The organism is Nocardia sp. JW2 (assembly GCF_051843015.1).
Taxonomy (GTDB): domain Bacteria; phylum Actinomycetota; class Actinomycetes; order Mycobacteriales; family Mycobacteriaceae; genus Nocardia; species Nocardia coubleae.
The window spans coordinates 1-44817 of sequence record NZ_JBPXLK010000035.1 but is presented as its reverse complement, the minus strand read 5'-3'; the positions used below and the strand labels follow the sequence as shown (position 1 = coordinate 44817).

Here is a 44817-nt window from a genome sequence, read left to right as displayed (position 1 = left end):
GCCGCTGCGCCGCTTCGCGGCGGACCCTCCTCGAGGTCGGGTCGTGCGGGGTTGGGAGTGCGGTCATGGCGGACTTAGGTGGGGCGGTAGCGCGCGGCCATGGCCTCGGTGATTGTCCGTAGGTGGGCGCGGAACTCGGGGGGAGCGAGGACCTCGACGTGGTTTGCCAGGGGGAGTAGGGCGTGGGTCAGTACTTCGTAGGACTCTGAGGGGATGGTGATGTCGGCCCAGCCGTCGGGGTCGGTGGGGCCGAGGGAGGCCAGTGCGGCGTGGACGGCTGCCGGGTCGTTCATGAGGCGCAACAGGCCGAGGTGTTCGGTGGCGATCCGGCATCGTGCGCTGACTTTCAGCATGGACTGTCCGAAGTCGACCGCCGCTGCCTGCCAGTGGGCGGCGAGGTCGAAATCGTCTGGGCGGTCGAATGTTTCGCCGGTGGGGGCGGCCGTGGCAATTCGGCTTGCCCGGTAGGAGCGGGTATCGGAGCGGACGCGCGCGACGAGATACCAGGTGCCCGCCTTCATCACCAGGCCCAAGGGGTCGACCGTGCGTTCGACGGCGTCGTCACCTCGCCGGTAGGTGATGGCGAGGCGGCGGTCGTGCCAGACGGCGTCGGCGATGATCGCGAGGGTGGGGGTTTCGTCGGGGCGGTGGAACCAGCCGGGCATATCGATGTGGACGCGCTCGGCGATGCGGGTTGCCCGGCCGCGCAGTTCCGGTGGCAGCGCGGCCAGCATTTTCAGCTGCGCGGTGGCGAGGACGGTGCCGAGGCCGAGGTCGGCGGCGGCGCCCGGTAGGCCGGCCAGCAAGACGGCGTCGGCCTCGTCGGAGGTGAGGCCGGTGAGACGGGTTCGGTACCCGTCGACCAATCGCACCCCGCCGCCGCGCCCGGGTTCGCTGTACACCGGCACGCCCGCCGCCGACAGCGCCTCCACATCCCGGTACACCGTGCGCACCGACACCTCCAGCTCCCGCGCGAGCTCCCCGGCCGTCGACCCGCCGTTGGCTTGCAGCAGGAGCAGTAGCTGCACCAGCCTGCTCGCTCGCATACCCCGAGGCTAGCCGTGAAACTTGACACAGGATGTCACGGTTGGGTCGTAGCGTGAGCGTATGACCACTTGGAGCCAGTTCACCGAGGAAGCGCCGCGCATCGCCGAGCTGTTCCTGCGCAGACACCGTGCCACCGGCAATCTGTGCATGCTCGGCACCCTCCGCGCCGACGGATGGCCACGGATCAGCCCGATCGAACCGATGGTCTTCGAGGACATGCTGGTGCTGGCGGGCATGCCGGACACGCGCAAGTTCGACGACCTCGCCCGTGACCCCCGCTTCTGCCTGCACACCGCCACCGTCGACACCAACGTCACCGAGGGCGACGCCAAGCTCTTCGGCACCGTCACCGACCTGAAGGACGAATCCGTCCACGCCCGCTTCGCGCAGAAACTCTTCGACGACAGCGGTTTCGACATCCGCGGCCAGAAGTTCGACCACTTCTACATCGCCGACCTCACCAGCGCCTCCACGGTCGAAGTCGCCGACGACCAGCTCGCCATCACCATCTGGAAACCCGGCGAGGGCGAACGAGTCGTCACGAAACGCTGAATCCCACCACCGCCCGCGTCCGACTGACTATGGACTATGGCTGACTGGTCAGTCATTATAAATTCATGCCGAAGCGAGTGGATGTCGATGCGCGGCGGACCGAAATTCTGGAGGCGGCCGTCCGGGTCTTCGCCAGGAAAGGGTTCGCCGCGTCGCGGATCGAGGATGTGGCGGCGGAGGCCGGGGTCGCGAAAGGGAGTGTCTACCTCGCGGTCAGCAGCCGGGAGGAACTGCTCACCGCCGCGTTCGACCAGTACCGTGCCCGCGCGGAACAGCAACTCGCCGCGCCTGGCAGCGGACCAGCGCTCGATCGGCTGGCGCAGTTGATCCGGTCGACCGTGGCGATGCTGGCAGCCCACCCGGACTACGCGCGCGTATTGCTGGACGTGTGGTCGGCCAGGACGCCGCTGGATATGGCCGCCGTCTACGAGGGCTACCGGGCGGCCGTCGCGGAACTGCTGCGCGCGGCCGCCGCCGAGGGGCAATTGCGGGCGGGCATCGGCGACGCGCACGCCGCGGTGATCGTCGGCGCGATCGAAGGATGCCTGGTGCAATGGCTGGCCGACGACCGCGTCGCCCTCACCGAGATGACCGAACCCCTGGTGCAGGTGTGCGTGGAAGGTATCCGCAGATGACGATCACCGACCGGCTCATCGCGCCCGGAGCGACGAGAAGTGAAGCAGCCCTGTGCTATTCGTCGGCGGTCATCGGTGGGGTGACGGCTGCGCTGCTCGCGAGAAGCGCGGGTGGCTCCGTACTGGTCGTCGCGGTGATCGCCCTGATCGGCTTCGACCTGTTCGGCGGCGCGGTGGTCAATGCGACAGCATCGGCTAAAAGCTGGTTTCACCGGCCAGGCCGAACCGCCCGTCATCACCTCACCTTCGTCGCCATCCACGCCCAACCGTTCCTGCTGGCGCTGGTGGTCCCGGGGTTCGGGTGGTGGGTCGCGGCGGCCGTCTACAGCCTCGTCCTCGCGGCGGCCGTCGTCGTCCTCTCGGTGCCCGATCAGCTGCGCGTGCCGGTGGCCTTCGCCGCCACAGTGTTCGGCGTCGCGATCACCACGTCGATGCTCACGGTGCCGACCTTCCTCCTCTGGTTCGGCCCGGTACTGCTGATCAAACTCCTCCTCGCGCACCTCCAGCCCGATACACCGCAGGCAAGGTGACGGATCGCCCGCGCGCGGTGTCGGGGATCGGCTGGTGCGCTGTGCCACGATGACCCGCATGGAGCTGCTCGCTTCCGCCGGTGCCGACGGGCCGACGCCGATCGTGTCGCTGTTCTGGATCGCGCTGGTCGCGGTGATCGCACCGGTGGTGTCGCGCCTGCTGCGCGGATATCTGCCCGATGTGGTGATCCTGCTGGTCGCGGGTGCGGTGCTCGGCCCGTACGTGCTCGGATGGGCCGACACCGGCGGCGGCGTCGATCTCGTCAGCGAGCTCGGGCTGGGAATGCTGTTCCTGCTCGCGGGCTACGAACTCGACCCGGCCCTGCTGCGAGGGAAATCGGGGCGAACGGCCTGGCTGGTCTGGCTCGTGTGCCTGGTCTTCGCGTTCGGGATCGTCACGCTGGCCACCGACCGGTCCACGGGCACCCGCATCGCCGTGGCCATCGCGCTCACCTCCACCGCGCTCGGCACGCTCCTGCCGATTCTGAAGCAGGCCGGAATCGCCGATTCACCACTCGGTCGCGCGGTGATGACGCACGGCGCGGTGGGCGAACTCGGGCCCATCGTCGCGATGTCGGTGCTGCTGAGCAGTCGCGACTCCATGTCGGCGCTCGTCACCGTGCTGATGTTCGTGGTCGCGGCGGTGCTCGTCGGACTGATCCCGGTGCGCATGCTCGACCGGATGCCCGACCTCGGATCGGCGCTCGGCCGGCTCGGCGGCGGCACCTCGCAGCTCCCGGTGCGCGGCGTCGTGCTGCTGCTCCTCGTCCTGATGGTGATCGCCGAGGAGTTCGACCTCGACGTGGTGCTCGGCGCCTTCGCCGCGGGCATGATCCTGCGCAAACTCATCGCCGCGGGCCACCCCGATGTGGACGCCTCGCTCGAGGCCATCGGTTACGGCCTGCTGATCCCGGTGTTCTTCGTGGTCTCCGGAATGGGTATCGACGTGTCCGCCGTCGCGAGCAACCCGGCGCTGTGGGTGTGGTTCGTGCTCACCATCGCGATCGCGCGCGGTCTGCCGGTGTGGCTGAGCGAGCGTTTCGTGCCGCACGGGCTGAACCTGCCCACCGGCCGCGAGCGGGTGCAGTTGGCCCTCTACGCGGCCACCGGTCTGCCGATCATCGTCGCGGTGACGCAGGTCGCGACCCGCACCGGCCTGCTCAGTAGCGAGGTAGCCTCGATACTGGTGGCCGCGGGAGCCACGACGGTATTGGTGTTCCCGCTGGTCGCGCGACTGATCGGGGCACGTGGCACCGAGCCCGTCACACCCGCGCATGAATGAGCTTGCATACTCGTGCATAATCATCACATGGTGGAAACGTCCGGAGGACCCGTATTACGGGTGGCGGTTGCCGGTGCCAGTGGGTACGCCGGTGGCGAGGTGTTGCGTCTGCTGCTCGGCCATCCCGAATACCGAGCCGGGCGCCTCGAGATCGGGGCGCTGACCGCCGGATCCAACGCGGGCACCGCCCTCGGCGCACTGCAGCCGCAGCTGCTGCCGCTGGCCGACCGCGTCCTGCAGGAAACCACCCCGGAGACCCTGGCCGGACACGACATCGTGTTCCTCGGTCTGCCGCACGGCCAGTCCGGCGCGATCGCCCAGGCGCTGCCCGAGTCGACGGTCGTCATCGACTGCGGCGCCGACTTCCGGCTCACCGACCCCGCCGCCTGGGAGAAGTACTACGGCAGCACCCATGCGGGCAGCTGGCCCTACGGTCTGCCGGAACTGCCCGGCGCGCGCGCCCGGCTCACCGGTGCCCGTCGCATCGCGGTGCCCGGCTGCTATCCGACGGTGTCCAGTGTCGCGCTCGCCCCGGCCGTCGCGGCGGGCATCATCGAGCCGAATGTGAACGTCGTCGCGGTGAGCGGCGCCTCGGGTGCGGGTCGCAAACTCGACATCGGCCTGCTCGGATCCGAGGTCATGGGCAGCGTGCGCGCCTACAGCGTGGCGGGTGCGCACCGGCACACCCCGGAGATCGCGCAGAACCTGAAAGCCGCGGGCGGCGTGGATGTTTCGGTGTCCTTCACGCCCGTGCTCGCGCCGATGCCGCGCGGCATCCTCGCCACCTGCACCGCGCCGGTGAAGGTCGACGCCGCGCAGGCCCGGGCCGTCTACGAAAAGGCTTACGCCGACGAACCTTTCGTGCACCTGCTGCCCGAAGGCATGCTGCCGCAGACCGGTTCGGTGCTCGGCTCCAACGCCATCACCCTGCAGGTCGCCGTCGACGCCGACGCGGGCCTGCTCGTGGTGATCGGCGCGATCGACAATCTGACCAAGGGCACCGCGGGCGCCGCGGTGCAATCGATGAATCTGGCCGTCGGTTTCGACGAGACCGCAGGACTTTCCACCGTAGGAGTGGCACCGTGACAACCCCTGATCCGCACGCGCCGGACCACGGCAAACTCATCCACACCCAGGGCGTCACGGCCCCGCTCGGCTTCCGCGCGGCGGGCATCGCGGCGGGCATCAAGGCCAGCGGCAAGCCCGACCTCGCGCTGGTGCTCAACGAGGGCCCCGAATACGCGGCGGCGGGCGTGTTCACCCGCAACCAGGTGAAAGCCGCCCCGGTGCTGTGGTCGCAGCAGGTATTGAAGTCCGGTCACGTGCGCGCGGTCATCCTCAACTCCGGTGGCGCCAACGCCTGCACCGGCCACGGCGGTTTCCAGGACACCCACAGGACCGCCGAGGAACTCGCTGCGGCACTGAGCAATTGGGGCACCGAGACCGGCGCGGGCGAGATCGCGGTCTGCTCCACCGGCCTGATCGGTGACCGGCTGCCGATGGACAAACTCGTCCCCGCGATCACCGAGATCGTGCACGAGATGGGCGGCGGTCTCACCGGCGGCTCCGACGCCGCCCACGCCATCATGACCACCGACACGGTTCCCAAGGAATCGGCCTTCCACCACGAGGACAAGTGGAACGTCGGCGGCATGGCCAAGGGCGCGGGCATGCTCGCCCCCTCGCTGGCCACCATGCTCGTCGTGCTCACCACCGACGCGGTGGCCACCCCCCAACAGCTCGACGAGGCACTGCGCAAGGCGACGAAATACACCTTCGACCGGCTCGACGTCGACGGCTCCTGCTCCACCAACGACACCGTGCTGCTGCTGGCCAACGGTGCGAGCGGCGTCACCCCGTCGCAGGACGACCTCGACGCCGCCGTGTTCACCGTGTGCGACGACCTGGCCGCTCAGCTCATGGCCGACGCCGAAGGCGTCACCAAGCGGGTGCGGGTCACCGTCACCGGTGCGGCCACCGAGGACGAGGCGCTCACCGTCGCCCGTGCCGTCGCCCGCGACAACCTGGTCAAGACCGCGCTGTTCGGCTCCGACCCGAACTGGGGCCGGGTGCTCGCCGCCGTCGGCATCGCCCCGGTGACCCTCGACCCGCATCGGATCGCGGTGTCGTTCAACGGGAATCCGGTCTGTGTCGACAGTGTCGGCGCTCCGGGCGCGCGTGAGGTCGACCTGTCCGGTGCCGATATCGACGTGCTGATCGAGCTCAATGTGGGCGAGGGTACCGCCATGGTGCGCACCACCGACCTCTCGCACGGCTACGTCGAAGAGAATTCGGCGTACAGCTCATGAACGCCGGTGTGCTGCACAGCCTTTCGGCCCTCGACAAGGCGCATGTCCTCGCCGACGCGCTGCCGTGGCTGCAGAAGTTCCGCGACAAGATCGTCGTCGTGAAGTACGGCGGCAACGCCATGATCGACGACGACCTCAAGTCCGCCTTCGCCGCCGACATGGCGTTCCTGCGCACCGTCGGCGTGCACCCCGTTGTCGTGCACGGCGGCGGCCCGCAGATCAATGCCATGCTGAAGAAGCTGGGCATGGAAGGCGAATTCCGTGGCGGATTCCGCGTCACCACCCCCGAGGTGATGGATGTGGTGCGGATGGTGCTGTTCGGTCAGGTCGGGCGCGAGCTGGTCGGGCTGATCAACGCGCACGGGCCGTACGCGGTCGGCATCTCCGGTGAGGACGCGCACCTGTTCACCGCCACCCGGCGCACCGTCGCCGTCGACGGGGTGGCCACCGATATCGGCCTGGTCGGCGATGTCACCGAGGTCAACCCGGGCGCCGTGCTCGACCTGATCGACGCGGGCCGCATCCCGGTGGTCTCCACCATCGCCCCCGACGCCGACGGCGTGGTGCACAACATCAACGCCGACACCGCCGCGGCCGCGCTGGCCGAGGGCATCGGCGCCGAGAAGCTCGTCGTCCTCACCGATGTCGAGGGTCTCTATACCGACTGGCCGGACCGATCCTCGCTCACCAGCCGGATCGACGCCGACGCCCTCGCCGAGTTGCTGCCGAGCCTGGACGCGGGCATGGTGCCGAAGATGGAGGCCTGCCTGCGCGCGGTCCGTGGCGGGGTGCCGAGTGCCCACGTGATCGACGGGCGCGTCCCGCATTCGGTACTACTTGAACTGTTCACCGGAGAAGGAATCGGAACCATGGTGACCCCGGGGGAGGCCGAAGATGAGTGAAGTGGCGAAACTGCAGCAGCGGTGGTCGGCCGCGATGATGAACAACTACGGCACCCCGAAGGTGGCGCTGGTGCGTGGCGCCGGGGCCGTGGTCTACGACGCCGACGGCAAGCGCTACGTCGATTTCCTCGGTGGTATCGCGGTCAACAGCCTCGGTCACGGGCATCCCGCCATCCTCGAGGCGGTCACCCAGCAGCTCGGCACCCTCGGCCACGTGTCGAACCTGTACGCGAGTGAACCCGTGATCGAACTGGCCGAGAAGCTGCTCGCCCACTTCGGTGACGGCGAGGGCAAGGCGTTCTTCTGCAACTCCGGTACCGAGGCCAACGAGGCCGCGTTCAAGATCGCGCGGCTCACCGGGCGGTCCAAGATCGTCGCCGCCGAGGAGGCGTTCCACGGGCGGACCATGGGCGCGCTCGCGCTCACCGGTCAGCCGTCGAAGCGAGCGCCGTTCGAGCCGATGCCGCCCGGCGTCGTGCACGTGCCCTACGGTGACGCCGCCGCCCTGGAAGCCGTCGTCGACTCCGACACCGCCGCGGTGTTCCTCGAGCCGATGATGGGGGAGAGCGGTGTGGTCGTCCCGCCGTTCGACTACCTCGCCAAGGCGCGCGAAATCACCTCGCGGGCCGGAGCTTTGCTGATCCTGGACGAGGTGCAGACCGGAATCGGCCGCACCGGCACGTTTTTCGCACACCAGGCGGCCGGGATCGTGCCCGACGCGATCACCCTCGCCAAGGGTCTGGGTGGTGGCCTCCCGATCGGCGCCGTGCTGGCACAGGGACGGGCGGCCGAACTGCTCACCCCGGGTCTGCACGGCACCACCTTCGGCGGCAATCCGGTCTGCGCCGCGGCGGCGCTGGCCGTGCTGCGCACCATCGACTCCGAGGACCTGCTGAGCCATGTGGAATGGGTCGGCAAGAAACTCAGCGACGGCATCGCCCTGCTCGAGCACCCCGAGATCGACCATGTGCGTGGGGCGGGCCTGCTGATCGGCATCGTGCTGCGCAACGACATCTCCGCCCACGTGGACGAACGGGCCCGCGAGGCCGGGTATCTGCTGAATCCCGCCAAGCCCGATGTGATCCGGTTGGCACCGCCCCTGGTGCTCACCGAAACCCAGGCCGACAATTTCGTCGCCGACCTGCCCGAGATCCTCGACAAGGCCGCCGCCGATGCCAAGGGAGCGACCAAGTGACCCTGCGCCATTTCCTGCGCGACGACGACGTGAGCCAGGCCGAACAAGCCGAAATCCTCGCTCTCGCCGCCGAACTCAAGAAGAACCCCTTCGCGCACCGCCCGCTGGAGGGCCCGCGCGGAGTCGGGGTGATCTTCGAGAAGAACTCCACCCGCACCCGGTTCTCCTTCGAACTCGGCATCGCCCAGCTCGGTGGGCACGCCGTGGTCGTCGACGGTCGCGACACCCAGCTCGGCCGTGAGGAAACCCTCGGCGACACCGGCAGCGTGCTCTCGCGTTACGTCGACGCCATCGTGTGGCGCACCTTCGAGCAGTCGCGGCTGGACGAAATGACCGCCACCGCAACGATTCCCGTGGTGAACGCGCTGTCCAACGAGTTCCACCCGTGTCAGGTCCTCGCCGATCTGCAGACGATCGCCGAGCGCAAGGGTTCGCCGGCCGGACTCAATCTCACCTTCTTCGGCGACGGCGCCAACAACATGGCGCACTCGCTGCTGCTCGGTGGTGTCACGGCGGGCATGAACGTGACCGTCGCCGCGCCCGCCGGTTTCGAGCCGCTGCCCTGGATCATGGAGGCCGCCGCCAAGCGTGCCGCCGAAACCGGTGCGACAGTGGCCGTTACGGGTGATCCCGTCGCCGGAGCCACCGGCGCCGACGTGCTCGTCACCGATACCTGGACCTCCATGGGTCAGGAGAACGACGGGCTCGATCGCGTCGGGCCGTTCCGCCCGTTCCAGCTCAACACCGAACTGCTGGCCGCCGCCAACCCGGAAGCGATTGTCCTGCACTGCCTTCCGGCACACCGTGGCGAGGAGATCACCGACGAGGTGCTCGACGGTTCGCACAGTGTGGTGTGGGACGAAGCCGAGAACCGGCTGCACGCCCAGAAGGCGCTGCTGGTGTGGCTGCTCGCGAAAGCCGCCGCGTGAGACCGCGATCCGGGGCCGACGCGGAGGGCAGGCGATGAGCGCACCCGAGAAGGGCACACCCGCCATCGCCCGCACCCGCGCCGGCCGCCAATCACGCATCGTCGAACTGCTCTCGGCGCATTCGGTGCGCAGCCAGACCGAACTGGCCGCACTGCTGGCCGCCGAGGGCATCGAGACCACCCAGGCCACCCTGTCGCGTGACCTGGACGAACTCGGCGCGGTGAAGCTGCGAGCCGCCGACGGCGGCGCCGGGGTGTACATCGTCCCCGAGGACGGCAGCCCCGTCCGCGGCGTCACCGGCGGCACCGGCCGCCTGTCGAAACTGCTGGCCGACCTGCTGGTGTCCACCGATTCCAGCGGCAACCTCGCCGTCCTGCGCACCCCACCCGGCGCCGCCCACTTCCTGGCCAGCGCCCTCGACCGAGCCGCCCTGCCCTACATCGTCGGCACCATCGCAGGCGACGACACCATCGCCGTCATCGCCCGCGAACCCCTCACCGGCGCCGAACTCGCCGCCAAGATCGAAAGCCTGGCCTGACCGTCTCCGACTTTTACCGAACAATGCAGAACTATGGTTAGGTAGCGAATCGCGTTACTTAACCTTAGCTACGTATCGTTAGGTAAGATCGGCTGATGGGTAACGCTCCGTCCGGTGGCTGGCCTGCCGTCGAGTACGAGACGCATCCGTGGACGGTGCGCGACCCGTACGTGTCACGATCCCAGCTGCGGCGGCACGCGGGAGACTACTCGGCCGCGGTGCTCACCGACATCGCCGAACTGCCGGTGGAGTTGCCGGTCTCACTGCTCACCGAGGCAGAAGAGGCCGCGCAGGAATTGGCGCGGTTCGACGCGCACCTTTCCGCCCGACTGGGGACCGACTGCGAGCTCGGTCCCATGAGTTCAGTCCTGCTGCGGACGGAGAGTTCCGCATCGTCACAGATCGAGAACCTCACGGTGGGGGCCAGGCAGCTCGCCCTTGCTGTGCTCGGCGAGCACAGCAATCGCAACGCACGCAGCGTGACCGCCAATGTGCACGCGATGGAGGCGGCGATAAGCCTGGGCAGGGACATCGATGCCGCCTCGATCCTGGCCATGCACCGCGCACTACTCGGCGAGTCCGATCCTGCACATGCCGGGCGATGGCGCGACGAACAGGTATGGATCGGTGGCAGCAATATTGGTCCGCACGTAGCGGATTTCGTTCCGCCACACCATGACCGGGTGCCGGCGGCGATTGCCGACCTGATCCGCTTCACCCGTCGCGACGACCTACCCGCCCTGGTTCATCTCGCGCTCGCTCATGCGCAGTTCGAGACGATCCACCCGTTCACCGACGGCAACGGGAGAACGGGCCGCGCTCTGGTGCACGCGATGTTGAGCGCCCGGCAGCTGACCGGGCACATCACCGTACCGATCTCGGCGGGCTTGCTGGTGAATACGGGTAGCTATTTCGATGCGCTGACCGGATATCGCACAGGAGATCCCGAGCCGATCGTCCGCCGATTCGTGGAGGCGACGTTCTACGCGGTCGGTGCGGGACGCCGATTGGTCGAAGACCTTCGCGCTGTGCGCACCGGCTGCCGGGAACAGACGACCGCTCGCGCGGATTCCGTCGTATGGAAGGTGATCGACAGTCTCATCGCGCAGCCGGTGGTGAACAGCGCTTACGTTGCCGAAACCTTCGGCATCAGCGCGGTCGCGGCGCAGCGGGCAATCGACCGACTCGTCCAGTCGGGCGTGCTGCGCGAGGTGTCGCAGCGTGCCAGAAACCGAGTTTGGCAGGCCGACGCAATTCTCACGGCCCTCGATGATTTCGCAGCAGGGGTCCGTCGCGTCCGGGCGTGAACAAGGCGCTGCGGTTCAACTCCGCGACAACCGCTGCCAGGTCCAGCTGACGCGGATGTCGAGCGGCGAATCGGGTGTGACCATCCGGGGATCGGTGTTGAGCCCGTTCGGTGGGCCGGATTGGGCTTCGACCGACAGTGATTCCTCCGGCAGTGTCCACACCACCACGTCGGTGACGGGACTGGTGATCGTGAACTCGAGGAAGCCCGGCCAGGTGAGGCGGGCGCGGACTCCGTCGGGCATGGCGAAGCAGTCGTCCCATGGTGGGGGAGTAGGTGCGATGTGGCGGCCGGTCGGGAGGTAGTCGGGGCCGCGTTCGTACTGCCAGGCCGGGTGGAAGTCGAGTTCGAGTGGGCCGGTGGCGGGGGCGAGATCGCGCAGGAACCACGGGTGCCAGCCGCCCTGGGCGGGGAAGGGGTCGTGGTCGGTGGTGATGCGCATCGCCAGGGTCAGGCCCGACTCGGTGAGGGTGAAGGTCTGCACGACCGTGCCCGCGAACGGCCAGGGCGCTGTCAACCGGCAACGCAGTATGGCCTCGTTCGCGGTCCTGGACACAACTTCCCACGTCCTGTCGCGGACGGTGCCGTGAATGCTGTGCGGCGGGTTGTCGATCGGCAGCTGGTAGGTGCGATCACCCACGGTGAGCTTGCCGTAGCCGAGCCGACCTGCCCATGGCGCCATCACGAAACACCCGGTCCCGGGGTCCTGGCGCAGCAATTCCGTGCCCGCCACGGTGAGGCTGTGGATCGCGCCCCCGTCGTCGGGGGCGATGGTGACCGTCGCGGTACCGGCGCTGAGTCGCACGTCGTCGCTCATGCCGGGGACACTATCGGCGCGGGCCCGTCATCCGGCGCAGCCCGCGCCGATGGGCATCAGTTGAACGGGTAGTCCCCGCCACCCGCGCCGCCGTTGTGGCCCGGTGTGGCGACATCGATGATGTCCTGCACCAGCTCGACCACGGCGCGACCGACATCGAGCACACCGTTGCCGAGCGTCGAGAATTCCTGCGCGATGTAATGAAGCATCTTGTTCGTCCTCACTTCTGGCGGGCCGAATAGTGCTGTCCCAGAGTGCCGTACACCATGTACGGCGCACTACCCTGCGACGGTGCTTCCCGATCTCGCGCCCTTCAAACCGTGACCCGACCCGCGGCCGCGCGGTACCGCAGGCGGGCGGTCAACCTGCCTGGCGCGCACGGCGGCCGGCCGACGTCGCTGAGGAGTTGCGCGAGCTGAACGCGCGCTGCCCGCGCGAGCCGGTACGACCGCGTTCAGGACGCGAGGAAATTCAGGACGGCGAGGATCAGGGGTGAACTGAGGTCGAACAGCACGCGGCCCACGTGTAGGCCGACCGCCGCGCCGGGCTCGTAGTTCTCCATGAGGAATTGCAGGATGGCGTCTTCCATGGTGTCCTCCGGTGCCGAGGGTCAGGCGAAGAAATCCTGGAGAATGGGGGTGCTCAGGTCGAACAGGGTCTTGCCGACGGTCAGGGCGAAATTCCCGACGCCGATGACGACGAGCCCGATGAGGTCGTAGTTGGCCTGAGCGAAATCACGTAATTGCTGCATGTTTACTCCTCGACCCCGACTGGATGAGTAGCTACTGTGACCAGCGTCTCACAGATGGTGTCGGCCGTCGAGGAGTCGCACCCCGGTGATGAATGAGCTTGCATCATCGTGCATAATCATTTGCAGCAACGGCGCGAGCCGTCCACAGACACCAGTTCAAGGAGCGCAACAGACATGTCCGATCGCGTCGTACTCGCCTACTCCGGTGGGCTTGACACCTCCGTCGCCATCAGCTGGATCGCGAAGGAGACCGGTTCCGAGGTCGTGGCCGTGGCCATCGACCTGGGCCAGGGCGGCGAGGACATGAACGTGGTGCGCCAGCGAGCCCTGGACTGCGGCGCCGTGGAGGCCATCGTGGTCGACGCGCGCGACGAGTTCGCCGACGAGTACTGCCTGCCCACCATCCAGGCCAACGCCATGTACATGGGCCAGTACCCGCTGGTCTCGGCCATCAGCCGGCCGCTGATCGTCAAGCACCTCGTCGAGGCCGCCAAGTTCCACAACGCCACCACCGTGTCGCACGGCTGCACCGGCAAGGGCAACGACCAGGTCCGCTTCGAGGTCGGCATCGGCGCCCTTGCTCCCGACCTGGAGGTCATCGCCCCGGTCCGCGACTACGCCTGGACCCGCGAGAAGGCCATCGCCTTCGCCGAGGAGAACAAGCTCCCGATCAACGTCACCAAGAAGTCGCCGTTCTCCATCGACCAGAACGTGTGGGGCCGCGCGGTCGAGACCGGGTTCCTCGAGGACCTGTGGAACGCGCCGACCAAGGACGTCTACGACTACACCGCCGACCCGACGGTGAACTTCGAGGCGCCCGACGAGGTCATCATCACCTTCGACAAGGGTGTGCCGGTCGCCATCGACGGCCGCCAGGTCACCGTGCTGCAGGCCATCGAGGAGATGAACACCCGCGCCGGTCGCCAGGGCGTCGGCCGCCTCGACATGGTCGAGGACCGGCTCGTCGGCATCAAGAGCCGCGAGATCTACGAGGCGCCCGGCGCCATCGCGCTGATCACCGCGCACCAGGCCCTGGAGAACGTCACCGTCGAGCGCGAGCTGGGCCGGTACAAGCGTCAGGTCGAGCAGCGCTGGGCCGAGCTGGCCTACGACGGCCTGTGGTACTCCCCGCTCAAGCGCGCCCTCGACGCGTTCGTCCAGGACACCCAGCAGAACGTCTCCGGCGACATCCGGATGGTGCTGCACGGTGGTTCCGCCGTGGTCAACGGCCGCCGCTCCGAGCAGTCGCTCTACGACTTCAACCTGGCCACCTACGACGAGGGCGACACCTTCGATCAGTCCCTGGCCAAGGGCTTCGTCCAGATCCACGGCCTGTCCTCCAAGGTCGCGGCACGGCGAGACCTCAACCAGAAGTAGTTCAAGGCTCCGACTGATTTCGCGCGAACATGGGTAACTCACCGGGTACGCCCAGAACCGCTGTGGTCCATGACGTGAGCCCGGTGTAGAACCCAGCGACCTCCCCGCGACCGGCAAAAGTCGCGGGGAGGCGGACAGGAGACGGCAGACGATGACCGACGGCGGCAGCACGAACACCGGTGCCCTCTGGGGTGGGCGCTTCGCGTCCGGGCCCGCCGAGGCGATGGCGGCGCTGAGCAAGTCGACGCACTTCGACTGGGCGCTGGCTCCCTACGACATCCGCGCCTCGCAGGCGCATGCCCGGGTGCTGCACAAGGCGGGGCTGCTGTCCGACGAGGATCTGTCCGGCATGCTGGCCGGGCTGGACGCGCTGGCCGCCGACGTGGCCTCGGGGGCGTTCGGTCCCGCCGACTCCGACGAGGACGTGCACGGCGCGCTCGAGCGGGGACTGATCGAGCGGGTCGGCACCGAGCTCGGTGGCAGGCTGCGGGCGGGCCGGTCGCGGAACGACCAGGTGGCCACCCTGTTCCGCATGTGGCTGCGTGACGGTGTGCGCCGTGTGGCCGCCGGTGTGCTCGATGTGGTCGATGCGCTCGTCGCCCAGGCCGCGGCGCACCCGGATGCGGTGATGCCGGGCAAGACCCATCTGCAGGCCGCCCAGCCCGTGCTGCTGGCCCACCACCTGCTCGCCCACGCGCATCCGCTGCTGCGCGACCTGGAACGCCTGCGCGACTTCGACAAGCGCGCCGCGATCTCGCCCTACGGTTCGGGCGCGCTCGCCGGTTCCTCGCTCGGTCTCGATCCCGAGCAGATCGCCGCGGAACTGAACTTCACTGCCTCGGCGGCCAATTCGATCGACGCCACCTCTTCGCGTGACTTCGCCGCGGAGGCCGCGTTCGTCCTCGCCATGATCGGTGTCGACCTGAGCCGCATGGCCGAGGAGATCATTCTCTGGAGCACACCGGAATTCGGCTACGTCACCCTCGCCGACGCATGGTCCACCGGCTCGTCGATCATGCCGCAGAAGAAGAACCCCGACGTCTCGGAACTCACCCGTGGCAAGGCGGGCCGCCTGATCGGCAACCTGACCGGTCTGCTCGCCACCTTGAAAGCCCAACCGCTGGCGTACAACCGGGATCTGCAGGAGGACAAGGAACCCCTGTTCGACTCGGTCGCCCAGCTCGAACTCCTGCTGCCCGCCATCGCCGGCCTGGTCGGCACCCTCACCTTCCACACCGACCGCATGGCCGAACTCGCCCCCGCCGGTTTCACGCTCGCCACCGACATCGCGGAATGGATGGTGCGCCAAGGTGTTCCGTTCCGTGTGGCCCACGAGGCGGCCGGTGCGTGCGTGCGCGCCGCCGAGGCCCGCGGTGTGGGCCTCGACGAACTCACCGACGAGGAATTCGCCGCCATCGACCCCTCGCTGACCGCTGGTGTGCGCGAAGTACTCACCGTCCCCGGCTCGATCGCCTCCCGTAACGCGCGCGGCGGCACCGCGGGCGTCCGCGTCGCCGAACAACTCGACGAGGTCCGCGAGAACGCCGACGAAGCCCGGGCCTGGCTGAACTGAACAACCTGCCGCGCCCCGCTAGTCTGCCGCCATGACCCTGCTCTTGCTGGCATTGGCCATCGCATCCGAGGTGACCGCGACCGTTTCGCTGAAACTGTCGGAAGGATTCACCAAACCGGTGCCGTCGGTGGTGGTCGTGCTCGGATACGGTGCGGCCTTCTACTTCCTGTCCCAGGTGCTGAAGCGGGGGATGGGTATCGGCGTCGCGTACGGAATCTGGTCTGCCGTCGGGGTGGCCGCCATCGCCCTGATCGGTGTGCTGTTCCTGGGTGAGCGGCTGTCACTGGTGCAGGTCGGTGGAATCGGCTTGGTCATTCTCGGCGTGCTGGCACTGGAACTCGGTGGCGCGCACTGACTTCGGACGGCGCCGACGCGAATCCCGCTCGGCTCACAACTCTGCGCGGACCCGGAAGCCCGCGTCGCGCAGCGCGTCCAGCACATCGTCGCGGTGCGCGGGTCCCCGCATCTCCACGGTGAGTGACACCTCCACCTCGTCGACCGCGAGCCACGTCCCGGTTCGGGAGTGGACCACATCGACCACACTCGCCCCGGCCCGGCCGACCACTCCCAGCAGCGCCGACAACGCACCCGGCCGGTCCGAGATCGTCACCCGCATCGCCAGATAGCGTCCGGCCGCGCTCAGGCCGTGGTTTATCACCCGGGTGAGCAGCAGCGGGTCGATGTTCCCGCCCGACAGAATCACCACGATCGGACCGGGCAGGTCACGCAACTCTGTCCCGAGCAACGCCGCAACCCCCGCCGCACCCGCCGGTTCGACAATGAGCTTGGCCCGTTCCAGGCACAGCAACAGAGCCTTGGACAGCGATTCCTCGTCGACGGTCACGATCCGCGACACCAGTTTCGACACATGACCGAACGGCACCGCACCCGGCATCCCCACCGCGATACCGTCGGCCATAGTCGACATCCGCGACGCCCGCATCGGCGTGCCCGCCCGCAGCGAATCCGGCCACGCCGCCGCCTCGGCCGCCTGCACGCCGACCACTCCGACCTGCGGCGCACAATGATTCATCGCGATCGCCACCCCCGCGAGCAACCCACCGCCGCCGGTCGGCACCACCACGGTCCGCACATCCGGCACCTGCTCGAGAATCTCGAGCGCGACACTCGCTTGCCCGGCGACGATATCGGGATGATCGAACGGATGAATCAGTGTCGCCCCGGTGCGCTCCGCGAATTCCTTTGCCGCGACCAGTGATTCATCGATCGTCTCACCGACCTGATGCACTTCCGCCCCGTATGCCCGGGTGGCGACGAGCTTGGGCAACGACGCCCCGATCGGCATGAACACCGTCGAGGTGATCCCCAGCTCCGCTGCCGACCACGCCACCCCCTGCGCGTGATTACCAGCGCTCGCCGCCACCACTCCGCGAGTCCTTTCCGCAGGCGACAGATTCGCGATCCGGTTGTACGCGCCCCGCGGCTTGAACGACCCGGTCCGCTGCAGGTTCTCGCACTTCAACCACACCGGTACCCCCGCCCGCTCCGACAGCACCCGCGACCCGACCACCGGCGTCCGCCGCACCACCGCCCCCACCACCCGCGCCGCGGCCTCCACCTGCCCGAACTCAACGCTCTCCATCGCCCCATCGTGCCAGCCGCCGCCCTCCCACGGACCTGGACGCGCGATCACCACGCTCTGGTGGCGGCTGCCACTCGGCCGATGCCGCCATCGGAGCGAGGTGATCGAATGACCAGCTCAGGCGCGGAGGGCGGCCTTGGCGATGTTGTGGGCGATGGTGCCGAGGCGGGTGAGGCGAGCGTCGCCGAGGGGCGTGAGTTTGCCGCCGAGGCGATTGGTGACGAAGGCGAGGGACAGGCCCGTTTCGGGGTCGGCGAAGGCGCCGGAGCCACCGAGACCGAAGTGTCCGAAGGCCGAGATCGGTTCGGCACGTGAGGGTTTCATGGGGACGCCGTGATAGCCCATCGCCCACGGGATGCGGAAGGCGAGCACATAGTCGGGGGTGAAGACCTGACGGGTGGCGGCGCGGCGGATCGTGTCGGGGGACAGGATGCGGGTGCCGCCGAGTTCGCCGCCGTTGGCGAGGGCGCCGTAGACGCGGGCCAGGGCGCGGGCCGAGAAGACACCGTTGACGCCGGGCATCACCGCGTCGTGCACACGCGGGTCGACGATGAGATCGGCGAAACCGCGCGGGGTGGTTTCGGCCGCCGCCGCGAATCGGGTGCGGGTGAGCAGGTCGGAGCCGCGCTCCCAATCAATGCCCGCCGCGGTGAGGCGTGGGAACGTGGTGGCGATGCGATGGCGTTCCGCGGCGGGCACGCGGAACCAGAGCTCCTCGGCGTCGAGCGGTTCGGCGAGTTCGGTGCGGACGACGTCGACGAATTCGCGGCCGGTGACGCGCTGCACCAGCTCGGCGGCCAGGTGCCCATAGCTGATCCCGTGGTAACCACTGGTGACGAGATGACGCGGGTCCGGGGTGGCGGCGGCGAGCGCGGCGGTGACCGCCTTGTCGTCGAGGAAGGTGTCGATCGGCCCGGAGATCAGCCCGCGCAACCGGTGCAGCCCGGCTCGGTGGGTGAGCACATCGCGAACCGTGATGCGGCCCTTGCCCGCTGCCGCGAACTCGGGCCAGTACTCGGCGACCGGGGTGTCGTAGTCGAGCTCGCCACGCTCGGCGAGCTGATGAATCACCGTGGAGGCCACGCCTTTTCCGGTGGAAAAGGCCAGCGCCACCGAGTCCGCCGTCCACGGCACACCCGGGCGTGCGTACCCGGCCCACACATCGACCACCGGTTCGCCGTGCAGGTACACGCACAGCGCGCCACCCCCGTGCGAAGGCTTGCGGAACAACTGGTCGAACACGGTGACCAGACGGACGAAACGGCGATCCACCGACTGCGTTGTCGAAACTCCCATCACCCGAGCATGCCAAATCACCCATGGGACCGGTCGGTACGGTGATCTTTTCCTGACCGTCACATCCGGCAGCGTGGGCGCAATACTCGCGTCATAGCGTGCACGCATGTCCTCGAGACGACGATCGGCGCTGCTCGCGAGGCTTGTGGTGGACGAACCCGGTAGGCCACAGGTGATCCTGGGCGAACTGCGCCGCGTGATCCTCGACGGTGCCGTCCCGCCGTGCACCGTGATCCCGCTGCGCGAGGTGGCCGTGCTCTTCGGAGTGAGTCACATCCCGGTGCGCGAAGCGCTGAAAACCCTGATCGGGGAGGGGCTGGTCACCCACCGGCCGCAGCGTGGGTACCAGGTCGCGCAGCTCACGGCGCGTGAACTGCGGGAGATGTACATCGTGCGCGACACCCTGGAATCGGCGTCGCTCGCCGCGGCCGCGCTGTCGGCGGACGACGCCGAACGCGCCGAACTGCTCGCCGTGAACGACCTGCTCGAGCAGGCGATCCTCGACGACGACCCGGCGGCGTATCAGCGCCGATCGCGCTGCTTTCACGTGGCGCTGACCCGCCCGTCGCGCATGTTCCGCCTGTTGCAGATGCTCGAATCCGCCTGGAATGTCACCGAACCCGTGCAATCCATGGTGCACATCGACCGCGCCGACCGTGAGCTCCTGCACACCGACCACCTCGCGATGCTCGACGCCTTCCTCGCCCGTGATGTGGCCCGTCTGCTAGTCACGGCCGAGGAGCACCATCGACGACTCGAATCGGTGATCGCGACCCTTCCCACCGACACCGGTCTGCTCGCGCCGGAGGATATATCTTCGGCGCAATAGCGGCGAAATTCGCGGGAAACCGCAGGGCAACTGCGCAAACCTACGGTCATCGCAGCAGCTGAACCCTTCGGATGGGAACGACCATGACCGATATCATCACCGTCGCCACCGGTGCGCCCGCCACCGATCCGCCCGCCTACGATCCACGATTGACCAACGAGGATCTCGCACCGCTGCGCAAGCAGACATGGGGCACCTACAACATCTTCGCGTTCTGGATGTCGGACGTGCACAGTGTCGGCGGATACGTCACCGCGGGAAGCCTTTTCGCGCTCGGTCTGGCGAGTTGGCAGGTTCTCGTCGCCCTGCTGATCGGCATCGTCATCGTCTACTTCTTCTGCAATCTGGTCGCCAAACCGAGCCAGGTGACCGGTGTGCCGTACCCGGTGATCTGCCGGAGCGCGTTCGGTGTGCTCGGTGCCAATATCCCGGCCATCATTCGCGGTCTGATCGCGGTGGCCTGGTACGGAATTCAGACCTTCCTTGCCTCCGCCGCACTGGATGTGGTTCTGGTGAAACTGTTTCCGGGTCTGGCGCCGTACGCCGTCACCGCCGACTACGGTTTCCTCGGTTTGTCGGCGCTGGGCTGGGGCAGCTATCTGCTGCTGTGGGTGGTGCAGGCGTGTGTGTTCTGGCGTGGCATGGAATCCATCCGCAAGTTCATCGATTTCTGCGGTCCCGCCGTGTATGTCGTGATGTTCGTGCTCTGCGGCTACCTGATCGCGCGCGCCGGCTGGAGCGCCATCGACCTGAACCTGGGGGAGGTGACCTACACCGGCTGGGCGTCGGTGCCGGTGATGCTCGGCGCGATCGCCCTCGTGGTGTCCTACTTCTCGGGCCCGATGCTCAACTTCGGCGACTTCTCCCGCTACGGCAAGAGCTTTCCGGCCGTGAAGACCGGCAACCTGCTCGGCCTGCCCGTGAACTTCCTGCTGTTCTCCCTGCTCGTCGTGATCACCGCCTCGCTGACGGTGCCCGTCTACGGCGAGCTCATCACCGACCCGGTCGCGACCGTCGCCCGCATCGACTCCACGTTCGCGATCGTGCTCGGCGCGCTCACCTTCACCATCGCCACCATCGGTATCAATATCGTCGCCAACTTCATCTCGCCCGCGTTCGACTTCTCCAATGTGAGCCCGCAACGGATCAGCTGGCGCGCGGGCGGGATGATCGCCGCGGTCGGTTCGATCCTGATCACCCCCTGGAATCTCTACAACAATCCCGAGGTGATCCACTACACGCTCGAGGTGCTCGGCGCCTTCATCGGACCGCTGTTCGGCGTGCTGATCTGCGATTACTACCTGGTGCGCAAGCAGAAGGTGATCGTCGACGACCTCTTCACCATGTCGGAGCGGGGCAGCTACTACTACCGCAAGGGCTACCACCCCGCCGCGATCGTCGCCACGGCGGTCGGCGCGGGCGTCGCGGTGTTCCCGGTGCTGGCCAACGGTTTGCCCGGAATGCACACCGCGGCTCAGTACAGCTGGTTCATCGGCTGCGGCCTCGGTTTCGCCACCTACTACCTGCTCACCGCAGCCAGGCGCAGGACCCGCCCGGAGGTTCTCGCCTGATGCGAATCCGGGTCGTCAATCCGAACACCACCTCGGCGATGACCGACACGATCGAGCAGTGCGCCCGGGCCGTCGTCGGCGCGGGCACCGTGCTCGACGCGGTCACCTCCGCGACCGGACCGGTCTCGATCGAAAGCCACTACGACGAGGCGATGAGCGTTCCCGGACTGCTGGCCGCCATCCGGGAAGGCGAGGCCGACGGTGTCGACGGCTACGTCATCGCCTGTTTCGGTGACCCGGGCCTGGACGCCGCACGCGAGGTCGCGACCGGACCGGTGATCGGGATCGCGGAGGCGGCGATGCGGACAGCCAGTCACCTGGGGCGGGGATTCAGCGTCGTGACCACCCTCCATCGCACCAAGGGCCGCGCGACGGATCTAGCGGAACACTATGGGCTGCAACGGTTCTGCTACGGAGTGCACGCGTGCGAACTCCCCGTGCTCGCGCTGGACACCGACCCGGACGCACGCAAGGTCGTGACCGAAGCGTGCCGGGCGGCGGTGTCGGCCGACGGTTCCGACGCCGTCGTCCTGGGCTGTGCCGGAATGGCCGACCTGTGCGCGCACATCCGGGCGGAGATCGGCGTGCCGGTGATCGACGGTGTCGCGGCGGCCACACTGACCGTGCAATCTCTGCTCACCCTCGGACTGCGCAAGTCGGGGAGGGGCGAGTTCGCGACACCGCCGGCGAAGCCCTATACCGGGCTGCTGGAATTGTTCGGGTCGGAATAGGTCAGGCGTCGGCCAGCTCACCGGTCAGGGCGTCGAGTACCGCGTCGAGGTTGTCGACGTCGACGACCAGGCGGGTGAAGTCGGGTCCGTTCAGGTCGATGCGGACCGCGTTTCCACCGAAAGTGGTGTCCCAGAACTCTTTCCGGCCCTTGCCCCGGTAGACGCCCGCGGCGATCACGCCGGGGATGAAGGTGCCCGGCGCGCGGACCCACGGCGGGCGCAGATCCACCTCGGCGGTGGTGATCTCGGTGATGGCGGCACGGTCGATCACCACCTGCTGGCGCAGCGCGAGCAGCCGATGTCCACCGAGTACATGGACCGTCACCGTGTCGTTGTCGACCTCGAGCTCGACCATCGCTACCTCACTCACCATCTGCGGAAACGTTCCCTGTCGAGAGTGCTCCCGTGGCCTGGCTTGCGACTGTGGCGAGCCTGTGAGTTAGCCAAGGAAGTCAGAGGCATAGTCAAATGTAGATATACGCATCTATCGGGAGTTGCATTAGGAGTGCAGCTCACCCGGCGTGGCCGGAAAAGACGTCAAGGAGGGGAACGGGTGTGCCCGGTGGTCGACGGCGACTACCGGGCACTCCGAGGACATGTCGGTCAGAGGTCAGCAGGCGACCTTGTCCGCCACGATCAGCAGATACTGGAAGCTTCCCTCCCGGTACGCCGTGAGAAACGGCTGTTCCACCCCGGTCGCGAGCTCCGAGTGCGTCCGCAGGTCCCAATACGGAATCGTGTCCGGTGTCAGATCGATGACCGTAGTCGGCACCAGACCGTTCTCCGACAGCGCACGGAAGTACTCGCTGCGCGGATGGATCATGCAGCCGTAGTGTGCGTCGATCCAGCTCACCGATGCGGACCGGCCGCCGATCACATCGTTGGAGCAGCCGGTGATGCACACGTAGCGCCCGCCCGGTTCCAGCACGCGGGAGAACTCCGCGAACAGCGGGAACAGATCGACGTACATGGTGGTCTCGTTGGTCCACACGGCCCGGACCGAATCGTCGTCGAAACCGGTGTCGAGCATATTGCGGAAGTGGAAGCGCACCCGATCGGAGACACCGCGTTCGACGGCCTGGTCGTTGGCGAAACCGACCTGGTACTCGGAGATGCTCACCCCGTCGACGGAACAGCCGAAGCGCTCGGCCGCCATGAAACTGGTGCCGCCGCGACCCGAACCGCCGTCGAGCAGGCGGTCGGCGGGGGTGATGGCGCCGAGGTGGTCGAGGAGGAGATCGGCCTGGGCGGTCTCGAGGCGGTGCAGTTCCCGCACGAGGCGCTCCTGCCGGGTGTCCTCGGGACCTTCGATCACCGACCAATCCGGCTCACCGATGCCGTAGTGGTGGTGGTAGAGGCCGTCCACCTCGCCGAGCTTCGTGTTGACCCGGTCGTCGTTGGGATTGTTGTTCCAGTAGGCAGCGACCGAACGCTGGTAAGTGGTGCGCAGGACGGAGCTGTCGGTGTGGGCGTTCGCGATGGTCATCGGTCGTCCTCTCGTGGTGCGGTGTCGTGGTACCGGCGGCTGTCGGCGTGCCAGGCGCGGTTGCCGCCCATCCAGGCCCACAGGCCCGTCAGGAATCGGCGCAATTGCGGTGAACCCGCGGCGGCCAAGGGTGCGGCCTCGCGTTCGAAGCGGTGCATGAGTTCGTCGTGGATCTCGGCGGTGCGCAGCACGGCATCGGCCCGGCTGCACCCCTCCTCGGCGGCGAGGACGGTCGGCAGGTTGAACTCCCGCCCGCCCGAAAGGTCTTCGCGCGCCATCGAATACAGATCGTTGACCATCTGTGCGGCCAGGGCCGCAGTGGTGACGACCCGCCGGACGGCCGGGTCGGTGTACTCGGGTGCGCCGAGTTCGTAGCGGCCGACCGCGTCGATCGGCGCCATACACGGCAGGAAACTGTGCGGTTGCCGATTGGTCAGGTACTCCCACACCGGCGGCATCCGCCCCGCCGCCCGCCAGCCGGCCTCGGCGCCGAGCGCGATGAACCAGCCCGCGATCTCGGTCCGGAGCCTGGCCAGCTGGGCGTCGCTCGCGTACCCCGCCAGGTGCGCGAACGAGGTGCGGAACGCGCGGCGGATCGGGTCGGCCTGCATGGCCTGTTCGAGCCGTGGCGCGTAGCGCATGGGCAGGTGCGCCGGGTCCATGGCGGCGGCGGCGAGTTCGAGCCGTGGCCCGAGTTCGGCGGCGGCGCTGGACGGGGTGCCGTCGGGTGCGGTGTCGCCAGGGGCGTCCTCCTCGCAGTAGTAGTCGTCGACCGACCATTCGGCGACGGCGCAGCGGGCCGCGGCGAGCAGCAGATCGGGGTCGTCGCAGTCGGGATGGGCCAGCATGATGAGCCTGCCGAAATCGGCCTTGCCGAGTTCGTCGAGGCGGCCCTCGTACAGTCCGATCTCGGCGGCCCACGCGAGGAGGCCGACATTGACGGCTTCGGCCAGGGCGGGGTCGTCACGTTCCGGCGGCGGGCAGTAGAGCGCCGGGATGTCTTGCCTTCCACCGCTTTCGGGCCGCTCGGTGGTGCGGTTCGCGAGCAGGGACACCTGCAGGCCCGACGTGCCGAGCCCGGTCGGACCGCGCAGCCGGTGCGCGGCGGGCGGGCTCACCACATCGGACGTGCCGCTCCGCGCCGCCGAGGTGGGTGCCGCGAGCCGGGGCACACGGCCGATGAGCTCCGCGCCGCGATTCGAGTGGAGCGCGAAGGGTCGGGCGACCGGTGACGCACCCGCGAACACGTCGGCCGGGGCTGACGCGCCGTGTAACAGGGCGACGACAGTCGCGGCGAGGTCGCCGGCCGCCGGGGGAGCGGCGGCTCTGCTGAGCAGGGACATGGCCCGGCCGTTCAGTCGGCCCGGCGCGCGACGAGGACGTCGTCGAGCACACCGAGCGCGTCGGGCACCAGCACCGCCGCCGAGTAGTAGCAGCTCACCAGGTACGACATGATCGACTGATCGTCGATCTGCTTGAACCGCACGTTCAGGCTCGGCTCGTACTCGTCGGGAATGCCGGTCTGGTGCAGGCCGACCACGCCCTGGTCCTTCTCGCCGATACGCATCGCCATGATCGAGGTGGTCTGGGTTTCGCTGATCGGGATCTTGCCGCACGGCAGAATCGGCACACCGCGCCAGCCGGGCACCCGGTGCCCCTGGAATTCCACCGGGTCGGGGTACAGACCGCGGCGCGAACATTCACGACCGAACGCGGCGATCGCCTTCGGGTGGGCGAGGAAGAATTTCGTTCCACGGCGCATGCTGAGCAATTCGTCCATGTCGTCGGGTGACGGTGCGCCGGATTCGGTGGTGATGCGCTGTTTGAGATCGCAATTGTGCAGCAGGCCGAAGTCGGGATTGTTCACCAGGTCGTGTTCGCGACGCTCGTAGAGCGCTTCGACGGTGAGTCGCAGCTGCTGGTCGACCTGGTTCATCGGGTCGTTGAACAGGTCGGCGACCCTGGTGTGGATCCGCAGCACGCTCTGGGCCAGGCTCAGTTCGTACTCGCGCGGACTGGCGTCGTAGTCGACGAAGGTGCCCTCGAGCAACGGTTCCCCGGAATGCCCCGAGGCGATCTCGATATCGGCCTCACCCTTGGAATTCTGGTTCCTGGAAGACGCGGCCGACGTATCCGCCCGGATCCGCGCCAGGCCGGGGGTCGACTCGAGGAACTGCTCGAATTCCTGCCTCGGCAGGCAGAGGACGGTGGTCTTGGTGACCGTCTTCACGGTGTCCGGCCAGATCGCCGACGGGTCGGTGAGCATCTCCTCGCCGTAATAGTCACCGCCGTACAGGAGACCGAGTTTGGTGGCCTCCCCGTATTCACCCGAACCGATCCTGGCCAATTTCCCGTGGACGACGAGAATGACCTGATCCATCGGATTCCCGAATTCCGCGAGCACGGTTCCCGGGTCGAGATCGTATTGCACGAAACTGTCCGCGAGGGGACGCAACAGGTCGTCGTCGTCGATATCGCGCAGCGGCGGCAGTTCGCGCAATTCCTGCGGGATCACCCTGGCCCGGGCGCCGTCGACGACGAATTCGACCTCCCCGTTGCCGACGGTATGGGTGAGCCTTCGGTTGACCCGGTAGATACCGCCCGCCACCTGCACCCATGGCAGTGCTCGCGAGAGCCAGCGCGAACTGATGCCCTGCATCTGCGGCTCGGATTTGGTGGTGTGGGTGAGCTTCTGTGCTGCGGTGGTGGACAGGCTCTTGCGTACGGAATTGTCTGTGGGCAGCGGCATTTCGATGGTCATAGCATCCTCACCTCGAGTGGATTCGGGTACGGCCGATCGACCTGTCGTCGCGCGACGACAGGTTGGGACGTTGGTGAAGCGAATGCGAATGGTCCTGCGCGGGCGAACCCGGCGTGTGAAACGTGTTGCACGAAAAGTGATGTGCGGCAGAGCGTTCCGGACGACAACGATGTTAGGTGCTGGAAGCCCGGTGCGCGCACGATCGCAGAAAATCGCATTCTGACCGGGAGATCCCTTGTGCGATAGGCGATTGCGGACACGGCGGTGTCCGCGAACGGCCGACCCGACACCTGGACTTCCGGCTCCGCAACACGCTCCTTTCGGACCGCGGGCGCGCCGGTGACGAAGGGGCCGCCGACCGGCGTGGTGTGACATGAAACGCCGCAACATGCGGCCTGTCACAGCCGACACATAATGGAGGTCCGGTGTGGTTAGCTCATATGAGCACATCGGGGTGTGTGAGGTGCATCACAGTCAGTAGGGTCAGGTGGGAACGGTGAATATCAGTCCAAAAGGTGTGGTCGGGTCGGTGCAGCGATTGCTGGCTACCGCGCAGAACGGGCTGGAGGTGATCCGCTTCGGCGGACTGGCGCACGACGTCGAGTCCTCGCCCTTCGAGGTCGTCGAACGCAGACGCATGTACCGCCTGCGGCACTACTTCCCCGACGACACGACACCCGGTCGTCCGGTGGCGCTGCTGGTTCCGCCGCTCATGGTGAACGCCGACATCTGGGACGTGAACGCGGCGGGCGGTGCCGTCGGGATTCTGAACGCGGGCGGAATCGACTGCTGGGTCATCGATTTCGGTTCCCCCGCCACCGAGGAGGGCGGCTGGGAACGCGACCTGGCCGATCACGTGCTTGCCGTGAACTCCGCCATCGACACCGTGTGCGAGGCCACCGGTGCGCAGGTGCACCTGATGGGCTACTCCCAGGGCGGCATGTTCGCCTACCAGACCACCGCCTACCGCTACGGCAAGGGCGTCGCCTCCATCGTCACCTTCGGCAGCCCCGTCGACATCGTGGCCGGCATGCCGTTCGGGCTGCCCTACGGTCTGGTGTCCGAGGTGGCCGACTTCCTGGCCGACCACGTGATGCACCGGCTGCCGATCACCGAATCGATGGTGCGTTTCGGCTTCCAGATGCTCGATCCGGTGAAGACCGCGAAGTCGCGCATCGATTTCCTGTTGCAGCTGCACGACCGGGAGGCGCTGCTGCCCAAGGAGCGTCAGCGCCGCTTCCTCAACAGCGAAGGCTGGGTCGGATACGCGGGCCCCGCCGTCGCCGATCTGCTCAAGCAGTTCGTCGCGCACAACCGGATGATGCTCGGCGGCTTCGTGATTCGCGATCATCCCGTCTCGCTCGCCGAGCTGAAGTGCCCCATTCTCGCCTTCGTCGGCGAGGTCGACGACATCGGCCAGCCCGCCGCCGTGCGCGGCATCGTGCGTGCCGCGCCGCACGCCGAGGTGTACGAGGCCAGCCTCGTCGCGGGGCATTTCGGTCTGGTCGCCGGTTCGACCGCCACCAACCACACCTGGCCGATGGTGCGCGACTGGATCGCTTGGATGGACGGTCACGGCCCGCTGCCCGAGACCATCGTCCCGATGCAGGAACACGTGCCGGGCAACGCACCGCGCACGGCGGCCACCCGCATGGTGCACACCGCCGCCAGCCTCGCCGAGGCCGGCGCCGGGGTCGGCAAGGCGCTGGAAGGCGTCGCGGGCAGCACGATCCGCGGCTCCATCGAGATGGCGGGCGAGGCGGCGCGCGCACTGCCGCGCCTGACCCGCCTGGGCATGATCCAGCCGCACACCCGAATCTCCCTCGGCAAACTGCTCAGCGAACACGCCAGGCGCGCGCCCCAGAAGGACCTGGTCCTGTTCGACGACCGCGTGCACACCAATGCCGCCGTCGAGCAGCGGGTCGACAATGTGGTGCGCGGCCTGATCTCGGTCGGTATCCGGCCCGCCATGCGGGTGGGCATCGTGATGGAGACCCGCCCGAGCGCGCTGGCCTCGGTGGCCGCGCTCTCGCGCCTCGGTGCCGTCGCCGTGCTGCTCGCCCCCGGCGCCGAACTCGATCGGGCCATCGAACTCACCGGCGTGAAGACCCTCGTCACCGACCCGGAGAACCTGCGTGCCGCCGCCGGGACGAACGCCCGGGTGCTCGTGCTCGGCGGCGGCGACCAGCGCCGGCTCGCGGTGCCGACCAGCGACCGGGTGATCGACCTCGAACAGATCGACCCCGACACGGTTCGCGTGCCCGCCTGGTACCGGCCCAACCCCGGCCTCGCCCGCGAACTGGCCTTCGTACTGGTGCTCGGCACCGGCGACCGGCTCGAGGCGAAGTACATCACCAACCACCGCTGGGCCCTGTCCGCCTTCGGCACCGCGAGCGCCGCGGACCTCGACCGCCGCGACACCGTGTACTGCCTTGCCCCACTGCATCATTCGTCCGGCCTGCTGGTGAGTCTCGGTGGCGCGATCGCGGGCGGCAGCCGGATCGCGCTGGCCAGGCCGGTGGACATGGACCCGGGCCGGTTCGCCGAGGAGGTGCACCGCTACGGCGTCACGGTCGTCACCTACACCTGGACCATGCTGCGCGATCTGCTCGACGCGCAGGTCTTCCCGGCCGGGTACAACCATCCGATCCGGTTGTTCATCGGCTCCGGTATGCCCAAGGGGCTGTGGCGAAGGACCATCGAGCAATTCCCGCCTGCGCGGGTGCTCGAGTTCTACGCCTCCATCGACGGCGACGTGGTGCTCGCCAATGTCACCGGCGCCAAGATCGGTGCCAAGGGCAGGCCGGTTCCCGGCACCGCGACGGTGGAACTGGTGGCCTACGACCCGGTCAGCGAGCAGATCCTCGTCGGCGACGACGGCTTCGCCCGGCGCTGCGCCGACAACGAGCCCGGCCTGCTGCTCGGCAAGGCCGTCGACGGCGGTGACATCTCCGACGGCGGACTGCGCGGGGTGTTCCGCGCGGGCGACGCCTGGTGGCCGACGGAGAATCTGTTCCGCCGCGACGGCGACGGCGACTACTGGCTCGTCGACCGCCGCGACACGGTGATCCGCACCGCTCGTGGTCCGGTGTTCACCCAGCCGATCGTCGACGTGCTCAACGACATCACCCCGGTCGACCTCGAGGTGGCCTTCGCCCTGCCGACCCCGTCGGGAACCCTTGCCGCGGCCGCGCTGAGCGTGCGCGACGGGTTCCGGATCGAACCGGGCGATGTCACCGAGGCGATGCGTGCGCTCGACCGCAGTCAGCGGCCCGACCTGGTGTACGTGGTCGAGGAGATTCCGCGCAGCGCGAGCTTCCGGCCCTCGGCGTCGGCGGTCCAGGCGGCCGGATACCCGAAGGCCGGGCCCGGCACCTGGATCTACAACCGGGAGACCGACACCTACGAGGTGCTCACCGACGCGGCCGCGGCGGAACTGTTCGGCGGCAACTGACCCATCGACGACGAAGGCCGCCCGGCGAAACCGGGCGGCCTTCGTCATCTCCTAAACCTGGACGCGGTACTCCGTGACGGCATCGATGACGCGACCGAGCTGCGCCTCGCTGAGCATCGGCCACAACGGCAACCGCACGATGGTGGCCGAGAACTCCGCCGACCGCGTGCACGGCACCGGAGTGCGCCCGTACTTGAGCCCCGCCGGGCTCGAATCGAGCGGAATGTAGTGGAACGGGGCGACGATCCCGCGCTCGGCGAGGTGCGCGATGATCCCGTCGCGGCTGTCCTCGGTGGGCATCCGCAGGTAGAACAGGTGCGCGGTGTGGCCACGGTCGGCGGGCACCGTCATCGGGCGCACGTCGTTGGCGGCGGCCCAGTCGGGCAGCGCGGCCGCGTAGGTGTCCCACACCCGGTGGCGGGCGGCCTGGATGGTGTCGAACTCGGCCAGCTGCGCGTCGAGGACCGCCGCGTTGAGTTCGCTGGGCAGATAACTGGAACCGATGTCCTGCCACGAGTACTTGTCGACCTGCCCGCGCAGGAAACGGGCCCGGTCGGTGCCCTTCTCACGCATGATCTCGGCGCGACCCATCAGGATCTCGTCCGACAGCAGCAGCGCGCCGCCCTCGCCGCAATGCACGTTCTTGGTGTCGTGGAAACTCTGGGTGCCCACCGTGCCGATGGTGCCGAGTTGCCTGCCCCGCCAGGTTCCGCCGAGGCCGTGCGCGTTGTCCTCGATGATCGCCACACCGTGCTGCGCGGCCAGCGCCAGCAGCGGTTCCATGTCGGCGGCGACACCGCCGTAGTGCATCACCACGATCGCCTTGGTTCGGTCGGTGATCGCCTCGGCGGCCGCGGCGGGGTCGATATTGCCGGTCGCGTCGTCGATATCGACGAACACACAGGTCGACCCGCGCAGCGCCATCGCGGTGGCAGCCGAGGTGAACGCGAAACTCGGCACGATCACTTCGTCGTCGGGGCCGAGTTCGAGCAGCAGCGCACCGAGTTCCAGCGCGTGCGTGCAGGAGGTGGTGAGCAGCGCGTGTTCGGCGCCGGTGATGGCCTTGATCTTGGCCGTTGCCGACCTGGTGAACTGGCCGTCGCCGTGGCTGTGATCGGAATCCAGGACGGCCGACAGATTGGCGCGCTCGGCGGCGGCACGGAACGGCCTGCTGAAGATGATGCGGTCGTTCACTCGCGGAGGTCCTTGTCCGTCACGGCTGCCGGCACCGCGACGTCGACTCGATGGTTGGAGACCGGCGCGTGCATCGTATCCGGGCGCGGTGTCGGGGTCTGCACGGTCAGGTACAGCGGCTTACCGACCAGGATGTGCAGGGCCACACCGAGATACTCCGCGATCAGGCCGAGCGAGAACAGGGTGGCACCCGAGCACAGCAGCAGCACGACGATGATCGACGCCCAGCCCTCGGGGTCGTGATTGTCCTGGGTGAGCGCCTGCACCACGATGAACGCGGCCATCGCGACACCGGCCAGCGCCAGGCTCACACCCAGCATGCTCACCAGCCGCAGACCACGAGTTCCGCTGCACAACACCATCTTCCAGAACAGCGAGAACAGGCGACGGTAGTTGTAGCCGGACTCGTCGCGGCCCTCGGCGCGCAACACCACCGGCACCGAGACCGTATTGCCGACCACCCAGGTGAGCGCCACATCCAGGTACACGCCGTTGGCGGCGACCTCGGCGAGCTGACGGCCGATATCGCCCCGGATCAGCCGGAAGCTCTCGAACCGGGTGGAATCGGGGAAGGCGAACACCGTGGCCAGCACGATCTTCGCGCCGCGCGAGGTGAGGTTGCGCAGGAAGCCGTGCGGGCGGGTGTTGGACGGCTTGGAGTAGACGAGATCCGCGCGCGAGGCCAGCGCCGCGTCGAGGAAGTCGGCGATGAAGGCCGGATCGTGCTGGCCGTCCTCGTCCATCGTGACGATCCAGTCGCCGCGCGCGGCCGCCATGCCGGCGATGGTCGCGGCGTCCTGGCCGAAGTTGCGGCTCAACCACACCGCGCGCACCTGCGGGTAGGAGCCTTCCAGTTCCTGCAGCACCACATCGGAGCGATCCGGCCCGTTGTCGTGGACGAGGATGATCTCCTCCACCGCGAACCGCGCACCCGACGGGGTCGTGCTCGGCCCGGTGAGCCCGTCCAGTTCGGCGACCAGCGCGGCGATCGTGTCCTCACCCCGGTAGACGGGGACGACCACCGACACCGATTGCACCGGATGCGAACCGTTGCGCTCGGCGGCGCCCGCGCGTGGCACAGCGCCGGACCGGGACGAATGTGCGGTGGGAAGCGGCATGGGTCGACTTTCGGTGTCTTGGCAGGCGAGGGGTGTGGGCACTCTAACACCGCACGGTGACGGGTCGGCGGTGCCGGATCGGGCTGTGCGAGGCGCTGTCACGCGGTGATGCCTGTAGGGTCTGGTGCTCGTGGTGGAAAGTAGAAACCCGTCCCGACGTTCGGTCTACATCTGGGGCTTGATCACCGCCCTCGGCGTGATCGCGGGCTATGGCGCGGTGCTACTCGCCAACGTCCGGCACTTCTACACCGACGACACCGAATCGCAGTACGTGCCGCTGTGGGTGATGCTCGGCAACCGGCTGCGCGACGGCGACCTGCCGGTGATGGTTCCCGAGCACTGGATGGCGGGCAATTACGCCATCGAGGAAGCGGGCCTGCTGAATCCGCCGCAGCTGCTGATCGATCTGATCGCGCCCTCGGTGGACAACCTCGTGCTCTACGCGACCGTGGTGAAGCTGATCTTCGCGATCATCCTTGGGCTCGGTGTCTACCGGATCTGCCTGGTCTACGGCTCGCGCGTGCAGTGGGCGGCGCTGGCCGGTGTGTCGATCCCGTTCACGGGTTGGCTGCTGTTCTTCGACGAGGCCAGCTGGATGACGGCGTTCACCGGCACTGCGTGGATGGTGCACGCGTGGGCTTCCGGTGTGCGTTATGCGCGGGGAAACGGCGGCCCGATCCCCGTTTTCGTGTATCTGTACCTGGCGATTTCGGTGCAGTACATCTTCCCGGCGGTCGAGGCCGGGCTGATGATCGGCGCGGTCGCCGTCGGCGAACTCGTCTACCAGCGGACCTGGCGCCCGACGCTGCGGCTGCTGTTCGTCTCCGGCCTCGCCGCCCTGGCCGGGCTGGCCACCTACCTGCCGAGCATGCTGTCGGCCAAGGTCACCTGGCGCGGCACCGCCCAGATCAACAACGACCAGTTCCTCACCGTGCCGTGGTCGGAATCGCTGAACGCGAGCCTGCCCTCCACGCTGCCCGCGTTCACCTCGTGGTGGGGTTACGTGCAGCCGATGCCGGTGGTCTACATCGCCTGGTTCCTCGTTCCGGCACTGGCATTCGTGGACTGGAACCGGGCGCGCGGTGCGTGGCGTGAGCTCACCGGCATCGCGGTGTTCGCGATCGCCGCACTGATGTGGACAGCGGGTCCCGGCACCATCGGCCCGCTGCGTTGGCCGGCGCGGGTGTTGCCGATGGTCGCGCTCGGTCTGCTGCTGCTGGTCTGTGTGCTGCTCGGCCGGTTCGCGACCTTCAAGGACTGGCGGGCGCGAGGCATCGCGGCGGCTGTGCTGATCGGACTGCTGTGGGTGCGGTCGTTCTCGGCCGACCCGCACAACTGGATCGCCCACGTGATCGCCGCGCTCGCGCTCGCGGCGCTCGGTGCGGCCGTGGTGTGGCTGGCGGTGCAGAAGAGCACGACCGCCGCGGTCGCCCTCGCGATCATCGCGGTGTTCCCCATCGCCTACATCCAGGTCGAACGCGCCCAGCCGACACCCATGAGCTGGAACCTGCCGAGCGACCGGGCCGCCGCCCGCGCCGCGTTCCCCGAATTCGCGGGCACCACCTTGCAACTCGGTGACCGTGCCCTGATCCCGCCGGGGGAGCGCACCCTCGACGGCGCCTACGGTTCGCTGGTGTTCGGCAACTACGCCAAGGACATCGAACGCACCTACGTCAGCGGCTACACCCCGAACGGGCACTACTGGTTCGGCGACATGCTCTGCATGCGCTGGGACACCAGCGTCTGCCCCGACGCCTACCGGCGCGCGTTCGCCGTCGAGCCGTCGACCGGCAAGACCGTGGTCGACCTGATGAACGTCGACCGGGTCGTCCTGCACCGCGCCCTCTACCCTGACGCCGCCACCCAACCGGCCCCGGCGGGCTGGAAGTGGGTCGACTACCCCGGCCACGAGAAGTACATCGCGGTGCTCGAACGCGAGGACGGGCTGATCTCCACCCGCAACGGCCGCATCTCGGCCGTCGAGAACGCGACCGCCGTCTCCACCGCCGAGAGCGACACCACCAGCAAGGTGCGGGTGAGCTCGGAAAACGGTGGACGGGTGGTGTTCGCGCGGCTGGGCTGGCCGGGCTACCGGGTGAGCCTCGACGGCAAGGACATCCCGTTCGAGGTGGTCGCCAAGAGCTTCGTCGCCGTCGACATCCCCGCCGGAACCACCGATGCCGAACTCGAACTCACCTGGCGTCCGCCGGGCTGGAAGATCGGCGGTGCCGCGATCGGCCTGGGCCTGCTCGGGCTCGCGTTCTTCCAGTGGCTGTACGTGCGCGGCCGCAAGCCCGAACAGGAAGCGCCCGCCGCGGAAACCATCCCCGACGGCGACGCCGAACTCGCGGACGCGCTGCGATGACCACCGAGGCGGTCCCCGTCGACGGCGTGCTCGCCACGCCGGGCCCACTGCTGCGGATCGTCAAGCGTCAGGAACTGGCGTTCGCGATCGTCGGCGGGTTCAACACGCTGCTCGGCATGGTGCTCGTCGTGTGCTGGTTGCAGGTACTCGGCGACGACCGTCCCAGCCTGTCCGTCGTCGCCGCGTACGCGGTGAGCACGGTGGTGGCATTCGTCCTGCACCGGACCCTGGTATTCCGGGTCAGCGGCAGACTCCTGCGTGACTTCGTCGCCTTCTGTGGCGTGAACGCGGGCGGGCTCGTGCTGAACGTGGTGCTCGTGGAACTCGCGGTGAAGGCGTTCGGGTTTCCCGCCGAACCCGCGTCGGTGGTGGTGATGGGTCTGGTGGCGGTGCTCAGCTTCTTCGGACACCGCTACATCTCGTTCCGGCGGGCGCGGTAGGTTAGGCACATGGCGCACGAATCCACCATCGACGCAACCCTGCTCGGCCTGCTGGCCTGCCCCCAGGACAAGGGCCCGCTGCAGCTGGTGCGCACCGAAGCCGGTGCCAGCGTGCTCTACAACCCCCGCCTGCGTCGCGCCTACCCGGTCGACAACGGCATCCCGGTGCTGCTGATCGACGAGGCCCGCGACGTCACCGACGCCGAACACGAATTCTTCCTCGCCGAATCCTGAGCCGGTTCAGTACGGCTGAGCGGCATCGATGCGGCCCGTCAGGTATCGCTGCATACTCGGCCCGACCGCCTCGACGACCGCGTCGAGCGGCATCGAGGCAAGCGGCTCCACACAGATCACTTTGCGCGCGATCAGGACACCCATCATCTGAGCTGCCGCCAGTGACACCCGGGCGTGACCGTCGTCGTCGGGTCGCGCGATCCGGGCCCGCACCCGTTCCAGCACCACCTTCAGCAGGAATGTGCGGGTCATGTCGGCGTCGCCGGTGAGCATGCTGCGCACCATGGCGACGATGCCTGGCCCGGCGGGTGAGTCCCATATCCCGACCACCGCGCGCACGATCGCCGCACCGAGTTCGTCCAGCGGCGCCGAATCCACAATGGCGAGAGTGGCTTCCGGGTCGACCGGGAATTCGACAACGGCCGCGAACAGCTGCTGCTTGGTGCCGAAGTAGTGGTGCACGAGGGCGGGGTCGACCTGCGCGGCGGCGGCGACCGCGCGGATCGAGGTCTTGTCGAACCCGGCCTCCGCGAAGCGCACCCGGGCGGCGTCGAGGATCGCCGCCCGGGTGTCGACATTGCCCGGCCGTCGCCCCGACCGTGTGCCGGGCGATCTCTTCGCGCTCATCCCAGGACTCCTCCACCGACCGACGCGCGGACCCGCTCCGCGCCGTGCTCCGCTACGGCGTGCGTCTGCGCAGCGTCGCCGCGCCAAGACACAGTGCCACAACCGCGAACCCGGCAACGACGGCGATATCGCGCCACATCGTCGCGGTGATTTCGGCATTGGTCGACACCTCCTGGAGCGCGTCGACGGCGTAGCTCAACGGCAGCACATCGCTGATCGCCTCGAGCCAGCCGGGCAGCCGGTCGCGCGGAACGAGCAAGCCGCACAGGAAGATCTGCGGCGCGACGATCACCGGCATGAACTGCACCGCCTGGAATTCGGTGCGGGCGAAAGCGCTGGCGAGCAGGCCGAGCGCCACCCCGCACACCGCGTCGACCACGGCGATCAGCATCACCCACCCCGGGCTACCGGCTGCCTCGAGATTGAGCAGCCAGAACGCCACAACACAGGCCACCGCGGCTTGCGCGGCGGCTGCCAGCGAGAACGCGGTGCCGTATCCGGCGAGCAGATCCAGCTTGCGCAGGGGAGTGGTGAGCAGCCGTTCCAAGGTGCCGGAGGTGCGTTCGCGCTGCATGGCGATGGCGGTGATCAGGAACATCACGATGAACGGAAGGATGCCGAGCATGGTGATGCCTACCCGGTCGAACAAGGTCAGCGGAGCGTGTGGCGCCTGTGGTGTGTCCTGATAGATGAAGTACAGCAGCGTCATCAGTAGGGCGGGGACGACGAGGATCATGGCGACGGTGCGGTGATCGTTGCGCAGCTGCCGCAGGATCCGGCCGGTGGTCGCGGTGTAGGGAGTGCTCATGCCCGCGTTCCCTTCGTGATCAGGGCGAGGAACGCTGTTTCGAGATTCTGTTCGCCGGTGCGTTCCCGCAGTTCGGCGGGGCTGAGCTGGGCGACGAGCTCGCCGTCGCGCATCAGCAGCAGCCGGTCGCAGTGTTCGGCCTCGTCCATCACATGACTCGAGACGAGCAGCGTCGTTCCCGCCGAGGCCAATTCGCGGAATCGCTGCCACAGTTCCACCCGTAGCACCGGATCGAGGCCGACGGTCGGTTCGTCGAGAACCAGCAGCTCGGGCTTGCCGACCAGTGCGCACGCCAGCGAGGCGCGGGTCTTCTGCCCACCGGAGAGCTGGTCGCCCAGCTGGTCGGCGTGATCGGTCAAACCGACTGCGGCGAGGGCGGATTCGGTGTCGTCGCGGTCGCGCCCGTAGAGCGCCGCGTAGTAGGCGACATTGTCGCGGACGCTGATATCGGCGTAGATGCTCGGCGCCTGGGTGACGTACCCGACCCGGTGTCGCAACCCGCCGCTACCCGCGGCTTCGCCCAGGACGGTGACCGTGCCCGATTCCACGAGCTGAGTGCCGACGATGCTGCGCATCAGGGTGGTCTTGCCACATCCGGACGGCCCGAGCAGCCCGGTGATGGTTCCCGGCTCGATTTGGAGATCCAGTCCGTGGAGCACTGTGCGTTTCCCTCGGCGGACGGTCAGTCCTACCACTTCCACGGCGGGTGGTGATGCGGTGCGCGACATGGCCGCCTCAATTCATCAAGTGTTGAATTCACTACTTGATGAATTTAACTCCGCACCGGCGGCACGGCAAGGGTCAGTGCTCGTGACCCGGGAGTGTCGCGGCGGCCTGACCGGGCTCGACGACCACGAACTGGCCCATCATTCCCTGGTCCTCGTGCCACAGCAGGTGGCAGTGGTACATGTACGGCGTGTCCGGATCGGCGGGTCCGTCGAAACGCGGCACCAGCCGCGCTGTCGTGTTCGGCGGCAGGAACACGGTGTCCTTGGCACCGGTCAGTTCGGGCGGTGGCGGGCCGCCGTTGTACTCGGTGATCCGGAATTGCACGTCGTGGACGTGGAAGTTGTGTGGCTGGCCGTCGACATTGGCCACCACCCACGTCTCGGTGGCACCCCGGGTGACGACGGTGTCGATGCGGTCCATGGCCATCGCGTTTCCGTTGATCGCCATGCCGGCGAGCTCGAACCGCCGTTCGGTCACCGAGTCTTCGGGGTTCGGAAGGGTTTGCGCGGCAAGGTATTCCGGGATGTCCTTCGAGGGCCTCAGGGTCTCGGCCGCCCGCAACTCGAGCACGTCGAAACTGTCGTCACCACCGGAGAATCGGTTTCCCCAGAAGTCCATGCCCACATCCAACCGACCACTGCGCAATACGGTGCGCTCACCCGGTCGCATCCGAACCACGATCTCGGCGCGTTCGCCAGGCGAGAGCCGCACCCGATCGAGAGTCACCGGCCGTTCGAGTAGCCCGCCGTCGGTGCCGACCAGCGCGAACGGGCGGGTGTCGTCGAAGGCGAAGGTGTAGACCCGCGCGGTCGAGGCGTTGAGCAGTCGCAATCGGACGAGTTCGTCGCCCACCTCGCGATACGGGTCGAGGGTGCCGTTGACCATCGTCCGATCGCCGAGGAAGCCGGCATTGCGGAAGATCTTGTGCGCGCCGTCGAGCCGGTTGTCGCGCAACCGTACGTCCTGCACGATCACCGGCAGGTCGTCGACGCCGTAGGTGCTCGGCAGGGCGGGTGCGGGTCCGTCGTCGACGAGGAACATGCCTGCGAGTCCGCGCCGCACGTGGTCTTCGGTTTCACCGTGCGGATGTGGGTGGTACCAGAGTGTCGACGCCGGTTGTGCCACTGTCCATTCCGGCGTCCAGATGCCGCCTGGTTCGACCATCTGATGCGGCCCGCCGTCCATCTCGGCGGGCAGGTGCATTCCGTGCCAGTGCACGGTCGACGCCTCGGGTAACTCGTTGCGCACCCGCACCCGGACCTTCTCGCCCCGGTTCGCGCGCAATGTCGGCCCGAGATAGCTGCCGTTGAATCCCCAGGTCTCGGTGGCTCGACCGGCCTCGAATTCGGTTGTCCCCGTGCGCATGTCCAGGGAGAAGACCCTGGTCCCGTCGGCATCGATGCTGCTGTCGGCCAGGGGTGGAATGTTCAGCGGTCGCGTGAACTCTGTTGTGCCGATCGTCGACACGTCGGCCGACGACCACGTCCACGTCACCACGCTCGCGATCACTGTGACGAAAGCGATCGCGAGTGCGCAGATGCCGAGGACGAGCCGGCGGAGAGTTCGCATGCCACGACGCTAGGTCTGCCCGACCCACCGTCACATCGGGAGCGTCACCCATACGAACCCTGACTTTCTGACGCTGTGATGCGGGTCACTTCGACGGGTTGTCACGTTCGACCGTCCTGTCTTGTCCCATGCACAACCTCACCGAGAAGGAGCAGGACATGACCACCACCACGCACCGCATCGTCGTCCTCGGAGCCGGCTACACCGGCTTGCTCGCGGCCGTCCGCCTGGCCCGCCGCACCAGGAAGACCAACGTGCACATCACCCTGGTCAACCCATCGGCCCGGTTCACCGAACGGCTCCGGATGCACCAGATCGCGGCCGGCCAGGAACTGGCGCACCACGACATCCCGACGATCCTCGACGGCACCGGAATCCGCTTCGTCCAGGGGTTCGCCACCGCCATCGATCCGGACGCCCGCCGCGTGTACGTCGACGGATTCGGCGACATCACCTACGACGACATGATCTACGCCCTCGGCAGCAGCACCGACACCTCCGTGGTTCCCGGCGTCGCCGACCACGCCTGGACACTGAACGATCCCCGGCGTGCGCACGACTTCGCACGCCGGGTGGCCGCCTGCCGCACCGTCACCGTGTGCGGCGGTGGCCTCACCGGCATCGAGGCAGCCACCGAGATCGCCGAAAGCCACCCGGACGTGCGCGTCACCCTCGTCAGCTCCGGCGAACTCGGCGCCATGATGGGCACCAAAGCCCGCGCCTACCTGAACACCGTGCTCGACCGGCTCGGCATCGTGCGGGAGATCGGTCAGCGGGTGACCGAGGTGACCGCCGATTCCGTCGTCCTCGCCGACGGCCGACGAATCGCCACCGATCTGACCCTGTGGACCAGCGGCGTGCGCGTGTCACCCCTGGCCGCGGAGTCCGGGATCGAGACCGACGAACGCGGACTGATCGTCGTCGGGCCCACGTTGAAGTCGGTTTCGCACCCCACGATCCGCGCCATCGGTGACGCCGCCGCGATCCGTCAACCGTGGGGCCGGATCCACGGCACCTGCCAGAGCGGCCTGCCCTCGGCCACCTACGCCGCCGATGCGATCGCCGCCGAGCTGCGCGGAAAGACGGTGCGCCCCTTCCGCTTCGGCTACTTCCACCAGCCCGTCAGCCTCGGACGCCGCGCCGCCGTCATCCAGTTCACCCGCGCCGACGACACCCCCGGCCGGTTCTACCTCACCGGCTGGGCCGCCCGCACCTACAAGGAAATGGTCAGCAGCACCCCCGTACCGGCGATCAAGGTGACCAAGCGGATGCCCGTCGATGTGCAGCTGTCCAAGGGCGGCGCGGCGACCCGCGATCTCGTCCGTCATGGTTGAGCGCATGCAGGAGCATGACCCGTTCGTCGACCATCGCAGGCTGCTGTTCGCCACCGCCTACCGCATGCTCGGTACCGTCACCGACGCCGAGGACGTCCTGCAGGACGCCTGGCTGAAGTGGCACGAGACCGACCGGTCGGCGGTGGCCAACCCCCGCGCCTACCTGGTCCGCACCGTCACCAATCTCGCACTCAACCGGCTCACCAGCGCCCGCGCCGTCCGCGAGAAGTACGTCGGCCCGTGGCTGCCCGAGCCGGTGCTCACCACACCCGATATCGCCGAGGACACCGCATTGGCCGACACCGTCTCCACCGCCATGCTCGTCGTACTGGAAACACTGACTCCGGTGGAACGGGCGGTCTTCCTGCTGCGCGAGGTGTTCGGCTACTCCCATGCCGAGATCGCCGAAACACTCGACCGCTCCGAGGCGGGCATCCGCCAGATCGCGCACCGCGCGAAGAGCCACGTCCAATCACGACGCCCGCGCTTCGACGCCGACAAGGCCGCTCGCGCCCGCGTCACCGAACAGTTCATGGCCGCCTGCTCCGGTGGCGACCTGAACGCCTTGATGAACCTGCTCGCTCCCGATGTGACCTGCTGGTCCGACGGCGGCGGCATCGTCACGGCCGCGCGCCGTCCCCTGCACGGCCCCGATCATGTCGCGCGCTGGATCCTCGGCGTGCTCGCCAAACCGTCGTCGACCGGCGCCGAACTCGCCGCCACCGACATCAACGGTGAACTCGGCGCACTGATCACCTTCGCGGGCACGCCGGGTGCCGCCTTCACCTTCGACCTGGTCGACGGCCGGATCCAGAACCTGCGCTTCCAGGTCAACCCGACCAAACTCGCCGGCCTGAACCAGGGTCGCGACCTGCTCGGCTGACGGGGGTGTGGCGCTCGCGCGGATCGTTGCGGGTGAGAATGGACGTCGTGTCTGCTCAGGAACTCGCTGTCGACCCGGCCGCCGCGGCGTGCCGGATACTCGGATCGATGTTGAGGTCGGGGCCGGTGGCGATGCGCATCGTGGAAGTCGAGGCCTACGGGAGCGATGCGACCGGGCCGTGGCCGGATCCGGCGGCGCACTCGTGGCCGGGACCGACCGCGCGCAACGCGGTGATGTTCGGCCCCGCCGGGCGGCTCTACGTGTACCGCTCGTACGGAATTCACCTGTGCGTCAACGTGACCGCGGGCTTCGACGGTGTCGCGTGCGCGGTGCTCGTCCGGGCCGGGGAAGTGGTCGAGGGGGCCGAGATCGCCCGTGAACGCAGGCCAGCCGCACGCACCGACGCCGACCTCGCGCGGGGACCGGGCAATGTGGGCAGTGCGCTGGGAATCAGCCTGTCCGACTACGGAACCGAGCTGTTCGACCCGTTCTCGCAGGTGCGGCTCGAGCTGAAGCCCCCGGTGCCGCTCGACGAGATCGCCTCGGGTCCGCGCGTGGGGGTGAGTCTGGCCGCCGAGGTGCCCTGGCGGTTCTGGTTGCCCGGCTCGTCGGCCGTATCGACCTACCGGCGCAGTCCGCGTGCCACCAAACCCGCGATCTAGCAGGGATTTCGAAATTCTTCGCCGACAGCGATGAGTTCTGCGGCGACGGTCCGTCCTATCAGTTGAACGCGCTACCCACCGAGCGCGACCGACCAGAAGGACGAGAAGATGACCACCGCCACGCTTTCCGCTAACTCCACCTCCGCCGCCACCTACCGCCCCGGCAAGATCCGCAACCGCGTCCTGTGGACCCTGCAGATCGTGCTCGGCCTGTTCTTCGTCATCGCCTCGGGCGGCCCCAAGCTCGTCATCCCGAACACGCTGATGGAGAACGGCGCCGCGAACTTCACCATCCCCTTCGGCCTGTTGATCTTCATCGGCGTGGTCGAGGTGGCGGGCGGTATCGGCCTCATGGTGCCGCGACTCAGCGGTCTCGCTGCCGTCGGCCTCTCCGTGCTCACCGTGCTCGCCGCCGCCACCCAGGCCTTCATCGCCGACCTGCCCGGTATGGCGATCTTCCCGCTGGTGCTCGCCGCGATCTTCGCCTGGATCGCCTACGAACGCCGCGCCACCATCACCGCGCTGACGCGATGAGCCACACCCCGGCACGCTGACGATCACCGGACACCGAGTCCGGTGATCTCGGCGTGTTCGGGGTGGTCCCGCGACCGAACGGTGGGTTCGGTCGCGGGAGACAAAGTGTCGGCGCGGATCTCGTCTGCGAAGCCACTGTGGCGCGCGCCACGCAGGTGCGACGATCAGGGACCGGTTCGAGATCGCATCCCAGGAGCGCCCGTGTTCAGTTTTTCCAGCACCGACGGCACCGAGATCCATGTGCGCAGCTGGCTGCCGTCGGACACCGAACCGCAGGGCATCGTGCAGATCGCACACGGCATGGGCGAACACTCCGAGCGCTACGGCCATCTCGCCGAGCGGTTGTCCGCTCTCGGCTTCGCCGTCTACGCCGACGACCACCGAGGCCACGGCCTCAGCATGGGTGAGGTACCGGGCGAGCTGGGCCCCGACGGCTGGAACCTGCTCGTCGCCGATCTGGTGGCGCTCACCGAGATCCTGCGCGAACGTCATCCCGGCCTGCCGGTGACCCTCTTCGGGCACAGTCTCGGATCTTTCGCCGTGCAGCAGTACATCCTCGATCACGCCGACCTCGTCGACGATGTCGTGCTCTGCGGGTCGACCGCCGTCGACGGGCTGTTCGCCGAGATGGCCGCGGCCGGCGGGGACCTGACCGCCTTCTTCAACGCCCGATTCCAGCCGACCCGCACCGACGCCGACTGGATCAGCCGCGACGAAACCCAGGTCGACGCCTACATCGCCGATCCCTGGTGTGGCTTCGCCATCGACCCGACGAGCCTCGGCGAGCTGGCCACCGTCGCCACCGAGCGGCTGGCGAAGCCGGTCGTGCGTCCCGATCTGCCGATCTATGTGATGGTCGGCGACCAGGACCCGCTCAACGCGGAACTGCGACTGAGCGATCTGCTGGTGCAGCGCTACCGCGACGCGGGCCTGACCGACCTCACCTATCGGGTGTACGGCGGTGCCAGGCACGAGGTGCTCAACGAAGTCGACCGCGACGAGGTCGAAGCCGAGCTGATCGCCTGGATCACCCGCGCCCGGACCTGAGGACATAACCGGGGTGCGCCCGGCCGACGCGATGCGCAAAGATAGATCCTCGTGACCGGCGACATCTTCGACGAACTGACCTGGCGCGGCCTGATCGCGCAGTCCACCGACCTCGACGAGTTGCGCGCAGCCGCGGCCGCGCAGCCGTTGACGCTGTATGCCGGCTTCGACCCCACCGCCGCCAGCCTGCACGCGGGCCACCTCGTCCCGCTGCTCGCGCTCAAGCGCTTCCAGCGCGCGGGTCACCGCCCGATCGTGCTCGCCGGCGGCGCGACCGGCCTCATCGGCGACCCCCGCGACGTGGGTGAGCGCACCATGAACTCGACGGACACGGTCGCGGAATGGGCGCAGCGCATTCGCGGCCAGCTCGAGCGGTTCGTCGACCTCGACGATTCGCCGACCGGCGCGGTGATCGTGAACAACATGGACTGGACCGGGCCGCTCACCACCGTCGACTTCCTGCGGGATATCGGTAAGCACTTCTCCGTGAACGTCATGCTCGCCCGCGACACCGTCAAACGGCGTCTCGAAGGCGAAGGCATCTCCTACACCGAGTTCAGCTACATGCTGCTGCAAGCCAACGACTACCTGCAGCTGCGCCGTGAACACGGCTGCACACTGCAGGTCGGTGGCTCGGATCAGTGGGGCAACATCATCGCCGGCGTCGAACTCAACCGGCGTGTCGACGGCGCCCACGTGCACGCGCTCACCGTCCCCCTGGTGACCTCGGCCGACGGCAAGAAGTTCGGCAAGTCCACCGGCGGCGGCAGCCTCTGGCTCGACCCGGAACTCACCAGCCCCTACGCCTGGTACCAGTACTTCGTGAACACCGCCGACGCCGATGTGGTCCGGTACCTGCGCTGGTTCACCTTCCTGAGCCGTGAAGAACTCGACGAGCTGGAACAGGCCACCGCCGAACGGCCCTTCGCACGCGAGGCCCAGAAGCGGCTGGCCGCCGAAATGACGACCCTGGTGCACGGCGAAGCCGAGACCCGGGCGGTGGAACTGGCGAGCCAGGCCCTGTTCGGTCGTGGTGACCTGCGCGAACTGCCCGAGTCGACACTCGGCGCGGCCCTGCGCGAGACCGCGATCGACGGCAAGGTCGCCGAGGTCGCGCCCGGCGAGCCCGACACCATCGTCGACCTGCTCGTGGCCTCGGGCCTGTGCGAGAGCCGGGGAGCGGCACGGCGCGCGGTGAACGAAGGCGGTGCCTCGGTGAACAACGAACGCATCTCCGACATCGACTGGACCCCGTCGGACACCGACTACCTGCACGGCCAGTGGCTGGTGCTGCGTCGCGGAAAGAAGAACATGGCGGGTGTCCGTCGGATAGCCTGATCCAGGAGCGGAGGCCTGAATCACATTCGTGTGATTCAGGCCGGTTCCGCAGCGTCCATCGAGGCGCTGACCTGCGGGGATCCGGTGGTGTCCAGGCGATTTGACGTTGCGTTATCCGGCGCGTAACTTATTGGAAGTCAGAGCGACACGGACGCAAGAGCCGGAGAGCGCCTGACAGGCCAAGATCAAGTGACCAGGGTAACGATTGACATCGCCTGGAAGCGTGGTTAGGCTGGAACAGTTGCCCAACGGAAGATCTGAAGAGATTCAGTGATCTGCTGGTGCGTGTGTTCTTTGAGAACTCAATAGTGTGTCGATGAATGTCAGTGCCAATATTATTATTGGTTCCGGCCTCGCATACCCCCCGGTTGTTGAGGTCGGACATTTGAACAACAGCGAATCTTTTTTGCTGGTGTTCGCTTTGCTAGATTTTTCGGACTCTAGTTAGATATTTCTGATTA

At 67.9% G+C, this 44817-nt stretch carries 44 protein-coding genes; 27 read left to right on the top strand and 17 right to left on the bottom strand.

Annotated elements, in window-relative coordinates; translation table 11 throughout:
* Nucleotides 1-74: 74 nt before the first annotated feature.
* Nucleotides 75-1046: a helix-turn-helix transcriptional regulator gene (locus tag ACSVDM_RS28850; protein ID WP_439268902.1), complete on the bottom strand. Its 972-nt coding sequence runs from the start codon at nt 1044-1046 to the stop codon at nt 75-77.
* 61 nt (nt 1047-1107) lie between these two features.
* On the opposite strand from ACSVDM_RS28850, the gene ACSVDM_RS28845 reads away from it, so the two are divergent.
* The 11 genes from ACSVDM_RS28845 to ACSVDM_RS28795 all read left to right on the top strand — a co-directional run bounded on the left by ACSVDM_RS28845 (nt 1108) and on the right by ACSVDM_RS28795 (nt 11226).
* Nucleotides 1108-1599 (top strand): pyridoxamine 5'-phosphate oxidase family protein, encoded by a 492-nt coding sequence (locus ACSVDM_RS28845; protein ID WP_067644453.1) that lies wholly within the window; start codon nt 1108-1110, stop codon nt 1597-1599.
* Nucleotides 1600-1664: 65 nt separating this feature from the next.
* Nucleotides 1665-2234 carry a TetR/AcrR family transcriptional regulator gene (locus ACSVDM_RS28840; RefSeq protein WP_439268901.1) on the top strand — a complete coding sequence of 190 codons (570 nt, stop codon included), beginning with the start codon at nt 1665-1667 and terminating at the stop codon, nt 2232-2234.
* Complete coding sequence (locus tag ACSVDM_RS28835; RefSeq protein WP_439268900.1) at nt 2231-2764, top strand: hypothetical protein; 534 nt, start codon at nt 2231-2233, stop codon at nt 2762-2764. Before ACSVDM_RS28840 ends, ACSVDM_RS28835 begins: the two co-directional genes overlap by 4 nt.
* A 58-nt stretch (nt 2765-2822) precedes the next feature.
* Entirely contained in the window at nt 2823-4046 is a 1224-nt protein-coding gene (locus tag ACSVDM_RS28830) for a cation:proton antiporter (RefSeq protein WP_439268899.1), read from the top strand.
* 27 nt (nt 4047-4073) lie between these two features.
* A complete protein-coding gene (argC, locus tag ACSVDM_RS28825) occupies nt 4074-5132 on the top strand; it encodes an N-acetyl-gamma-glutamyl-phosphate reductase (RefSeq protein WP_439268898.1) in 1059 nt (352 codons plus the stop codon).
* Nucleotides 5129-6355 (top strand): bifunctional glutamate N-acetyltransferase/amino-acid acetyltransferase ArgJ, encoded by a 1227-nt coding sequence (gene argJ, locus ACSVDM_RS28820; RefSeq protein ID WP_439268897.1) that lies wholly within the window; start codon nt 5129-5131, stop codon nt 6353-6355. Before argC ends, argJ begins: the two co-directional genes overlap by 4 nt.
* Nucleotides 6352-7257, top strand: a complete 906-nt coding sequence (argB, locus tag ACSVDM_RS28815) for an acetylglutamate kinase (protein ID WP_067644438.1) — start codon at nt 6352-6354, stop codon at nt 7255-7257. The genes argJ and argB overlap by 4 nt, the downstream gene beginning before the upstream one ends.
* A complete protein-coding gene (locus tag ACSVDM_RS28810; RefSeq protein ID WP_067499090.1) occupies nt 7250-8452 on the top strand; it encodes an acetylornithine transaminase in 1203 nt (400 codons plus the stop codon). The genes argB and ACSVDM_RS28810 overlap by 8 nt, the downstream gene beginning before the upstream one ends.
* Nucleotides 8449-9381 (top strand): ornithine carbamoyltransferase, encoded by a 933-nt coding sequence (argF, locus tag ACSVDM_RS28805; RefSeq protein ID WP_439268896.1) that lies wholly within the window; start codon nt 8449-8451, stop codon nt 9379-9381. Before ACSVDM_RS28810 ends, argF begins: the two co-directional genes overlap by 4 nt.
* A gap of 34 nt (nt 9382-9415) precedes the next feature.
* Nucleotides 9416-9919 carry an arginine repressor gene (locus tag ACSVDM_RS28800; protein ID WP_067499094.1) on the top strand — a complete coding sequence of 168 codons (504 nt, stop codon included), beginning with the start codon at nt 9416-9418 and terminating at the stop codon, nt 9917-9919.
* A 95-nt stretch (nt 9920-10014) separates the two neighbouring features.
* A complete protein-coding gene (locus tag ACSVDM_RS28795) occupies nt 10015-11226 on the top strand; it encodes a Fic family protein (RefSeq protein ID WP_439268895.1) in 1212 nt (403 codons plus the stop codon).
* A 15-nt stretch (nt 11227-11241) separates the two neighbouring features.
* On the opposite strand, the gene ACSVDM_RS28790 is transcribed toward ACSVDM_RS28795, so the two are convergent.
* From ACSVDM_RS28790 to ACSVDM_RS28775, 4 genes are all read right to left on the bottom strand, one after another.
* Entirely contained in the window at nt 11242-12042 is an 801-nt protein-coding gene (locus ACSVDM_RS28790) for an aldose 1-epimerase (protein WP_439268894.1), read from the bottom strand.
* A gap of 56 nt (nt 12043-12098) precedes the next feature.
* The gene (locus ACSVDM_RS28785) at nt 12099-12251 is read right to left on the bottom strand and encodes a hypothetical protein (RefSeq protein WP_157102182.1); all 153 of its coding nucleotides are present in this window, start codon (nt 12249-12251) and stop codon (nt 12099-12101) included.
* Nucleotides 12252-12496: 245 nt separating this feature from the next.
* Nucleotides 12497-12631, bottom strand: coding sequence for a hypothetical protein (locus ACSVDM_RS28780; RefSeq protein ID WP_255284058.1), 135 nt, complete (start codon nt 12629-12631; stop codon nt 12497-12499).
* A 21-nt stretch (nt 12632-12652) separates the two neighbouring features.
* Nucleotides 12653-12793: a hypothetical protein gene (locus ACSVDM_RS28775; protein ID WP_166655845.1), complete on the bottom strand. Its 141-nt coding sequence runs from the start codon at nt 12791-12793 to the stop codon at nt 12653-12655.
* A gap of 174 nt (nt 12794-12967) precedes the next feature.
* On the opposite strand from ACSVDM_RS28775, the gene ACSVDM_RS28770 reads away from it, so the two are divergent.
* The 3 genes from ACSVDM_RS28770 to ACSVDM_RS28760 all read left to right on the top strand — a co-directional run bounded on the left by ACSVDM_RS28770 (nt 12968) and on the right by ACSVDM_RS28760 (nt 16098).
* Complete coding sequence (locus tag ACSVDM_RS28770; protein WP_181697753.1) at nt 12968-14170, top strand: argininosuccinate synthase; 1203 nt, start codon at nt 12968-12970, stop codon at nt 14168-14170.
* A gap of 151 nt (nt 14171-14321) precedes the next feature.
* A complete protein-coding gene (gene argH, locus ACSVDM_RS28765; protein ID WP_067644424.1) occupies nt 14322-15743 on the top strand; it encodes an argininosuccinate lyase in 1422 nt (473 codons plus the stop codon).
* Nucleotides 15744-15774: 31 nt separating this feature from the next.
* Complete coding sequence (locus ACSVDM_RS28760; RefSeq protein ID WP_067499105.1) at nt 15775-16098, top strand: DMT family transporter; 324 nt, start codon at nt 15775-15777, stop codon at nt 16096-16098.
* Between the two features lie 33 nt (nt 16099-16131).
* Here the strand turns inward: ACSVDM_RS28760 and ilvA are convergent, their stop codons facing one another.
* Together ilvA and ACSVDM_RS28750 are read right to left on the bottom strand one after the other, a co-directional pair.
* Nucleotides 16132-17346: a threonine ammonia-lyase gene (gene ilvA / locus ACSVDM_RS28755; RefSeq protein ID WP_439268893.1), complete on the bottom strand. Its 1215-nt coding sequence runs from the start codon at nt 17344-17346 to the stop codon at nt 16132-16134.
* Nucleotides 17347-17463: 117 nt separating this feature from the next.
* Nucleotides 17464-18642 (bottom strand): serine hydrolase domain-containing protein, encoded by a 1179-nt coding sequence (locus ACSVDM_RS28750; RefSeq protein WP_439268892.1) that lies wholly within the window; start codon nt 18640-18642, stop codon nt 17464-17466.
* A 106-nt stretch (nt 18643-18748) separates the two neighbouring features.
* Here ACSVDM_RS28750 and ACSVDM_RS28745 point away from each other — a divergent pair, with 106 nt between their 5' ends.
* From ACSVDM_RS28745 to ACSVDM_RS28735, 3 genes are all read left to right on the top strand, one after another.
* The gene (locus tag ACSVDM_RS28745) at nt 18749-19471 is read left to right on the top strand and encodes a GntR family transcriptional regulator (RefSeq protein WP_439268891.1); all 723 of its coding nucleotides are present in this window, start codon (nt 18749-18751) and stop codon (nt 19469-19471) included.
* 83 nt (nt 19472-19554) lie between these two features.
* Nucleotides 19555-21042, top strand: coding sequence for an NCS1 family nucleobase:cation symporter-1 (locus tag ACSVDM_RS28740; RefSeq protein ID WP_439268890.1), 1488 nt, complete (start codon nt 19555-19557; stop codon nt 21040-21042).
* Nucleotides 21042-21773: an aspartate/glutamate racemase family protein gene (locus ACSVDM_RS28735; protein ID WP_439268889.1), complete on the top strand. Its 732-nt coding sequence runs from the start codon at nt 21042-21044 to the stop codon at nt 21771-21773. The genes ACSVDM_RS28740 and ACSVDM_RS28735 overlap by 1 nt, the downstream gene beginning before the upstream one ends.
* A 1-nt stretch (nt 21774) precedes the next feature.
* Here ACSVDM_RS28735 and ACSVDM_RS28730 read toward each other — a convergent pair whose 3' ends face one another.
* The 4 genes from ACSVDM_RS28730 to ACSVDM_RS28715 form a co-directional block, all read right to left on the bottom strand.
* On the bottom strand, nt 21775-22146 hold the full coding sequence (locus tag ACSVDM_RS28730; RefSeq protein WP_243750151.1) for a hypothetical protein: 372 nt from the start codon (nt 22144-22146) through the stop codon (nt 21775-21777).
* Between the two features lie 237 nt (nt 22147-22383).
* Nucleotides 22384-23259, bottom strand: coding sequence for a geranyl diphosphate 2-C-methyltransferase (locus tag ACSVDM_RS28725; RefSeq protein WP_439268888.1), 876 nt, complete (start codon nt 23257-23259; stop codon nt 22384-22386).
* Nucleotides 23256-24602, bottom strand: coding sequence for a family 2 encapsulin nanocompartment cargo protein terpene cyclase (locus ACSVDM_RS28720; protein WP_439268887.1), 1347 nt, complete (start codon nt 24600-24602; stop codon nt 23256-23258). The genes ACSVDM_RS28725 and ACSVDM_RS28720 overlap by 4 nt, the downstream gene beginning before the upstream one ends.
* Nucleotides 24603-24613: 11 nt before the next feature.
* The gene (locus ACSVDM_RS28715) at nt 24614-26020 is read right to left on the bottom strand and encodes a family 2B encapsulin nanocompartment shell protein (protein WP_067644399.1); all 1407 of its coding nucleotides are present in this window, start codon (nt 26018-26020) and stop codon (nt 24614-24616) included.
* A 496-nt stretch (nt 26021-26516) separates the two neighbouring features.
* Between ACSVDM_RS28715 and ACSVDM_RS28710 the strand changes: the two genes are divergently transcribed.
* Nucleotides 26517-29474: an AMP-binding protein gene (locus ACSVDM_RS28710; RefSeq protein ID WP_439268886.1), complete on the top strand. Its 2958-nt coding sequence runs from the start codon at nt 26517-26519 to the stop codon at nt 29472-29474.
* A 51-nt stretch (nt 29475-29525) separates the two neighbouring features.
* On the opposite strand, the gene rffA is transcribed toward ACSVDM_RS28710, so the two are convergent.
* Together rffA and ACSVDM_RS28700 are read right to left on the bottom strand one after the other, a co-directional pair.
* On the bottom strand, nt 29526-30668 hold the full coding sequence (gene rffA, locus ACSVDM_RS28705; RefSeq protein WP_439268885.1) for a dTDP-4-amino-4,6-dideoxygalactose transaminase: 1143 nt from the start codon (nt 30666-30668) through the stop codon (nt 29526-29528).
* A complete protein-coding gene (locus tag ACSVDM_RS28700; protein WP_439268903.1) occupies nt 30665-31705 on the bottom strand; it encodes a glycosyltransferase in 1041 nt (346 codons plus the stop codon). Before ACSVDM_RS28700 ends, rffA begins: the two co-directional genes overlap by 4 nt.
* Before the next feature lie 211 nt (nt 31706-31916).
* Here ACSVDM_RS28700 and ACSVDM_RS28695 point away from each other — a divergent pair, with 211 nt between their 5' ends.
* Genes ACSVDM_RS28695 through ACSVDM_RS28685 form a run of 3 tightly spaced genes read left to right on the top strand, consistent with a single transcriptional unit; the run spans nt 31917 to nt 34825 of the window.
* The gene (locus tag ACSVDM_RS28695) at nt 31917-34151 is read left to right on the top strand and encodes a hypothetical protein (protein ID WP_439268884.1); all 2235 of its coding nucleotides are present in this window, start codon (nt 31917-31919) and stop codon (nt 34149-34151) included.
* A complete protein-coding gene (locus tag ACSVDM_RS28690; protein ID WP_439268883.1) occupies nt 34148-34591 on the top strand; it encodes a GtrA family protein in 444 nt (147 codons plus the stop codon). The genes ACSVDM_RS28695 and ACSVDM_RS28690 overlap by 4 nt, the downstream gene beginning before the upstream one ends.
* 9 nt (nt 34592-34600) lie before the next feature.
* On the top strand, nt 34601-34825 hold the full coding sequence (locus ACSVDM_RS28685) for a Trm112 family protein (RefSeq protein ID WP_067499129.1): 225 nt from the start codon (nt 34601-34603) through the stop codon (nt 34823-34825).
* 6 nt (nt 34826-34831) lie between these two features.
* Here ACSVDM_RS28685 and ACSVDM_RS28680 read toward each other — a convergent pair whose 3' ends face one another.
* From ACSVDM_RS28680 to ACSVDM_RS28665, 4 genes are all read right to left on the bottom strand, one after another.
* On the bottom strand, nt 34832-35452 hold the full coding sequence (locus ACSVDM_RS28680) for a TetR/AcrR family transcriptional regulator (protein ID WP_439268882.1): 621 nt from the start codon (nt 35450-35452) through the stop codon (nt 34832-34834).
* A 52-nt stretch (nt 35453-35504) separates the two neighbouring features.
* Nucleotides 35505-36260, bottom strand: a complete 756-nt coding sequence (locus tag ACSVDM_RS28675; RefSeq protein ID WP_439268881.1) for an ABC transporter permease — start codon at nt 36258-36260, stop codon at nt 35505-35507.
* A complete protein-coding gene (locus ACSVDM_RS28670) occupies nt 36257-36988 on the bottom strand; it encodes an ABC transporter ATP-binding protein (protein WP_439268880.1) in 732 nt (243 codons plus the stop codon). Before ACSVDM_RS28670 ends, ACSVDM_RS28675 begins: the two co-directional genes overlap by 4 nt.
* Before the next feature lie 73 nt (nt 36989-37061).
* Complete coding sequence (locus tag ACSVDM_RS28665) at nt 37062-38558, bottom strand: multicopper oxidase family protein (RefSeq protein ID WP_439268879.1); 1497 nt, start codon at nt 38556-38558, stop codon at nt 37062-37064.
* Between the two features lie 158 nt (nt 38559-38716).
* On the opposite strand from ACSVDM_RS28665, the gene ACSVDM_RS28660 reads away from it, so the two are divergent.
* The 6 genes from ACSVDM_RS28660 (at nt 38717) to tyrS (ending at nt 44356) form a co-directional block, all read left to right on the top strand.
* The gene (locus ACSVDM_RS28660) at nt 38717-39892 is read left to right on the top strand and encodes an NAD(P)/FAD-dependent oxidoreductase (RefSeq protein ID WP_439268878.1); all 1176 of its coding nucleotides are present in this window, start codon (nt 38717-38719) and stop codon (nt 39890-39892) included.
* A gap of 4 nt (nt 39893-39896) precedes the next feature.
* A complete protein-coding gene (locus ACSVDM_RS28655; protein WP_439268877.1) occupies nt 39897-40775 on the top strand; it encodes an RNA polymerase sigma-70 factor in 879 nt (292 codons plus the stop codon).
* 38 nt (nt 40776-40813) lie between these two features.
* On the top strand, nt 40814-41437 hold the full coding sequence (locus tag ACSVDM_RS28650) for a DNA-3-methyladenine glycosylase (RefSeq protein WP_439268876.1): 624 nt from the start codon (nt 40814-40816) through the stop codon (nt 41435-41437).
* Between the two features lie 108 nt (nt 41438-41545).
* Nucleotides 41546-41971: a DoxX family protein gene (locus ACSVDM_RS28645; RefSeq protein WP_067644376.1), complete on the top strand. Its 426-nt coding sequence runs from the start codon at nt 41546-41548 to the stop codon at nt 41969-41971.
* 201 nt (nt 41972-42172) lie between these two features.
* A complete protein-coding gene (locus ACSVDM_RS28640) occupies nt 42173-43018 on the top strand; it encodes an alpha/beta hydrolase (RefSeq protein ID WP_439268875.1) in 846 nt (281 codons plus the stop codon).
* Between the two features lie 51 nt (nt 43019-43069).
* Nucleotides 43070-44356 (top strand): tyrosine--tRNA ligase, encoded by a 1287-nt coding sequence (gene tyrS, locus ACSVDM_RS28635; RefSeq protein ID WP_067499147.1) that lies wholly within the window; start codon nt 43070-43072, stop codon nt 44354-44356.
* Nucleotides 44357-44817 lie beyond the last annotated feature (461 nt).

Coding starts and splice junctions, on each gene's coding strand:
- ACSVDM_RS28850 (WP_439268902.1), bottom strand. CDS start 1,046: ATGCGAGCGAGCAGGCTGGTGCAGCTACTGCTCCTGCTGCAAGCCAAC.
- ACSVDM_RS28845 (WP_067644453.1), top strand. CDS start 1,108: ATGACCACTTGGAGCCAGTTCACCGAGGAAGCGCCGCGCATCGCCGAG.
- ACSVDM_RS28840 (WP_439268901.1), top strand. CDS start 1,665: ATGCCGAAGCGAGTGGATGTCGATGCGCGGCGGACCGAAATTCTGGAG.
- ACSVDM_RS28835 (WP_439268900.1), top strand. CDS start 2,231: ATGACGATCACCGACCGGCTCATCGCGCCCGGAGCGACGAGAAGTGAA.
- ACSVDM_RS28830 (WP_439268899.1), top strand. CDS start 2,823: ATGGAGCTGCTCGCTTCCGCCGGTGCCGACGGGCCGACGCCGATCGTG.
- argC (WP_439268898.1), top strand. CDS start 4,074: ATGGTGGAAACGTCCGGAGGACCCGTATTACGGGTGGCGGTTGCCGGT.
- argB (WP_067644438.1), top strand. CDS start 6,352: ATGAACGCCGGTGTGCTGCACAGCCTTTCGGCCCTCGACAAGGCGCAT.
- ACSVDM_RS28810 (WP_067499090.1), top strand. CDS start 7,250: ATGAGTGAAGTGGCGAAACTGCAGCAGCGGTGGTCGGCCGCGATGATG.
- ACSVDM_RS28800 (WP_067499094.1), top strand. CDS start 9,416: ATGAGCGCACCCGAGAAGGGCACACCCGCCATCGCCCGCACCCGCGCC.
- ACSVDM_RS28795 (WP_439268895.1), top strand. CDS start 10,015: ATGGGTAACGCTCCGTCCGGTGGCTGGCCTGCCGTCGAGTACGAGACG.
- ACSVDM_RS28790 (WP_439268894.1), bottom strand. CDS start 12,042: ATGAGCGACGACGTGCGACTCAGCGCCGGTACCGCGACGGTCACCATC.
- ACSVDM_RS28785 (WP_157102182.1), bottom strand. CDS start 12,251: ATGCTTCATTACATCGCGCAGGAATTCTCGACGCTCGGCAACGGTGTG.
- ACSVDM_RS28780 (WP_255284058.1), bottom strand. CDS start 12,631: ATGGAAGACGCCATCCTGCAATTCCTCATGGAGAACTACGAGCCCGGC.
- ACSVDM_RS28775 (WP_166655845.1), bottom strand. CDS start 12,793: ATGCAGCAATTACGTGATTTCGCTCAGGCCAACTACGACCTCATCGGG.
- ACSVDM_RS28770 (WP_181697753.1), top strand. CDS start 12,968: ATGTCCGATCGCGTCGTACTCGCCTACTCCGGTGGGCTTGACACCTCC.
- argH (WP_067644424.1), top strand. CDS start 14,322: ATGACCGACGGCGGCAGCACGAACACCGGTGCCCTCTGGGGTGGGCGC.
- ACSVDM_RS28760 (WP_067499105.1), top strand. CDS start 15,775: ATGACCCTGCTCTTGCTGGCATTGGCCATCGCATCCGAGGTGACCGCG.
- ilvA (WP_439268893.1), bottom strand. CDS start 17,346: ATGGAGAGCGTTGAGTTCGGGCAGGTGGAGGCCGCGGCGCGGGTGGTG.
- ACSVDM_RS28750 (WP_439268892.1), bottom strand. CDS start 18,642: ATGGGAGTTTCGACAACGCAGTCGGTGGATCGCCGTTTCGTCCGTCTG.
- ACSVDM_RS28745 (WP_439268891.1), top strand. CDS start 18,749: ATGTCCTCGAGACGACGATCGGCGCTGCTCGCGAGGCTTGTGGTGGAC.
- ACSVDM_RS28740 (WP_439268890.1), top strand. CDS start 19,555: ATGACCGATATCATCACCGTCGCCACCGGTGCGCCCGCCACCGATCCG.
- ACSVDM_RS28735 (WP_439268889.1), top strand. CDS start 21,042: ATGCGAATCCGGGTCGTCAATCCGAACACCACCTCGGCGATGACCGAC.
- ACSVDM_RS28730 (WP_243750151.1), bottom strand. CDS start 22,146: ATGGTGAGTGAGGTAGCGATGGTCGAGCTCGAGGTCGACAACGACACG.
- ACSVDM_RS28725 (WP_439268888.1), bottom strand. CDS start 23,259: ATGACCATCGCGAACGCCCACACCGACAGCTCCGTCCTGCGCACCACT.
- ACSVDM_RS28720 (WP_439268887.1), bottom strand. CDS start 24,602: ATGTCCCTGCTCAGCAGAGCCGCCGCTCCCCCGGCGGCCGGCGACCTC.
- ACSVDM_RS28715 (WP_067644399.1), bottom strand. CDS start 26,020: ATGACCATCGAAATGCCGCTGCCCACAGACAATTCCGTACGCAAGAGC.
- ACSVDM_RS28690 (WP_439268883.1), top strand. CDS start 34,148: ATGACCACCGAGGCGGTCCCCGTCGACGGCGTGCTCGCCACGCCGGGC.
- ACSVDM_RS28685 (WP_067499129.1), top strand. CDS start 34,601: ATGGCGCACGAATCCACCATCGACGCAACCCTGCTCGGCCTGCTGGCC.
- ACSVDM_RS28680 (WP_439268882.1), bottom strand. CDS start 35,452: ATGAGCGCGAAGAGATCGCCCGGCACACGGTCGGGGCGACGGCCGGGC.
- ACSVDM_RS28675 (WP_439268881.1), bottom strand. CDS start 36,260: ATGAGCACTCCCTACACCGCGACCACCGGCCGGATCCTGCGGCAGCTG.
- ACSVDM_RS28670 (WP_439268880.1), bottom strand. CDS start 36,988: ATGTCGCGCACCGCATCACCACCCGCCGTGGAAGTGGTAGGACTGACC.
- ACSVDM_RS28665 (WP_439268879.1), bottom strand. CDS start 38,558: ATGCGAACTCTCCGCCGGCTCGTCCTCGGCATCTGCGCACTCGCGATC.
- ACSVDM_RS28660 (WP_439268878.1), top strand. CDS start 38,717: ATGACCACCACCACGCACCGCATCGTCGTCCTCGGAGCCGGCTACACC.
- ACSVDM_RS28655 (WP_439268877.1), top strand. CDS start 39,897: ATGCAGGAGCATGACCCGTTCGTCGACCATCGCAGGCTGCTGTTCGCC.
- ACSVDM_RS28650 (WP_439268876.1), top strand. CDS start 40,814: ATGGACGTCGTGTCTGCTCAGGAACTCGCTGTCGACCCGGCCGCCGCG.
- ACSVDM_RS28645 (WP_067644376.1), top strand. CDS start 41,546: ATGACCACCGCCACGCTTTCCGCTAACTCCACCTCCGCCGCCACCTAC.